Raw genomic sequence first — 57671 nt, 5'->3', positions numbered from 1 at the left:
TAACGCTCCCAGCTTTGAGGAAACCTTAGCCCCACCAACCAAAGCGACGAGCGGCCGTACCGGATCGCCCATTGCCTTCTGGAAATAGTCTATCTCAGTCTGGAGTAGAAAGCCTGCCGCTTTTTCAGAAAGCAGCTCTGCAACACCGACTACTGAAGCATGGGCCCGGTGGGCCGCAGCAAAGGCGTCATTAACATAAACATCGGCCAACCGAGCAAGACTCTTACTGAACTCCGGGTCGTTGGCTGTTTCCTGTTTGTAAAATCGCAGATTCTCCAACAGCACCACATCCCCTGGCTGCATGCTGTTAACAAGTTTCTCAACATCGGGACCGATGCAATCGGAGGCGAGAGTCACCCGGCAACCGAGCATTTCACCAAGATGTTTTGCCACCGGAGCAAGACTCAACTCATCCACGCGTTTACCGCCAGGACGTCCCATATGCGAACAGAGGATAAGCTTTCCTTTGGCATCAAGGATATGCTTGATGGTGGGGAGTGCCATCTCCATGCGAATGTCATCAGTGATATTCCCCTGTCCGTCCATCGGCACGTTGAAATCAACCCTTACCAGAACACGCTTTCCGGCCAGATCAATATCGAGCAACGATTTCATTCTATTTCTCCTTACCTATAATTACACCGTGAGAGGTGTGAAATTGACAAATGAGAGCATCATCAGTGGGATTCGAATAATAACCGGGCCGCTTCCCCACCACTTTGAAACCATTTTTTTGATAGAGCCCTAGAGCTGGCTCATTTTTCGACCGTACTTCAAGAAATATTTCAACCACACCAAGTTGAATGAGTAACTGTTGCAGCGATGAGAGTAAATCTGCACCCAAACCTATGCGCCTGATATTTCTATGGACAGCAATTTTTAACAGCTCTGCTTCCTCGCCAAGGTAGCGGGCACAGCACCATGCGCAGATAATTCCTTCTTCATTTTCGACGACCAAGGTAACCGAGCATGAACAGCTCAATTCCTCGGTTATCTGAGCAGGACTCCATGGCGACACGGACTCCTGCTCAATCTCTGCGACAGGCTCCATGTCTGATGGAACCATGCGACGAACAATCACAACTTCTACAGCATCTTTTCGGCGACCTGCACGGTGAGATCGCCAAGCATATTGGTGTAGCTGCCGAGTTCGTTGTCATACCAGCCGTATACCACAGCCTGAGTTACGGGAACATGCAGGATGGAATCGGAACCGGGAGCGAGGCTTGCACCTTTCACCTTGCCAAGATTAACTGGAATCGTGGCGGTACGGGTATGCGTCTCCGAGGCCTCAATCACTGCTGCTGCAAATGGTGCACCCAGTATATCGGAGCTTACATTTTGCTCTTCCGTATATTCGAGATAGGGGCTGATTTCGGCAAATTCCTTATATATATTGTTGATTGATGCACGTTTGGTCGGTGCATCAAGATCATCCTGCAGATTGAGAACTAAAATAATAAGCGACCCGCTAGAGGTGGGAATCCGTACAGATTCAGCCATGAAACCGATAGACTCCATCTCCGGAATAACCAATGCCAGAGCCTTGGCAGCACCGGTGGTGGTCAGGATGATATTGTTCAAAATAGAACGATTCTTGCGAAGATCACCGGCACCGGCGCCAGGCAAACGGTCAAGAACCTGCTGGCTGCCAGTTGCAGCGTGGACGGTGACCATGGAAGCACTGAGAATTCTATCGGCACCAAGACGCTCCATCAGCGGTTTTATCATATAAGAGAGGCAGGTAGTGGTGCACGAAGCTGCAGATATGAGGGCATGCTTGGCAGGATCATAGATTTCGTCATTAATCCCCATTACCGTGGTGATGGAATCCTCCGGCATATCGAGGCCTTTGGATTTAATCTTAAACGGAGCGGATAGAATCACCTTTTCAGCACCGGCATGGAGATGGCCACGCATTGCGCCTTTGGCGTCACTGGCATCAGCAGTCGGATCCTTAAAAACACCGGTGGTATCCACCACGAGCTTTATTCCGTTTTCGCGCCAGGAGATGTCTTTGGGGTTGCGAGCTTCACGGAGAAAGCGGACCGGTACACCATCAATCACCATTGTACCATTGGCTTCATCGAGCTCCTGAATAACGCGCCCAGTCTTGTGCCCATGGAGATAGGTGCCCAGGCGGCCATAAGTGGAATCCCGTTCAATAGCAGCAGCCAGGTCTTGAAGTCCCCCGCCTACGTTACGACCAATATTTACGACAAGCCCGGAAAAATGCTTTCGGGAAACATGATGCCATAGTGAGAGTTTACCGATACGTCCTAGACCGTTTATCCCTAAATTCATGGCATTCGTTCTCCTTTATAGGTAGAGTAAAAATACATTGTTTAATGTCCGCGAGTCTTGCCCGCAACCATCCCAACGAAAAATTGACGGTTGATGGAGATATTCGGCGTGTTCGATCGGAATCTGTCCATCATGACAAAAGCTTGAATAATTACCACAAATCAGCACAAAATACATGTTTTTTAATCCTCCATTGGCAACAGCCACACTCGTTCAACGATACAAGCGATTTTTGGTAGATGTCAAGCTATCTGACGGACAAATCCTGACCATCCACTGCCCCAACACAGGCTCGATGCGTTCTTGCTCAACGCCAGGGAGTCTTGTGGCATTTTCACACTCCGACAACCCCGGTAGAAAATATCCCCACACACTTGAAATGGTGCAGGATCGTGACACTTGGGTCGGAGTTAATACCTCTCGCACCAATAGCCTCGTGGCCGAGGCAGTAGAAATGGGCCGGATTCCTGAGTTTCAATATGTTGATCACATCAAGAGAGAGGTTACAGTTGCCAAGGGGAGTCGGCTTGATCTGGCGATCAGCCGGGGCGAAGAAACAACCTATGTGGAAGTAAAAAACTGCTCACTCGTCGAGAAAGGTATAGCGATGTTTCCCGATGCTGTCACCTCCCGGGGCACCAAACACCTCCACGAGCTGATGACCCTTGCTAACAACGGCCATGGTGCCTGCATTTTTTTTCTGGTTCAGCGGCTGGATGCGAAGAGTTTTGCCCCGGCAAAACATATCGATCTACTCTACAGCGAGACACTGAAGGAAGCAGCAGCAAAAGGTGTTAGCGTGCTTGCCTACCAGGCCGAGGTTTCACTGACTGGTATAGAAGTGGTGAAAAGGCTACCGTGCAATCTCAATTGATTAAGAGACAATATTGGTCACCTATAGAGGCAACAAACTGAAAGAAATACTGCATATAGATCATTCAATATGATGTTGCACTCTTCCGCTCACAAGCGTCATAACCGCCCGTCCTTTGAGTCTCCAGCCGATAAAGGGGGAGTTCTTCCCTTTTGACTTACTCTCTTCGGCGGTAAAGGTGAATTCCGCATCTGGATCAATGACCGTTATATCGGCAACTTCACCTTCAGCAAGTGAGCCTCCCGGCACTCCGAGAATTCGAGCCGGAGCCACACTCATGAGTTCGACCATTCGTTTCTCGCTGATCACACCTTCCCGAACGAGGGCCAAACTAAGCGAAAGTGCAGTCTCAAGACCGGTAATACCGTTTGCAGCCTCATTGAATTCTACATTTTTCTCCAGTACTGAATGGGGAGCATGGTCTGTTGCAATCGCATCGAGGGTCCCGTCAGCGAGTGCAGCCAGGATCGCCTGCCGATCCTCTTCGCTTCTGAGTGGCGGATTCATCTTGGCGTGGGTGTCGTAACCAACTACCGCCTCGTCCGTGAGGGTAAAATAATGAGGCGCAGTCTCGGCAGTCAGCTTCACCCCACGCGATTTTGCCATGGATATAACTGCCAGTGATTCCTTGGTGCTCACATGGGCAATGTGAACATGGGCGCCAGTCAGTTCAGCCAGCGCGGCCTCACGAAATACCATGATCGATTCAGCAGCGGCAGGAATTCCCCGCAAGCCAAGACGAGTTGCCGTCAACCCTTCATTCATGCAGCCGTTTCGGCTCAGTGCAGCTTCTTCCGAATGCGACATGACCAAAAGCTTGTGGCTTTTGGCATACTCCATCGCCCGACGCATCAACTGTGAGTCAAGAACCGGCATGCCATCATCCGTCACCGCAACAATCCCGGCCTGCTTCATCTCTCCGAACTCGGCAAGCCCCTCACCTTTACTGGACTTGCTGATAGCGCCAACCGGATAAACCCTGGCCCGGCAGGGAGCAGCCTTTTCAAGAATATATCTGGTTACCGTTGCATTGTCGTTTACCGGACTAGTATTTGGCATGCATGCCACGGCGGTAAAACCGCCGGCAGCTGCAGCGTTTGTTCCGGTTTCGATGGATTCCTTGTACTCCTGGCCAGGCTCGCGAAGATGAACATGAATGTCAATAAGTCCGGGAACAACCCATTTTCCTGTAAGATTATACACCTCAGCATTTTCAGGAAGCGTAGTTTCGGCTGCAACGATTTTACCTGCGCGAACCCAGATGTCACCTATTGCATCCCGATCATTAGCGGGATCGATAACCCGACATTGCTGCAGAACCATTGTCTTTTCCATCATCTGCCTCCCTGCTCGTCATCGGTTTTTTCTCCACCCATCACCAGGTAGAGAAGCGCCATCCGCACCGCAACACCGTTGGTCACCTGCTCGAGGATCACCGACCTTTTACCGTCGGCAACATCAGGACTCATCTCGACACCACGGTTTATAGGACCGGGATGCATGACGACAACATCATCCTTGGCCAATTGGAGCATTTTATTATTGATCCCGTAGAAGGTGGAATATTCCCTAAGACTCGGGATAAGTGGATCTTTCTGGCGTTCTTTCTGGATGCGAAGTGCCATAACTACGTCAGCATCACGGACAGCATCACGGACATCTTCACATACTGTAACACCGAGTTGATCAGCATCTGCAGGCATAAAAGTCGCAGGTCCTGCAAGGTGAACGTTGGCTCCCAGTCGATTGAAACCGATAATATCCGAACCGGCGACCCTGCTGTGGGCGATATCACCAACTATGGCAATCTTCAAACCTTCAAGGCTACCCTTATGCTCAAGAATCGTCATGATGTCGAGCAGCCCCTGACTTGGGTGCTCATGGGTACCATCACCGGCATTGATAATTGCGGCATCAACATTCTTGGCAAGCAGTTGCGGGGCGCCTGAACTTGAATGTCGAATAATAATAACATCCGGAGCCATCGCCTGAAGATTACGGGCCGTATCAATCAGGGTTTCACCCTTGGTTGCCGAACTGGTGGACGCAGAGATATTAAAGGTATCGGCGCTCATCCGTTTAGCGGCAACCTCAAAAGAGAGCCGGGTTCGAGTTGAGGGCTCAAAGAAAAAGTTAATTATAGTCTTACCCCTCAGGGTTGGAACCTTTTTAATTGGCCTGGCCGATATCTCCTTGAACGATCGTGCGGTGTTGATGACATGCAGAATATCATCCGCTGTCATCTGCGCGAGGCCGAGAATGTGTTTGTGCCTAAATCTATATTCTGCCTGCAATGGCGTCACCTGTTTGCTGATATGAACGATCAGTGAATCAAATCCCCAATCCTGCTCCAGCGGACGGAAGTCATTCTATCCACAGAAAAAAGTGGCTGTTCAAGGTCCCAGGACCAATAAAGTATGAACGCCTTCCCTAATATATCACGCTGGTCGACAAATCCCCAGAAACGGCCATCGTAACTATTATCCCGATTATCGCCCATAACAAAGACGGAATCTTTTGGAACGGTCACGGGACCGAAATTATCTCTGGGACCTGCGTTAGCACTCATAATCGCCGGCGAAGTAAAGTGAGCATGCGGGTCAGCAACAGCCTCCCCGTTAATAAAGACATGCTTGTCTTTAATTGTCACCGTATCGCCGGCAACACCGACAACCCTTTTTATATAGTCGACCGATCTGTCTTTTGGGAACTTAAAGACAATCACATCACCTCGCTCCGGTTTATTCCAGGGTACAAGCAAAGCACCTGTAAAAGGTAACCGTAACCCGTATGAAAACTTATTGACGAGAAGGTGATCACCGATCTTCAATGTCGGCAACATAGATCCGGAAGGAATTTTAAATGCTTGAACGATAAAAGTTCGGATAAACAGTGCCAGGAGAATGGCAATGGCAATTGCCTCTACATACTCCCTGATCAGAGATTTTTTCTGCTTACGGGAAACCACGTGAAGACCTCTTCAAATAAGAGAATACGGATAGATTGTGCAAAAGGTAAATTCATTGTGAGATATCTGGAATACAGCCAAGCAGCCAGCTTATACTAGTCTTTATGGTGAATTGAAGACAAGCCTACCAGCGTTATACTATTTTTTGACCAAGGCAAAACTACATTATCCGTCTGTTTATTACAAGCGCGATTCCCGTAAAACGTTGAATTATAGCATCCTGCTTTCCTCCCAAAAAACAGATAGTTTTATACCATATAGAGAGTAAACAGTTACTTGCGCGCCAACATGTTGTGCCACAGCCTTCCAGGCACTGTTAGGATGATGAATTAACGCCTTGTTTAAAAAAGAAAATAAAGCAATTCATCTATCGCCTTTCCCTTGACAATTGATGCGAATTATGTCCTAAATAATCCTTAAGTGTGAAAAATCTACGTCTTAGCTATTGTGAGCTAGGACATTTTGACTGTTTGTATAAAACTTTTCCCATTCCAGTCACCATGAGTTTACCGTTTCTGTCAAAGAACAACCTGGTCGTGGGAGTTGATATCGGCTCCCATGCGGTGAAGGTATGCCAACTCAAACGGATCGATAAAGGCTATGCCGTTGTATCGCTTGGCAGCGCGGTCCTGCCTGAAGGCGCAGTTGACGACGGTACCCTTGTCGAGCCGGAAATTGTCGGCAAAGCCATCTCGAGCCTCTTCAAAAATCTGAAAATCATCAATAAGAAAGTTGGGTTTTCCATTTCCGGATATTCTGTCATTGTGAAGAAGGTTAATCTGCTCGTCATGGAAGATGCCCAGATGGAAGAACATATCATGGCAGAGGCAGAGCAGTACATCCCATTCGACATCGATGATGTGTACCTTGATTTCCAGAGCCTCAAGCCAAGCAATGAAAATGCTGAACGTGCCGATGTGATGCTTGTGGCCGCCAAGAAAGAGGTAGTTGATGAATACCTTGACATGCTGCACGATATCGGGCTTGAGCCGGTTCTTGTCGATGTGGATGGCTTTGCTCTTGAAAACACCTTTGAGGCAAGCGGTGGCCATGAAAATAACGTTGCTCTTGTTGATATCGGTGCCTCAAAGATGAATATCAACATTCTTTCGAAAGGAATGTCAGTAGTTGCACGAGATATCGTGGTCGGCAGCCGCCAACTCACCGAACAGATCCAGGCCTCACTTGACATCGATTTTGATGAGGCTGAAGCTATCAAGCTTGGTCAAAGTCCGGCAGGTGAAAATCAACAGATGATCGAAGAGATATTTTCCTCGACCTGCACTCAGTGGGTACTTGAAATCAAGAAAGCCATCGACCTCTATCATGCCAACAATCCAGATGCTCCGTTGGAAAAATTGGTTTTAAGCGGTGGAGGGTCTAAAGTTGCAGGCCTGGCGGATTTTCTTGCCCACGAAACTGGCCTCAAAGTTGACCTGTTCAACCCCTTTAGGCATATGAGTTCTAACAGTAAAAAGATAGATGCGGATTATCTCGATAGTATAGGACCTGAAATGGCGATAGCTACTGGTATTGCTATAAGGCCTTCTGTAATTTAAGGGCCGCTAGGCCTGATCACGGAATAGATATGATACGAATTAACCTGCTCCCTGTTCGGCAACTGAAAAAGAGGGCAAAAGCCCGTAACCAGATTGTTGCCGTCACTATTGGGTTCATCTTTTTCCTGGCCGCCTTGGGTGCCGTTGCCTATCTACAGACGATGAAGGTTTCAGCGCTCCAAACCGCCATCGCCGACACGAATAGGGAAATTGAGAAATTTAAGCCTGTTCTTGCTCAGATCAAACAGATTGAGGCAACCCAGAAAGAGCTTGAAAGAAAGTCTGCTGTTATTGATAAGTTAAAATCAGATTCGTCTCTCACTGTGCGTGTTCTTGACGAAGTTGCCAACATTATAGACAATGAGCGCATGTGGTTACTCGATCTTAATCAACAGGGTGGCTCACTATCACTCAACGGCGTCGCACTGGATAACCAGACCGTTGCAGAATTTATGGATGATCTGAAACTGTCACCCTTTGTTTCTAACGTTGAGTTGACAGATTCATCTTTACGGAAAATTGCCGGCAGGGACCTAAAGAGCTTCTCCCTGTCATGTTCGGTGTCTCAACCTGCCCCACCCCAGCAGGGTGAGAACAAACAGTCTGCCAATTAACCGTAACATCAAAATCAAGAGATAAAACCCACAACTGACGGTATGAAAAAGAACGACGCATTTACCAATTTTCTTGATACGAAGTTTATCCCGCTGGAGCGCAAGATAAAGCTTTTGTTGCTCGTTCTTATCTTCGTTATACCGGCAGTTGCTTATTATTTCTTCTTTCTCGATCCAAATATGAAGGAGATTGATCAGCTGACTGCAAAGAAAAGTGGTCTTGAGCAGGAATTGCAAAAGGTTAAAAGCCGAGCACGAGATCTTCCAAAACTCCAAGCAGAACTCGCTCGAATACAGATTGAATTTGATAAAAAATCGGCTCTTCTCCCACGGGAAAAAGAAATCCCAAATCTATTACGCGACATCTCAGCTTTAGGAACTAATTCTGGATTGGATTTTCTTAAATTCAAACCTCTTCCAACAGTGCCAAGAGATTTTTACAACGATGTTCCTGTTTCTATCAACGTTAGAGGACCATACCACAGCGTCGGTTCTTTCTTTGATCGTGTAAGTAAATTGGAACGTATAGTTTCAGTAACAAATATTCGAATGAGTTCGCCGAAACTTGAAGGCGGAGAAATGCTCTTAAATTCAGACTGTCAGCTTGTAACGTATCAGTTCACGGATAAAGAGCTTCCGAAAGACCCCAAGAAGAAAAAATAACGAGCCGGACGATGTATTTTATGAAAAGCACATTACCCCGCATTTTTAACTTCATGCCTTCAAGATTGCATATATTGCATTTGACAATCTTGTTCTCAGCCGTAGTGACTGTCTTTGACGGAGTTGCTTTAGCCGCCGATCCCCAGAACGCGTCTGAAACAATTGCCAGCACTTCAAGCCAATCACAAAACGAGTTCGAATATCGTGTTCAAAACCGAAAAGACCCATTTGTCCCATTTATCACCGAAAAAGCGACTACCACCACAGATGTCGACATGTCAGAAATTGTTGATGTTAGTGGAAAGCTTACTGGCATGCAGCTTTTCGAGCCTGGACAGTTAAATTTGGTTGCTCTCATGAAAAGTGGCAATGAAGATTTTGCAATGGTCGAGGACTTTACCGGTAAAGGCTATGTGATCAACAAAGGAACAAAAATTGGCAAACGCGGCGTTGTCGTAGAAATAGCTCCCAATAAAGTTGTCATTGAGGAAACTGCTCAAACCCGTGCCGGACAGAAAATCGTTACAAACACCGTGATGGTTCTTAAGAAAGAGGGAGAAGAGTAAAAAATGTACGAGAGGTCTGCAATTTCCCATTTGGCCGTACTTTCAGTGCTGTTAGTCCTTTTGGCTTTTAACGGTACAAGAGCATTTGCCCAGCAATCTGAAAGCAATACAGGAGGGCCTGAGTATCGTATCTCTGATATGAAAGCTGGTTTTGAGAGTGACACTCTCTCTATCACTCTCGTTGGCGATTCAATACCTGCCTATACCGTTTCAGAGCGTTTTGCCCCATTCCGTGTAATTGTGGATATTGCCGGGGCGAAACTCGCTGGCTCACTATCACGGCCATCAGAGCTGGTGCCTGCCAATCCAGTTGGCAACATGACAGTTTATAATCTACCGGATCAGCAACAGCCAATTACGCGATTTGAGCTCACGATTGCCGATACCCACGATTATAAAATCACCCGCAATGGCAATAATATTGGGATTATTGTTGCTCCTGCATCAGACATCGCCAAGCTATCACAACCTGCATCCTCGACACCAGCTATTACTGATTTCAAAATTGATACCCGTCCTGACGAGACCAATATTATTCTTATTGGTACAGACCAATTTACCGAATACCATGTTGGAACACTAAAGGGTGATGCAAACCGACCACCTCAATTGTTCATTGACATCCCGAATGTATCTATCTCTGAACTTGTCCGTGAGGTGAAAATTGGTACTGCCGTTCAAGCGGTAAAAGCAGTTCAGTATAATAACGGTGCCCGTATACTGTTGGACGCCTCCAGTTCTGAACTTTTCACCTATGACGTACAGGCGACTCAACAGGGTATTAACGTCCGCATAGGTGAAAATATTGGTGATCTTCCCGCAAATGTCCAAACAGTTGCAGCGGCTAAATCCGACACGATCACAGATTCGACCCTTGATGAACTCATTGAATCATCCAGTAGCCTTTTGTCTAAGAATCAGAAACAACCAACTGATACAACTTCGGATAGTATAAGCGAAATGCAGGACAGTTTCGCGTTCTCCGGTTATAAAAATCAACGCATCAGTGTTGATTTCTACAAAATAGACATTCATAACGTCTTCCGCTTGTTTCGTCAGATTACTGATCTCAATATTATTGTCGACTCAGGTGTCCAGGGTACAGTCACTCTGGCTCTCAGTGATGTCCCCTGGGATTTCGCTCTAGATATTATTCTTAATCTTCAGGATCTTGAGAAAGTTGAGCGTTACAATACAATCGTTATTTATCCGAAGAAAAAAGAATTTGTATGGCCTGAGAGAGCAATGGACAACCTCTCATTTGAAGCAGATATTGAGGTAGCCGAACAGGAGTCACTCATAATCGAACAATCTTCTAATGTTCCTGAAGAGGTCATGCAGGCAAAAGATCTACTTCGTCAGGCAACTATTTTAGAGAAAAATAAAAAGCTTGAAGAGGCAGCCGCTCTTTATGAGCAGGCAATTGCTCTCTGGCCAACAAATGCCAGCATCTGCAACAGACTTGCTGCGTTGTATCTTGTGAACCTCGAAAACAATGCAAAAGCCATTTATTTTGCCCAAAAAGGATTAAAAGCTGATCCTAAAAATCATAGCGCTGCCCTCTATGCTGCTATCGGCTCAGCCAATATGCAAAAAAATAGAGATGCCACTGAGTTCTTTACCCAGGCTATCAGCGGAAACCCGCCAATGAAAGAAGCCCTTTTCAGCTTTGCGGCCTTTAGCGAAAACACCAATCAGTACGCTACTGCTCTTAAATTACTTGACAAATACCATCAGTACCACGGCGAAACAGTTGATACCATGCTCGCCAAAGCACGTATCTACGACAAAATGGGCGATACTGATAAGGCAGCAAAGCAGTACCAGGCGATCATGGCGTCCGGATTTCAGCTGAGTGGTGATTTACGAGATTACATCTCCGGCCGTGTTGCCGGTGATCGATAACCATTTTACCTAATGTCAGGTATTTTACCATTTATCTCTTAAGGTCGATTGACAGCAACAAGAGGTTTTTATGATGTCCATCAAAAGAATAGTTTTCGGCTGCAGCCTTTTACTGTTTGTTGCAAGTATCTCAGCTTGTAATAAACCCCAATCCGCAGGTGATCCCTCTACGGTTCCCGAAAACGGCAACCAGCAGGTGGCTCAATCCAAGCCAAATTTCCAGCAATCACCTGCTACTACAGCTCCTGCAATGGCGCTTCCCATCCGATATCAGACTCCATCCTATATGGTCGATTCTGAGTCGAAAGATGACCTCATTGCTCAGGAGGCAACATCATTAAAAGTTGGAGCTTCGATCCGATCAACACGTGGTCCTCAACCTTTGTGGGATATATTGAAGCGACTCGCTGCTCTGAAGCGCATGAATGTTTCTTGGGCTAGTGATGTTGACCAGACCGTTTTGGTAGATGTGGACATTAACGCTAATGACGACTTTTATGAAGCGGTAGACAATCTGCTCCGTCAGGTAGACTATTTCCATGAGATGCAGGGCAATACCATCGTCGTTAAATATAAAGAGACGAGACAGTATCATGTCGCTATGCCGTATGTCAGTCAGCAATATAAAACCGGCACTGGTGGCAATGTTCTTGGCAGTTCAGAAGAGTCAAATAACATTGACGGAACAATTCAGTTAAAAAGCAACGAGGTCACCTTCGATCTCTGGAAAAATATTGAAGATAACGTCAATGAGATACTCAAGGTATGGTCAACTGACGCAGTAACTGAAGAAGCGAGAGCAGTATCAGATAATACAACTACCCAGAACGCTCAGGGTGAAATATCTGACATACAGGAAACTACCTTCTCGGCAACCCGACGACGCTCTGAGAACCAGAATAGTTTCCTGATCGATAAGTCTATCGGCATGGTAACCGCCACAGCTCCTCGCCCCTTGCTTGACAGGCTTGACTCATATTTTAACACCCTTCGCACAGAGCTCTATAAACAAATAACTATTGAGGCCAAAATCATTGAGGTCCAACTCAATGAAGAGTCGAACATAGGTATCAACTGGAGCGAAGTATTAAAGAACTTCCCGGTTTCAGGTACCGTGAATTTTGGTGCAGGTGGTCAGATTTATCCTAGTGAGGGGGCACGTTTTGTCTCCAGGGTCACATTAAATCCTCTCAACTTTACGGCGTTTATCAACGCTCTTAAAGAGCAAGGAGACGCCAAGATTCTCTCCAATCCTAAACTCAGCGTAATGAATGGGCAACCGGCTCTCATCACTGTAGGACGTAATATCACCTATATCGACTCAATTGAGTCAGACGTGGATGATGATACCAACACCACAACCTATACGGTTAATACCGAACGTGTACTATCAGGCATTGGTATGGCTCTTACTGCAACCATACTTAATAACAATGAGATTATAATGAATCTTGTACCGGTTACATCAGAGCTTGTAGAGCCGATCGAGTACAAAGATATTGGTGCAAATGGCGCAACGGTTGGTTTGCCTATCGTCAATGTCAGGGAAATGAGCACCACTGTTAAAATGCTTGATGGTGAAATGCTTGTTATCGGTGGTCTCATCAGCAATATCAATGACAATACCAGCGCATTCGCCCCTGGCCTAGGAAGCATACCTGTACTCAAATACTTATTCGGTTACGAACAAAAGGTTAATCAAAAACGCGAGCTTATCATTCTTTTACGCCCGCAGATTATTTAATTTAATATTTAGATAACATTATAAACTTCATATCTTAAAGGCAGGGAGATGATTATGGAGAGGATCAAATATTTCTTTTTGGGGATTCTGGCACTGAGCATGGTCGGTTGCGGTCAGACAGTGGTGGAAACCCTTCATGTACCAGAAAACCCAGGCCATAACGCTCCTGGGGTCGGGAAGACACTCGTTATACTGCCATTTGCCGACTACTCTGATGGTGGCAGTATCGCCTCAGCTCAGCGGAGAAACATGATGGTCACCGAGTCACTGACAGATCGATTTCTCGCCAACGGCTTTTCATTGCCTGTCCAAGAGGATGTTTTTCAGTATCTTGTGGCTGAGGATATAATTCAGCTCTATGATGCACGCAAATCCAGTTCCATCAGCGCCGCTCTCGCAGACAGCGATTGGTCAGACGTTATGAAAGGTGAGCTCCAGCGTTACCAAGCTGAGCAGAACATGAGCAAAAGCGACTCACCCATGGATTCTCCTGGTACCCATGGTCTCACCCCTCAAGCAATCACCAAGATTGGGCACGATTTTAATGCGGATTACGTTGTTCGTGGTCGTATTCTCGAGTTCAAAACTCGAGAGGACACATCATGGGAACCCTGGAAAAAAGGCATTCTCCCTTTCATTAACAACGGTTCCAGCCGCCTTTTATTCGGTTTTGCTGACTCTGAGAATTATGACGTATTCAATAACATGGCAACAGGCGCTCTTATTGGCTCCATCATTGGTAATAATGCAAATTCACCAACAAGTCATAACGGTGATAATGCTGCAATCTGGGGAGCCGGCGGACTTGTTGTTGGCAATATAAATTACCACAGTGGCAAAGTTGAGCAAGCAGCTGTCCAAATGCGTATATGGATTCAGGAAACATCAACCGGCAAAGTCGTTTGGACCAATAGGGTTATGGTTAAGGTATCTCCCGAATCAGTCCTCGCTGACAACCAGTATGATGTCCTATTCAACAGAGCGATTGAGCAAGGGGTAACGAAGCTGGTTGACAATTTCGTTATCTATACATTCATGTAAAACCACATTTCATCCTCGCTCTCTTGCCAAATACAAAAAAGGGACTTCCCGAATGGGATGTCCCTTTTTTCATTTCAACCTCTAGAAATTCTATCAGTTGTTGGCTTCTTTCTTGGCTTTGGCATTCTGAAACAGCGCCATAAAGTTGACAGGTTCCATCAGGAATGGTGAGAAGCCACCATCAACAGTAACCTGACTAACTATCTGCCGTGTGAAAGGAAACAACAAGGTCGGACAATCTACACCAAGTACCATCTCAATATGTTCCTGCGGTACATTGCGAATAAGGAAAATGCCTGAATGTTCAATCTCAAGGATAAAAAGCGTCTTCTCGTCATCCTTAGTTGCGACTTTTGCATAAATCTTCAGAGTAACTTCATAGTGGTCGTTATCTAGTGACGTGTGGTTGAGGTTAAGATTCAACTCAACTTTAGGTTCAGATTTCTGGGGTGTGATGTACACCTCTGGTGCATTCGGATTCTCAAAAGAAAAATCTTTAATGAACATTTTCTGCATGCGAAATTCGGGACGCGCAGCATTCTCCGGATTCTTGGTATTTTCAGCCATTCTCATCCTCGTAGTATTTGTGGTTGCTGATTTCGTAAAAAGCCACGAAGGCCGACATCGCAGCCCTGTAACTCAATTAACAAATTCTCATGTCGTACTGTTTCTCTTCAGTAACGTGAATCTGGCGCCATCTTGACCTGATTAACGTATTATTGTGTCACAGCACGGAGGCATTTAACCGTACTTCCTCTCTTCAGGCAAGCTTTTAACCAGTTTCTCTTTCAAGCTGTCGTTCCAGGACTGGCTTAAGAAATCGACCTGTGTATGATTCGTTATTCTCTGCAATAGTCTCAGGCGTACCATCAGCAACAATCATACCGCCACCATCTCCACCCTCCGGCCCTATATCGATTATCCAATCCGCGGTTTTCACCACATCCAGGTTATGCTCGATTACGACTACCGTATTCCCATGTTCAACCAGACGTTCGAGCACATTCAGCAAATGCTGAATGTCTGCAGGATGCAAACCGGTAGTCGGCTCATCAAGTATATACAGTGTTTTTCCGCTCGGTCGTCCCGACAATTCACGTGCCAGTTTTACCCTCTGCGCTTCTCCTCCAGACAAGGTAACTGAAGATTGTCCAAGTTTTATATAGGACAAACCGACATCAAAGAGGGTCTGCAGTCGCCCCTGTATTGTCGGAATATTCTGGAAAAACTCAAGAGCTTCCTCAACTGTCATATTGAGGACCTCGTGAATATTCTTTCCTTTATAATGGATGTCGAGGGTTTCTATGTTATATCTCTTGCCCTGACATCGCTCACACATAACATAAATATCCGGCAAGAAGTGCATGGCGATTTTTATCAGTCCCTCTCCACCACAAGCCTCACATCGGCCACCTTTGACATTAAAACTGAATCTTCCAGGAGTATAGCCGCGTGCTCGTGATTCGGGTAGCTTGGCAAAGAGATCTCGGATCGGGGTAAAGACTCCTGTATATGTGGCAGGATTAGAACGAGGTGTCCGCCCGATAGGACTTTGGTCAATATCGACTATCTTATCTACCTGATCCAATCCACTGATACCTCCATCCAGACCATCATAACTATTTCTCTTAAGCGACAACGCCTTTCTTGCCAACCTATAAAGGGTTTCAATAACAAGTGAACTCTTGCCTGAGCCAGAAACACCTGTTACACATGTCATGACTCCAAGTGGAAAGGCAACATCAACATTCTTTAAATTGTTGGTGCAAGCGTTTTTCACCATCAGGGAACTTCGCTTACGCCCCTTGGCCGCTCTCCTCTTTTCTGGGACCTCAATACGCAACCGATCAGATAGATATGCACCTGTCACTGAGGTATTGCTTTCCAAAAGTCCCTGCACATCACCGCAATAAACAACTTCCCCTCCATGAACCCCGGCACCAGGTCCCATATCGAGCACATGATCGGCTGCAAGAATTGTATCCGTATCATGCTCGACAACAATGACGCTGTTACCAAGGTCACGCAGTTCAATCAACGTATTGATAAGCTTTTGATTGTCTCGTTGATGAAGTCCAATACTGGGCTCATCCAATATATAGAGTACGCCTGCTAAACGAGAACCGATCTGAGAAGCAAGGCGAATTCGCTGTGCTTCCCCCCCGGATAGCGTACCTGACCTGCGGTCTAAAGAGAGATAGCCAAGCCCAACATCCTCAAGGAAGGAAAGTCGGTCAACAATCTCTTTCAAGATGGGCTCACCAATTTTCCGTTCACGGCTATTGAGGGGAAAAACCGGCAATTCTTCGAGAAGCTTACCGATTGAAAAACATGTCAGTTCATAAATCGACCAGTTACCAACTTTTACTGCCAATGCTTCCGGTTTCAGTCTGGCCCCTCCGCATTGCGAGCATACCTGCTCGTTCATGAATTTGGCGAGCTCTTCACGAATCATTGGAGATTGGGTTTCATGGAATCGCCTATCGAGCTGCGGAATAACTCCCTCGAAATGTATTTCCGAGGTCATCTCCCTCTTTTCTTTCTGGTAATGAAAACGAATCAACTCACCTCCAGAACCATAAAGTACCACATTCTGATGCTGTGGTTTCAGTTCCTCAAATGGGGTTTTAAGTGAGAAGCCAAAATGTTCTGCCACTGATGACAACATCTGCCCGGTATAGGTTGATTCCGAACGCCATCCCCAGGGGGCAATTGCACCATCAATGATACTCTTACTCTGATCCGGCACCACCAAAGCAGGATCAAAGAACTGATTAACTCCAAGTCCCCCACATTCCTGGCAAGCTCCTTGGGGATTATTAAATGAAAACAGTTGAGTGGAAATCTGTGGCATGGAAATTCCGCAAGCATGACAGGCAGCATGTTCGCTGAAAAGCTGTTCTTTCTGAGAATCCGGATATTGTACCAGAAGAAAGCCATCTGTCAGTTTAACGGCTGTGCTGATTGAATCGGAGAGCCGGCGACGAATAGCTGGTTTCATGACCAATCTGTCAATCACCACCTCTATTGTATGCCGCTTATTTTTCTCAAGCGACAGCATCTCATCGGCATGATACATTTCACCATTGATCCGCAGCCGGACAAAACCCTCTTTACGAATTCTCGCCAGGATCTGTTCATGCCGTCCTTTCCTGTCAGTCACTACCGGAGCGAGGAGTATAACCTTGGTTCCTTCTGGTTCTGCCAAAAGACTGTTCACCATATCCTCAATCGACTGCGCCTGAATTTCGCTGCCGCACTCAGGACAATGGGGACGTCCGCAACGGGCATATAACAGCCGCAGATGATCATAAATTTCGGTAACCGTCCCTACAGTTGAACGTGGATTTTTACTTGTTGTCTTCTGTTCTATTGACACTGCCGGTGAAAGGCCTTCCAGTGAATCAACATCCGGCTTGTCCATCTGACCAAGGAATTGGCGCGCATAGGTGGATAACGACTCCACATACCGACGCTGCCCTTCAGCATAAAGGGTATCAAAAGCGAGGGTAGATTTACCAGACCCGGAAAGTCCAGTAAAAACGACAAGTTGATTTCTAGGAAGGTCGACGCTGATATTTTTCAGGTTATGCATACGCGCCCCACGTATGCTCAATATTTTAGGTTCCATGCAATACCAGATGATAAATAAAGGAGATAAACAAAAATCAGTACGTGGCAGGAAAAGATGACAGACTGACTAACTGGAAGAAGTTCTACTTACTATAACGGCTACTGAACTGGCTATAAAGCCAAAGCGTGAAATCTATCGATCTCTTATAGCGTCGCAACAATACGCATATGTTCCACCTTGATGCATCGGTCCATTATCACCTCAAGGCCATGTTTTTCAGCAAACAGAGCAGCCTCAGGATGAACTATACCCTGCTGCATCCATATGGCCTTCGCCCCAATCCTGACTGCATCTTCAGCAATGGGGTAAACCTCTTCAGACCGACGAAAGATAGTTACCACGTCGACCTGTTCGGCAATCTCAGTTAAACGGGGATAGCACTTCAAACCAAGAATGGTACTCTGCCCGGGATTTACAGGCAGGATTCTGTAGCCGGCTTCCATCAGGTAACGTGCCACCATATTGCTGGGCCGAGCCTCTTTTGGCGAGAGTCCGACAATTGCTATAGTGGTAATGCCCTGCAACAACTTCCGATAATCGGTGTATTTTTGAATGTTAAGCAATTACGATCCTTCATTCTATAGACCACGCCCAACAGGTTTAAGTGAGATCATTTCTGGTACCTGAAAAGGCTCAATCCGGGCAACTTTCATAATACAGTCACCCCTTAACCTCAATACTGTTCACTACTTCAAAATCGGCAAATTCTCCGTTAGGAAAATCGTTTACCCTCGAGAATCACTGTGGTAGCTTAGGCAGATACAATTACGCCCCCATGGACAAAAGTCAAGGCGGCAAGTATAGTTGTGCTCGACCTGCACAGCGGTATGCCATCCGGTCCTTAAGACACGGAACGCTACCATAGTTTCTCTATGTCCCAATACGAACGATGAGGATATTCAATGAATTTTCAAAATATAATTCTCGAGCTTGACAATTACTGGTCAAGCCAGGGTTGCGTTATTCAGCAACCATATGATATGGAAGTCGGAGCCGGAACCTTCCACCCTGCCACACTGCTACGCGCTCTCGGCCCGGAGCCATGGCGAGCAGCATATCCTCAGCCTTCACGGCGCCCCACTGACGGTCGATATGGCGACAATCCCAACCGTCTCCAACACTACTACCAGTATCAGGTGGTAATGAAACCCTCGCCTCTAGATGTCCAGGAACTCTATCTTGGCAGTCTGCAACGATTCGGCCTCGATCTTCTGGAACACGATATCCGTTTTGTCGAAGATGATTGGGAGTCGCCTACTCTTGGCGCATCAGGACTTGGCTGGGAAGTATGGCTTGACGGCATGGAGATTACCCAGTTCACCTATTTCCAACAGGCTGGATCCATCGACCTGCATCCCACTACAGTAGAGATCACCTACGGCCTTGAACGTATCGCCATGTATCTTCAGGGTGTCGAGAGCGTATATGACATCAAGTGGAATGACAATGTGACCTATGGTGAAATTTTTCATCAAGCCGAAGTCGAGTTTTCAACCTTCAATTTTGAAGAGGCGAACGTTGAACGACTCATCGACTTCTTCAACATCTACGAGGAAGAAGCCCTCAAGCTTGTGGCTAAAAATCTCATTCTTCCAGCCTATGACTACTGCCTCAAGTGTTCTCACACCTTCAACCTGCTTGATGCACGCAAAGCCATCAGCGTAGCTGAACGAACCCGCTATATCGGTCGTATTCGCAACATAGCAAGAAAAGTTGCCGAAAGTTATGTCGTACAGCGCGAAGAAATGGGATATCCATTACTCAATAAAAAGAAATAATACGCTCAATGCGTCGAAGCACTTTACACCAAAGGCCATGATGCAAGGTTATGGCCTTTTTTTTCACAATTCCTCTTTCCTCTAAGTGATATACCACTTATTGGTATTGGCATCCTGTAGGGTTGAATAGTTCATTTCAACTGCTACAGGCCACCTTCACGTGGCAAAATTTGGTAACAATTTTCAGCGAGGCAATGATTCGACTAGTTTTAGATAAAAAAAGCGCCCCACATCAATGATGTAGAGCGCTTTAAGTATTTACTGGCGGAAGTGCATGGGAATCGAACCCACCTGAGAGGCTATTAACCCCACACACCGGATTTGAAGTCCGGGAGGGCCACCAGTGCCCTGTCCACTTCCCCTTGCATAGGAGTACTTCTTGATTGATCCTAGTAGATGCACAGTAGAGGATTCTATCACAGAATTCAAGAAAACTGAACACCTGTTGTATCCCAAACTCTAGTTCGACCAGAGCGGTTATATTTATACTAGTTGGCACCTCATTGCAACTAAATCAACCCACCCCCGGGTAAATCGTGGGGCTACCCCCTGATTTCAAAGATGCCCCCCCTCTGTGTACTGAGAGCTCCCTTCATACGCCTCTTCAGCTGACGGCATCTGACAAGATGCCAATTAGGTTGGTAAAGCTGTAAGCGAGTTCCATTCTATTTGACAACCCACCGTTCGTCTATGCGGAATCATTGTTCGTTATTCCGGAATACGAGTTATTAAGGCTTTGCCGACCATATTGTTAGGCACCTCTAAGCAGACAGTGATATTAACCTCTCTAGCAGATATACCTGCAAGTTCTCAATATGGCACACATATTGGAGTTCACGACAGAATGTCATAGGGGATGACCGAGCATCATTAAACCAACATGGGGAGAGGGAAGAATGAAGAAATTATACTCTGGATTTGCATTTGTTCTATTGCTATCAGCTACATCTACAGCACATGCTTGGCATTTCGAGTTCTATGATCCGGGAGAAGATAGTTGGATTAATGCAGGTTCAGTTATCAACTACAATTATTCTGAGATGTTAGAAGGTATTGGTCAGATAACTGTTCAGTCTATAGAACCTGCCGATCCAGACGTTGGAAGAGATGAAACCAACGTGGCATATGCTATCGAAGGATTTAGTATTACAGATTCAAATGGTAATACTGATATAATGCCAAGTCTTGATAATATGATATCTGCTGGTGTCAGAATTGCTTCAGATATTGGCAATGATGATTACGTTGGGAATGTATCGGTTAACATAGACTATTCACTATTCACCAATGCATCATCAGAAATTAACTATCAAAGTCAATGGGCTTTAGACAACACTTATAATGAATCATATTATGCTAGTGCTGCAGAAGCAATGATTCACATTGATGTTCCGGTTTCAGAAAGAAGTGATGATCCATTCCAAGATGATATAATACGCTACGATTATATACATAGTGAATCGCTTTCATCAGTATACGTCTCCACAGAAAATGGCGTATGGGATTACCAATGGGACCAATTATCTGAAAATGTAATGGAATTTGCAACAAACACAGATTTTGGATTGGGCATTGAAAATCATTTATCTATAGGAGAACCATGGATTTGGGGAGAATTCATGGTAGCCGAAGGTGATGTACCACCAGAAGTTGAAGACCAGATCGGGAATATAATTCTACATGTAGACTCGGGCTTGCAACTCAGCTTATCGATTGAAGACTGGTTAGAAACTCCTAATGTATTTGACCCGACTAATCCAACCATCCCTCTTTCGCCAGTGCTTCCTGTTATTCCCGACGAACCTCTCGAAGATGTTACGGAGTGGATCTTTGCTGATTTCTGGGTTAATCAAAATGTGATGTACCCATTCGACCCTGATTACGCTGTGGGTTATGAATATAGCGTTGGTGTGAATGATCCTAAATTCGCATCTATATACATTAACGCAGGCCAAGATGAAAACGATGAATATATTCTCATATGGTATGATGCAGATGGAATACCTCAAGAGAATACTCTTAATTTAGCTTCTGGCGTAGGTAGTTCATTTGATTTAACCTCACTTGCCGATGGTGGATTATCCTCCTTCACGATAATGGGGATAGAAGGGAGTGCTCAGATCGACCCTAACGATCCGTATGGCTTTATAACGAATCTATCCTTTGCTGGTGACGGTATGGTCGACAACTTTACGATGACAGCTATAATAGAATCGTTTGATGAGCCGAACAGTGATACCGCAGCTGTCCCCGAGCCATCCACCATGCTACTATTCGGTACAGGTTTAGCTAGCCTCGTTGGAGTTGCCAGAAGAAAGACAAGATAAATTGATCCCGAGATTCGAGGCAGAGCGCTAGTAATGGTTCTGCCTTTTGATTTGTTCATCCTTGAAGATGTTTCGTGATAACTTCAAGCTGGTCTCCGCCTACTGAATACCGCCCGTAATACTTCATGCAGAACGCTGGACCGAGCCTTAGGCTATGAGAATTGGTCACTCCCAATTGGAGTTGATAGCAACGGGTCTGACAGTTCACTATCTCGTAATGATCAGACAAAGAGGACTCATTGCCGCTGCAGTGATAACCTCTTAATTTCCCTAAGATCATCTATCGTTATGCGCCCTTGGATAATATCCATATAGTAATCCGTGTTCTCCTCATACCGCTTGGTATACTCCTCGAATTCATCGAGTTTATAATCGACACACCACGCACTCTCCAGATGCCTACGGTCACCAGGAAGCGTCTTCGTTATCTTCACTGTACCAATACAGCAATAGAAGAGAAGCAAAGCTCGTGCCTCCTCAACTTCCCACTCGAAATTAGCTCGAAGAAGCTCAATAAGGTCAGGTGGTGTCTCTCCGAATGAGACAATGATATTCCCCTTAGCTATATTCACAAGCTCCGTATAGAACACACCTACTTTCATCCAAAGCGTTCTAGGCTTTATGGTCTTCTTCAGCCAATCCAAGTGTTTATAATCAAGACGATTATCTTCGAATTGCATAAGGTATTCCTTATTTGTTTTGGGTACCCTTCTGCACATTCTGTCTCTAGAGACATCAATTGAATGACAGTCGGACCCATCAAGCCTGCTCGATCATTTCCCCAATTATCAAGAAGCCCCTATACATCTACTCCATTCGGCTAACCCTCCACGAGATATCATCAAGAACGCTTATCTTTATAGACGTGTAGAACGAATCACTTCCCAACCAAGCCGATCTATACAAACTGCATGCGTTATGCTCTTATCATTCGTCAAAGGGGTTCTTATCGCACAACTTAAACGGGTTAGGTTTCCTATTGATAACTCAAATTCATTCTGATGCACAGCCAATGCCCCCCCTATGTCTTTGGTAATCATAAAGGTGGTCGAGTATTCAGCATCTGCCTTCTCACAGAGCTTCTCAAGAACCAGTGCATCAAGTGGATCAAGCCGCTTAATCGTCTCTATAATGGATACTCTTACAAGATGACTCCTATCGGGATCCATTCCGTTGGCCAATAGCCTGCACCACCATTCATGCAGTTCCTTCCTTGTCTCATCCTGTGCTGCTTCAAGTAAGGGTATGGCTACACTTGGACTCATCGGCTCTGTTTGATTCTCAATCCCTCTTTCCCTAAGAATCTCTTCTGTTCTCTTCGCCAAGCCAGCTGCATTCCTGATACGAGCATGGCGTAACCAATCACCACCAATTACACCTACGACATCTTCGGGAACAGTACCGAAGACTTTGGAGAGAAATCCCCCGAGCTTATCAGCGTTATCCAGAGCCTTCACTCCGAACTTAGAAACCTCTTGTATAGCCTTCGCCTCTTCTTCTAGCATAACGCCTCCCCCTGTATCCTTGCCCATAATTGGCAGTATTAGGCGATAGAACTGCATGACCGCGCACTCCTCGGAGATACAAACAAATCATCCACCGAACATTCTGTCTCTAGAGACAAATATAGAGGAAGCTCCCCTCGGATCTGTTCAGATCTCCTCGAATCACCAACGGCTTCCTCAGGATTAGATAATGAACAAGCAAAGCTAAACAAGACAGGAATTCAGTTCGTTCATCATGAAGTCAAGAGGGAGGACCAGAAGCTTCCCTCTGTACCTAGCTAGATCTGTCTCTAGAGACACTATCTGATCATGAAGACCTGTCTTGCATAATCATACAGGAAGACTCCAAGCACACCTTAAGACCAAGATGGATTACACATATCCACTAGAAATAACATAAGATAGTTATCTTTATTTCCTTCCAGAAAGATCTTTCTAGAAATATTCAAGATAGCTGACTATTAGTCTCTCTGTTTATATCTCTTATATTTATCTTCTTGCTTGTCTTATAGCTGACGACTATCTGTATTCTTTAAAGCACAAGATAGTAGCTTATATATTTATTGGTATCTCTTGTCGCTTACTCCCTTCTTTACGGAATACATCTGTATCTATTTGATTTTACAGGGCATCTTGCTAGGTTTTGCTAAAATCCTCAGCAAGAAGTCTATGAGCCAATCCTGAACCAGCGACCTCATTCGTTCCGAAGGCAGGAACAGTTTAACAGGATCGCCATTTCGTATTGCTGAGCGCCACACCCACTGGAGCACCACAGATAGCGCGTAGTTGTCCTTATCGAAGGTCGCCCCATGAGCCTTAAAGAACAGCTCTATCTCTGGAAAAGGATTAATGTTGAGAAGGAAGGCCAGAACGTGCTTGTCGGCATAATCATTGGTGGCTCTTGTATTGAATGTCAGATACCCCTGAGGATATTCACCTGTCCCTTTGAGGGAGAAATGGTTATCTCTCAGTACTTCAATATGATCCTTGAAACACGTCCACAAATTATCTTCATTCCCCCTGGAGCTGTTCCTAAAGAATGAGCGAGTATCATTCTTCAGCTTAGGTAATGCTCCCCCCTTCCTCTTCTTCATCTGTTGATCAAACCACTTCTTCCCTACCGGATACCCTTTGGCTCTTGGTTCCTTCTTGCCAACATCATTGTATGGGCCTTCGTAGATATCCAGAAGCTTCTTGAATTTCGCGCCATCGTAATACCCAATATGAGCTTTAGTCTTCAAGCCTCCTGCACTATCCTTGTACAGCTCCAGATGTTCAAAGGGTATCTTGAAGACCTCAAGCCATCCGTTGGTCTCTGAGCCCTTGAAGAGGTAGGTCAGAATTGTAATGCTATTGAAGACCTCGAACTTCTCTGGAGGTACTACAAAGACAACTTTGCGATTGGCTACCGAGTAGATATGCTTTCCTTGAACTGCCTTGACTATAGAACTCAGGGCACCATTCTTGCCAATATGCGCTTCCCCCGCTGGTAGCATCTCATAGATCTCAAGCCATTCTATGGAGGGGTGTTCGCTCTTCTCTATAAGCCCAGACTTCTCAGCAACCTGAATGTCTTCGTCCTTCAGTTCGCCCCTCTCGACAAGCATTATAGTCTCGTCGATAATCAGCTCGTACTCCCCCCGAGGAATGCCGCTCAGATCCCATGAGCTTAGTAGGGAGAATAAGGCATGGGAAGCGATAACGGTCTTGCCTTCTTGTACCGCATCAAGGAAGCGTTGAGTCTTAGTCTCGCTCTCTTTAGTGTCGAGCGCCACAATATCTGAGCGTTTCCCTTTCTCTGAACTGGAGAGCGCTTCTTTGTATCTCTCGACCTCTGTCAATAAGGGGACAAGAATGATGTACTTGGTGTCAGGACTGTCATTCACCCTATTGATTATCTCTGTGCTCTTGCCAGTGCCCATTACAGCATCAAGTATTTCGACCTTCATTGTCCCCTCTGTATTCTTCGGGTTAATAAGCTACCTGCTCCAATGCATCTTTCAGTACCAGCAGATTCTGTCTTGAATTCCACTGAATGTACTGAGCGGTAATATCGTTGCTCCGATGGTTCAGCATCCGCTTGACCGTCAGGTAATCAATACCGACCTCTGAGGCTCTAGTGGCGAATGTTCTCCGTAAGTCATGACATTTGAATTCCATGTTGATGAGCTTGCTGAGTCGCTTCAGAGTTGGCCTCTCGTCCTTGATATATGTATCTGATTGTAATGGAGAAGGGAAGATATATTGAGTCTGATTCGCTGCTCTCTGGAGGACCTTCTGGATCTCCTCAGTGACCGGAACGTAATGGGGCCGATGGTTCTTCGTGTCTCTGATTACGAGGCACTGAAGGCCCTCTACGTGCTCCAGATCGCTCCATTTGAGCCGTAGTGCTTCGTTCTTCCTGAGGCCACTGTAGAGCATCAGGTGGACCGCTAACGTCATTGGGTGGCTCTCAGGGGCTGTTATCTTGAGTAGCTCTCTGACCTTATGGGCTGGCAGGTAATTCTCTCGTTTCTTAATGCTTCTGTCGATCCTCTTGAGCTTCAGGACTTCAACAGGATTGCTCTCGATCATCTCGTCAGCCTTGGCGTAGTTCATCAGAGCCGAAAGTATCCGCATGACCTTCGTAGCCTGTGAGTATGTCGGTTTGCCCCCATTGATTCCCTTGTCTCTGATCTGGTAGAACTTCTTCTCGACCATCTGTTTCGTAATCGATGAGACAGGCTTCTTAAGCCAGTCGGAGAGATAGAAGAATACAGCTTCTTGATAATCTTGGACTGTCCTTGGCTTCAGTCGTCCGCTTGCTGTGTACTGTTTGAAGAGCTTCTCAAGGACCATCTGAGCTGACTTGCTCCTCTGGGAGTCCCCAGACCGAACTGAGGACATGAAGGCCAAGGCATCATTTCTTGCTTGTTGAAGCTGTAAGATAGGATAAGAGCCAAGGGTCTTGCGGTAGGATCTTCCCCCATGCCAAACTTCAGAGACAAACGAAATCTTGCCAGAAGTATTCACTTTGACTCCGAACCCGTTTAGTGTAGTATCGCGGAGAAAGTATGGCTGACCTGCAGGTTTAAGCTTATTGAGTGTTCTCGTGGTGATAGCTGTAGACATGATTCCAGTTCCTCAGTAGAGAAATAGTAGAGGATCGAATCAATTTAGCGCTGAGGTACTCTTTGAGGGGAATTTGATTACAGAACGTAACCTAATGGAATTGCTGACGGAAGTGCGTTCTTCTCGAACCCACCTGAGAGGCTATTAACCCCACACACCGGATTTGAAGTCCGGGAGGGCCACCAGTGCCCTGTCCACTTCCCTTATCAGGCTTGTCGGAAAGCAAGCATAATAATAAGCATTGACCTTGAAAACAAGTTTTTATTATAATGACGTGTTATTCCTTTTTTTGAGATTCTTGCACACATGAACCTCAAGGGTCGTGCAGGCTCACAACATGCTGAGCTCAGTGCTGTCATCGTAATGACTGTTTTTTTAAAGCTTTAGCAAACGTTTTTTTCATTTTTTCAACTGACAACTATTTTCCTGCTGGCTTTCATTTCCCAGCAGGAGCCTCCCACTTCATCTTCAACTCTAACAAACTACACCAAAAACATGCAGTGTGAACGACTCCTCAAACTGGCAAAAACGTGGTACATCAGTGTCAAGGAAGAAACCATGGCCCCTGCGCGCATGGTCTCCTTTATGGAAAAACATGCCGCTGAGTGCCCTGTCTGCCAGGACGACCCCGATATACAAGATGAAATCGCCAAGATAACCGAGATCATCCTCCCCGAATCCAAAATCCCTAAAGCCGTTCGCATGCAAAACGAAGCGGTCGACGATGACGAAGAAGATGAGGATGAGGATGACGATGAAGATACCGACGATGATTCGGAAGAAGAAGATGAGGATGACGTCTACGACGATGACGAGGATTTCGAGGATGAACCCGATCTGGACGAAGACTGATTCCGCAATACGTTAAATAGAAGGATAAAAAAGGCAGGTGGACCTCGATCCCCTGCCTTTTTCTCCTATCCGGCGTTTATCTCAACGCTGCCGCACCAATATTTCCTGGCCCCATTCCAGTAATTTTTTCCCGATAAACTCATTGACTATGTCCATCTCTTCGTTGCCTTTGCCGGTTACTGCAAATGGCGCAGCAAAAGCAATGCGCACCGGGAGGTCCCTGTTGATAGCCCCAAAATCTTTTATAATTCTGCCATTTTGCAGAGCATCGGTCTTCAATGCCATTGGCAGGACAGGCACATTGGCTCGTTTCGCCAGTTTCACCCCAATAGAACCCATCTGGGCCGGTTCAAAATTGTGCGACCGGGTGGACTGAGGAAAAACTACCACGGAAACCCCATCTTCCAATCGTTTTACTCCCTCCTCCAACACCGTCTTCAGATCCTGCCTCGGGTTAACCCGGCTCACGGCTATGGGATTGGATGAGCGCATTACATGCTTGAACACTGGATATTCCAGAAGACTCTGCTTGATAACGAATGTGAGACTTTTGGGCAGAATCAATCCTGGCAACAGGAGTGTTTCAAGAAAACTCATATGGTTGCCAATAATAACGCATGGCCCGTGGTCAGTGTTTCGGATATGATCCATACCGGAAACACGGATATCGACACCCATTCTCTCAAGTATCTCCAGCACTTCCAGGCTACTGCTCCCCCACTCGTCCTCTCCATACTGTCCCTTCTGGGCAAGACGGGCGGAACGTGTCACGGTGGCAATAAGCCTGAGATAGAAGTAGAGCGAAGGAAACGTTGCGGCCGGAAACGACAATGTCTTTTTTTCGGTGGCATACGTATTATCGTGCAGCGGCAAATTCTTCATATTCTCTCATTCTTCCTATTCTCTCATTTCTGCCGGAGATAACCTTCCGACATTTCTATGGGTTTGGATAGACAGTGATTTGGACTCACAGAAACTAGCATGTTACGAAGAAACGGTGCAAGAATTTTCACAATCTTCTCTTGTCATGAAACATCTTCGTACACAATTTCATCACTGTCTACTACCTGGCTGCAATCTAACACTATAACCTCAACCAGGCCGGGAACAGCTATATTCGATAGCAGTACTCTCTGAAAAGTTGAAAACGCTAGAGAAATTTGAGAAAATAAGCTAGATAAAGGGCTCTAATAAGACAGCATAGTATTTCCTGGAAACACATTCATTATCCTTCCTGCCGAAACGACTCGATAAAAACAGCACTTTTTTCCGTAACATTCAGCAATCCATAACCTTGCGGTAAAGCAGGCAGCAGTGAATAATCTATCAAGAAAAAATGGTTCTCCGGATACCTCCCCACCAGAACCTTCTGTAATTTCCGACAAGAAGGCACATCGAAGAACCACGCCTTCACGCCAGCGATTTGCTGATATCGTCATCGAGCCACCGCATTCATCTCCAAATCGTAACGTCCGACCGATATCGGCAGTCACAACTGAGAAAGCGGAAGAAATTCCACCGACCAGAACGCTGCCCTCCAAGCCGCCGAAAAAACGTAAACCGCTCTGGCCCCGCTTAATCATTGCGACCCTTTTTCTCGGAGCATGTGGTGCAGCCGGATATTACGAAATAGTAACCTCAACCTTCCAGGCCCGCTTTCTCAGCCAGTATGCGGCAAAACTCACCTACCGGGTCACCGATGGCCCTAGCGACTCCATCGTGTTCCCTCAAAAGGGTCCATACGACAAACGTCTTGGCTATGTCCAGCTTCCGCTCATCCTAAAAGACCTTGAACAACACGGCATGGTGGTCAGCCATCAGGCCCGGTTCAGCCCCGAATTGTATACCTATGCCCAAAGAGGCTTCCACATCCCTTACAACGAAAAAAGTCAGGCCGGGCTGAGTATAGTCGACAGTAAGCAGCAGACCATGTACAAGGTGGTCAATCCTACCAGAGTATACAAAGACTTTTATGACATCCCCTATGCGGTAGTTCAGGCCCTTCTTTTTATCGAGAATCGAAATCTGCTGTCCAATCCCTACCCCACTGCCAACCCAGCGATAGAATGGGGACGTTTCGCCAAGGCTGCATTGTTCAGAGCCGGAGAACTGCTCCATATAGATATGCCCGCCATGGGTGGCAGCACGCTTGCGACCCAAACGGAAAAATTCCGTCATTCAGAAGGAGGCCTCACCACATCAGCCCTCGATAAACTGGTACAGATGAGCTCTGCAAGCGTACGAGCGTACCGCAACGGCGAGGATACAACCAGCTTCCGCAAACAGCTGATACTTGATTACATCAATTCCGTACCCCTCTCTGCCGCACCGGGCTATGGTGAGGTCAATGGCCTTGGCGATGGCATGTACATCTGGTACGGCACGACCTTCAAGGAGATGAATCGGCTGCTCAATCTGCAAGCCCCCAAAACACCGGAACTGGAAATGCAGGCGAGGATATTAAAGCAGGTTATCAGCCTGATGATTGCCCACCGACGGCCCTCCCATTACCTCGTCCAGGGACGTAAGGATCTTGCCATTCTGACCAACAGCTATGTGCGTCTCTTAACCGATAACGGTGTAATCCCCCAGGCGGTCGGCGAAGCTGCCCAGATACAGCCCCTCTTCTTCCGTGACTTCAAGATTAACGCAGCCACCCCGCAGATTACCCAGAACAAAGGGGTGAATGTCGTCCGCAACCGACTCGCCTCCCAGTTTGACACTTCGCTCTATGCACTTGACCGCATGGATCTGTCCGTGGTTTCCACTCTGGACAGAAAACTGCAGGAAGAAGTCAGCGACTATCTGAAAAATATCCAATCCCCAGATACTGCAGAGAAGTATGGCCTCGTCGGGAAATACCTTTTGACGTCTGACCAGACAGATGAGATCAGCTATAGCTTCACCCTTTTTGAACGTACCCCTGCCGGCAATATGGTTCGTGTGCAGACCGATACCACCCAGCTGCCGTTTGATATTAACGAGGGCAGCAAGCTTGAACTCGGCTCAACCGCCAAATTACGAACGCTTGCGACCTATCTTGAGATCATCGCTGAGCTTCATGCAGATCTCGTCAGCAGGCCGCCCCTTGAACTGGTCAAACTTATCAGCAAAACACCCGACCCCCTGACCCTCTGGGCCTGTAATCAACTCGTCCAGCACCCAGGCATGTCGCTTACACCTTTTCTGGAAGCGGCTATGCAACGCACATATTCGGCCAATCCCTCCGAGCGTTTTTTCACCGGTGGCGGCATTCACGTTTTCGGGAATTTCCGCAAGGAGGACAACAACCGATTCGCAACTGTGACCGAATCGCTGCAAAATTCGTTAAACCTCCCCTTTGTCCGGATCATGCAGGACATTGTCCGCTACACAATGGCCAGTCAATGGGAAAATAATCGCCAGCTTTTGCTTGATGACAATGATCCGCGAAGAAAAGAAGTGCTCGACATATTTATCGATCGGGAAAGCCGCACATTTCTCAGAAGATACTGGGGAAAATACGCAGGAAAAACCGCAGAGCAACGATTGGAAACACTGTTGGCCGCCATTAAGCCAACAGTCCTCAGGTTAACCATCATTCATCGCCATCTCTTCCCGCAGGCAAGCGAAAAAAATTATATCGCCTTTATCCGCACCCAACTTCCAACAAGCACCGTAAGCAACAAACAGCTCGCACAAATGTATGAGCGGTATAAACCTGGCGCCTATTCCCTCCAGGATCTTGGCTATCTCGCCTCAGTCCATCCTCTTGAACTATGGCTGCTCGACTATCTGCAACAACCTGGCGAAGTATCACTCAAAGATGCAATCAGCAAAAGTGAGAAACCACGTCGTGATGTTTACAGCTGGCTGCTGCGTACTAAAGCCAAAAACGCCCGCGACTCGCGAATCCGGACTGTTCTGGAGATAGACGCCTTTTCCGATATCCACCGACGCTGGAAAAACATGGGGTATCCATTTGATCAGCTGGTTCCATCTCTGGCCACAGCCCTTGGCAGTTCAGGCGACAGACCAGCAGCGCTGGCTGAGTTGGTCGGCATTATCATCAATAACGGCAGCCGGCTCCCCACCCACCGTTTCACTCGTCTGGAATTCGGCAAAGACACACCCTATGAAACGCTGGTAGAGCAACCCTCCCCGCAAGCGACTCAAGTACTTTTACCAGAAGTTGCGGCCGTCCTCAAAAAGGCGATGAGCATAGTTGTCAGTGAAGGAACTGCCAGAAGGCTACTGAACACCTTTCAGCAGACCGATGGCTCGCCCCTGCTTCTCGGCGGCAAAACCGGCACCGGCGACAATCGCATCATCACCTCCAGCTCCTCAGGCCACCGGACCTCATCGCAGGCACTGAACAGGACCGCGACGTTTGTCTTCTACCTTGGTGATAACCATTTCGGTACCCTGATCACCTTTGTCAGTGGTCGCTCGGCCAACGCCTTCAGCTTCACCTCGGCTTTACCCCTCCAAGTCTTAAAAGGAATGGCGCCAATCCTCCAGCCATATATCAATGCGGCCAATCAATCGAGACAATAATTTTGCTACCAATAATCGGTCAGGCATTGTCGCGACATGTATTTACTGCTGCGGCATACCATTTCCAGTTCGTCAATACAAATTAACCGTTCACAGGTTTTGATGAATCTTTTTTAGAATTTTGATTTTCCCCTCTGAATTGCACGTTGACACTCCTGGTTGAATTGTCTAATTAATTAGGAGTTGTTCTAGAAGTTAAGCATAATACGTATTGGAGCGAACGAGCTGCGATAAAGCCCGATCTCGACGATCAGCCAAGCCTGCACAAGGGGCCTCTACCAAGTATGCATTGCGGTATTGCATCCGGTCCCAGCAGAAAAATTCACCAAGACTGAAATATGCCGAGACCCATTCACCTGCGTAACATATTCAAAACAAGTATTGCCATTCTTCTCAGTAGCGCCCTTATCACCATTTCCTGCGCTACAGCCTTCGCCACCGAAAGGCAATATGGCTCCCCCCGCACCTCTTTTGGATTTACCGACAAACAGTTTGAAAAAAAGGTCAAAGAGTACCTGGATGTGCCCTACAAAACGGGTGGAACCACAAAGAATGGAATGGATTGTTCCGGTTTTTCCAAAACCGTCTATTCAAAACTTTTTGGTATTAATCTGCCGCACAGCTCTGTTGACCAATTTCGTCTTTCGGCACTCAGGAAAATCGACGCCAATCAGCTGAAACCCGGCGACCTTATCTTCTTTGCCAACAAGAAGAAAAGGAAAGTCAACCACGTCGGTGTCTACCTTTCCGACAAAAAATTCATCCACGCCAGCAGTAGTCAGGGAATCACGGTATCGAGTCTCGATAATGACTACTGGAGAAACAGATTCGTGGGCTCCAAACGACATGTGGCATTCATTGTTCCCAAAAAGCCTCAGGTCGTTCGCATCAAAAGTGAGCAAAAGAAGATGTATCACTGATACCTGTTCTCTCCATTCTTCCCCAGCGAAAATTCAAGCCGCAACAGACCTTATCTGGAGCGGCTTTTTCATTTTACGCGCCTCAAAACATAAGAGAAAAATAAACCCAGAGTACAGTGCCTTTTCAATATGCTATGACTGCTCCAACACATCCACTCAGCTCAGCGCTTGCCGTGCAGGGCGAATGTAATAGCGGAAATAGCCGACCAGGTTGGAACAGATAAAAAATATCTCCACGACAACTGCCCCTGGTGAGCCGGCAATGATATTATGGACCAGCCACAAAATAGTACCGATGAGCATCAGCTGACGCAGCAGTTTGTCATCTTTACTAAATGAGGCCACCGTCCCAAAAAGCGAGCCACCACAACCAAGAATTGAAAGTAGCCCCTCATAAGTCAAGATCGAGGCAAGAATGGCCATCCCCATAAAGAACAGCATGACAACCCTTGAGGTGGAGAAGAGACTGACTAAGAACCGTGAGGCAGCAAGGATCCCAAGACAGGCAGCGGTCCAATGCCCGAGGCAGATAAAGTGAAGCGATATCAGGATGCAGGATGCGAACAGGCAGCTGATGATATGCGCTCTCTTTTTAAACTGGAAAGAGATGATATCGCTGCATAGAGCGACTCCAACGAGGACCTGCGAGAGCACAAAAAGAGACATGGCGGACTGCTGTTTTCAAGGTTAATTGTTTTGGATAGGATAAGGTCGCAAACACTCTAAACGAAAAGCAATCCACCTGGCCTCAATGAAGATGCATTTCTCATGCTTCAATTTCGTTTCTTAAAGATCATTTAAATCCTGGACCGCATCGACAATCAGCCCGGTTCCAACCGCTATCATCAGGATATCGGAGGCAACCCGCACATAACGATGCCCGGCTGGCGGCGGTCCGAGCTGACGGATAATGGTGGTCGGCAGATCGTAGACAACCACATCATGGGGAACGGGATAGCCGAGCCGCCATTTCTTTGCCTGCCCAGGCGGCATACAACCATTGTTCTTTTTGGCAAGCCCGGGAGGGCAATGACCGGAACGGTATTCCTCTCTGTAGTAGTTACGAATAACGTTCCTATGCTTGTCCGTAAAATAGACATTAACCGTAACATCCGATTTTGAATCCTTCCCTTTATCTTTCTTTGCTTTGTCGCTGTAGTGTTTTTCCTTCTTGGGGGGCTTCCCCCCCTTACCATTGTCACCAGCCAGTCCCTGACAGGGCACAACAAAAACTAAGGCCATAGTCAATATCATGGCACACCGGAACAACGCACGTACAGAAGACTTCATATGCATATCCTCATTGTCTCACCAACTCCATCAGGAGCCGTATATACCAACTTCACAACCGGCTGCTTTTATCAAACAACCTGCCTTTTTGACCATTAGGGCATTGTACACCCGCCAGATAATTAGGGCATTTCTTTTCGCCAGCTGTAGCTGATATTGTTGAATCGAGGCTCTTTATCTTCAGCGCCTGCCATATCAATCGCCAACCGGGACCTCGGTAAAGCTGAATGTGGAAAAATCAAACAGCCCGGAATCACATATCTTCAAATGCGGAATAACCACCAGCGACATGAATGAGAGTGCCAGGAATGGATTAAATGCACAGGTGGGGGCAAGCTCTCTTGCAGCCTGCCCAACCTGGCCAAGAGCAACAAGAACATCCTCGGCTGCAGCCGAGGTCATCAGGCCCCCAATTTCAAGCCTCAGTGATGCAAGGGTCCTGCCCTGATCGACAACGACTATGCCGCCCTGCATAGTCCTGATTGCCTCAATTGCACCAATCATGTCGGCGTCGGTTACGCCAGCGACGATGAGGTTATGTGAATCATGAGCGATGGTGGTGGCAATGGCGCCCCGTTGCAAGCGCAACCCTTTTACAACCCCAACTGCCATGCTACCAAGCGCTTTATGCCGCTCAATGACCGCAATCTTCAACTGATCACGAGCCGTATCAACGACAAATTGATCGTTTTCAACCTCAACGCTTTCCACAAGATGATTGCTGACCACCGTCCCTGGCACGATTTCAATAATACGGGCCTTCGAACAGCCCTTCATGGCAATGGCCAAATTGTTCTCGGTAACCTGAGGACAATTGATAGAAGCAAGCATATTGTCGGGCGCTTGATGACTTGCCGACTCCACCCGCTCATCAACTACCCCATTTGTCGCCACCCGCCTACCTCTTTTATACACCTCTTCAATCTTCAGCGTATCGAGATCTGAAACGATGGAAAAATCAGCATAATAACCAGGCGCAACAGCCCCAACATTCTTTAAATGATAACATCTGGCCACATTGAGCGAAGCCATCTGAATAGCAGTTGCAGGTGAAAGCCCGTGCCTGATTGCCATCCGGACGCTGGCATCGACTCCCCCCTCGCTGCAGAGATCATCAAGATGTTTGTCGTCCGTGGCGAAACAGAGCATCGGCGCATTTCGTTCATTTACCGCCGGCAACATTTTGACCAGATCCCGACAAACAGTTCCCTCCCGGATGAGGGTATAGATGCCCCGTCGGACCCGCTCAACCAACCCTTTTTCGGTATCGCATTCATGATCTGTTCGAATGCCGGCTACCGCGTACCCATTCAACTGGTCCAGGTCAAAGCCCGCCATATGGCCATCAATGCGGCGTTCCTCCCGCTCCGCATCCGCGAGCTTTTGAAGCATATCGGAATCTCCTGCAAAAACTGCTGGGAAGTCCATAACTTCCGCGAGCCCCAGCACGCCTTCCTTGCTGTAAAGAGGCCGCAGGTCATCAGCTGTAAGGGTCGCACCGGAATGCTCAAATGAAGTGGCCGGAACACATGACGGGAGCATGCAATAGATATCCAGTGGAACATGACGACTGTTTTCAATCATAAATTCAATTCCGGCGACACCGCAGACATTGGCAATCTCATGGGGATCGGCAACAACACCAGTGATCCCCCTGGCAAGGGCTGCATTGCTGTACTCGATAGGTGTCACCAATGTCGATTCGATGTGCACATGGGCGTCGATCATTCCAGGAATGAGGAATTTCCCTGTGCCATCTATTTCGACACGCCCCTGACCACGGTAATCGCCAATACCCGTAAACACCCCATCCGACACCGCGACATCGGCCGCAAATACATCCTGGGAAAAAACATCGACCACCTGAATGTTGGTGATGACCAGATCAGACAGCTTTTTTTTGATAGCCGAGAAAATCCTATCGGTATTCATGGAACTCCTTGCAGTTGTAGCTGACGGGTTACAACAAAGCGATACTTCAAACCCTTCGCCAGCGCACCCATATATTCGTTAAAAGATACTAAAGGTGAGTATATCACCGGGAACGTCATACTGGCACATCATCTTGATGGAGGAACCTTGCCACATACAATGATTGTGGTGCTCACAAGCATGGCCTTCAATATCCCCTTACCAGTTTATTGCATTTCTATCCAAAGAACAAAACAATGACTGAGACAGAACACGCCAGGGAGTGTTGTGATGCTGATAATTGTTCTTATCGTTAATGAAACATTTGAACCAAGGATCCCTCAGGCCAACCTAGAGTACTGTCACAATGAAAAGCACTTTTGACAAGATTACTGCAGCAAGAAAGGTACTGGACCTTCCGGAACAGGCCACTTTTGCGCAGATCAAAAGGAATTATCGTACCCTGCTCCGCAAGTGGCACCCGGATACATGTAACAGCAAAAACGAAGAATGCCTTGAGATGACACGAAGAATTACGGAAGCATATACCATCATTCTACGCTACTGCAATGAATATGAGTTTTCTTTTCGAAAAGAAGATGTCAAACAATCCTGCTCTGCAGAAGAATGGTGGGCCCAACGGTTCGGTAACGTTCCATGGTAAGCAAAACAACTTAAAGCAATAATGCCTCGATTTTTTTTTGGAAAGGGGTTCGTCCGAGGTTTAAAACCTTGATTTTTGCAGAATGCCGTTTGATAATGCAGACAAATACGGTTCCATCCCCTGTATAATTACACCAAACCGACAACGAGGATCTAAAGGATCGACTATGGGTGATGTAATACATCTGAAAATCAACAAGTTGAAGTGGAATGTGCAGGACATTGCATTCCTCTATCCTCCAGATGTCTTTACCGGGGCATTTGATAATGAAGTCATGGAGGCAAGACACAGGGAGGAGATGCAAAAAAAGCTGGAGAACCTTAAAAGTTCAATAGCCGCCGAAGATGATCCTTTTGTCGCAATGCAGTTACTCCATAAAAAAGATCATCTCCAGTTCCTTCGTAATAATATCGATGCGTTCAGGCAGGCGGAAAAATTAGAACAGGCTGTTATCACACTCTATACCCAATGGAATACGCCTTTTTCTTCTGACGGAGATCAATATTTGTGGAATGAGTTATTCGAGGCCTGCGATAAAAAAAGATTATACGACTCCGGCGCTCCCATAGCCTTCTCTTCCGCCACGATTTACAGAGGTTCTATTTCAGGTTTCCAACGTAGTCTGATCTGGACTCCCGACAAGGCTACTGTCGAAAGAATCGCCAAAAGATGGGAAGACCCCAACTTGGGTGGCGGCCATCTCTTTGAAGTTGATGTCAAAAAAGAAGATGTGCTGCTTTTTCTTAAATTGAGGCGTGGCGATGAAGTGATCGTATCGCCCCAATTTATTAAGACCGCAAAGATACGAAAATATGGCTCAGATATGTAAGAATGCATACCATGATGAGTCTAACTAAGTAGTGATTACTGGCTTCCACTCCCTGATTTCACCGCTCACACTTTCCTGATAGTTGCCTGAAGAGGTCGCATCCGGACGTAAAACTCTACCAATGGCAACATCTTGAAACGTACTATATTCAGCACCCCTGTAGTATCTCACATCATTAAGATTTTGTGTCATTTTTCACTTAAGGCACGCGGCTGGCAGCTACAGGGCCAGCCACCAACTGCGCCAAAATATGTTTTAATAGCAGTACCGCATACAAGCAACTGGGATTTTCCCTTATCGCTTGCCATGGCCTTTATTTACGGATTTGAAATGATGTGGATGGGAAAAGATTCGCTTTTTACAGGCTGGCGTGGCCCCATCATGCGATGGATGGGCGGCATCCCCATTACTAGGTCGTCATCAAACAATGTCGTTGAACAGACCATTGAGAAATTTAACACCAGTGATCGACTTGTTATCGCCATCCCCCCTGAAGGCACTCGCTCGAAAGTTACTGCCTGGAAAACAGGATTCTATTACATAGCCCTTGGCGCAAAAATCCCAATCGCCCTCGCATTTATTGATTATACAAAAAAAACAGGTGGCTTTCTGTCGACTTTTCACCCAACAGGCGACGCCGAGAAAGACATTGCTCATATACGAGCCTGCTACTCCGGGATAGATGGTAAATACCCCGATCAATGCATTGTTCATTAACAACTTCGATTGAGGTGTTCAGCATGGTGTCACCTCATTTTCCATGAAAACGCTTTGCGCTTTTTTCCCATTCTGTCCTTGAAAAATCCTGACTCGACTATTTCTGACATTATTACATTTTTGAAATATTCATAAATGTACAAAGAGGATATGCTGGACGCCTTCGACCAGTTATGAGCACGATCGACAATCTATTCAATATACAGAATCCGAACTCTTCAGAATTATTTATTCTCATGATCGAAGCCAGCTTCAATCCGACTTTCAACTGTATTTTCAATTATTAATGTCAAAAAACGCCATTGCTGATGCGATGAAAAACGGATCAACTGTATTTTTCGGAACGTAACTGCCCCCTCCCCCCTCAGTCTTCCCTGCAAGCACTTATTCTGCATTGGCACACATATTGCTAGGCTATTAGCAGAATGCGGAAACAGCGCTTCGTCGATGGCTTTTCATACTTTACATTTTTGGAGCCCTATTTTACATTCACTGCAAATGTAGTGGGAAAGGTTGGGAGTTTACAGCAGCATAATTCAACCAGAACTCTTCAGCCGGGATACTGCAGGCTCACGCTGGCGGGATTACCCAAATATAAACTTGCTTCATCAAGCACTTAGTAAAAGTTAATCAACGGTAAAAACACACCGCCTTCCCCCAGAGTGAAGGGCAAACTGCGCACTGCATTTTACATTTTTGTAGTATTTATGGTTATAAAATATACATTTTTGTAGCAACTACCAACCAACAATCATTATGGAGAGTGCACTATGAGTGGAATCCAGGCCCGCCTTAACGCCATCTCGGCGATCATCAACTACAAACCTTCCCACGCCCCGCTGAATTTCAGTGAGACCAAGCCGACCGATGTGTTCGGCAGCAACGTCTTCAGTGACATCGTAATGAAGGAACGCCTGCCCAAGCATGTCTACAAATCTTTGAAGAAAACCATCGCTTTCGGTGAAAAACTGGATGCCAGCGTTGCAGATGTTGTTGCCAACGCCATGAAAGACTGGGCCATCGAGAAAGGAGCAACTCATTTCACCCATGTCTTCTATCCATTAACCGGTTTAACAGCTGAAAAACACGACGCTTTTCTCGTCCCAGACGGTGATGGTAGCGCTATCGCGGAATTCTCCGGCAAGCTGTTGATCCAAGGTGAGCCAGATGCCTCTTCTTTCCCCTCAGGCGGTCTTCGTGCCACTTTTGAGGCCCGTGGGTACACAGCATGGGACGTTACCAGCCCGGCCTACATTCTTGAAAACCCAAACGGCACCTTTCTTTGCATTCCCACAGTTTTCGTCTCCTGGACCGGCGAAGCCCTGGACAAAAAGACCCCGCTATTGCGCTCACTGCAGGCCCTTAACAAACAGGCTAAACGGGTGCTGAAACTCTTCGGCACAACCACAACGCTTCCCGTCACTGCCTTTGCCGGCCCCGAGCAGGAATATTTCCTGATCGACCGCAACTTCGTTTTCTCCCGCCCCGACCTGCTGCTGGCCGGCCGTTCGCTGTTTGGTGCCCGCTCCGCTAAAGGACAGGAGTTTGAAGATCAATACTTTGGAGTTATCCCACGTCGAGTCCTGGCATTCATGATGGAGGTCGATCGCGAACTCTACAAGCTCGGCGTTCCGGTGAAAACCCGTCATAACGAGGTTGCACCGAGCCAGTTTGAGATTGCCCCGATTTTCGAGCAGGGCAACCTCGCCACCGACCATAACCAGATGGTTATGACCACCCTGCGCACCGTAGCCAAACGTTACGGAATGACCTGCCTGCTTCACGAAAAGCCGTTTGCCGGCATCAATGGTTCAGGTAAACATCTCAACTATTCTATCGGCAATGCCGAACTGGGCAGCCTGTTTGATCCGGGCGATACCCCACACTCCAATGCTCAGTTCCTGGTTTTCTGTGCCGCCACCCTCCGTGCACTGCACAAATACGGCGCGCTGTTGCGAGCTACCGTTGCCACCGCGTCCAACGACCACCGTCTTGGCGCCAACGAGGCCCCTCCTGCCATTATGAGTGCCTACGTTGGCGAGCAGCTGGCTGACGTTTTCGAGCAGATCAAAAAAGGTGAAGTGAAAAGCTCCAAGCAGAAAGGTGTTATGAATATTGGCGTAGACACCCTGCCGCCGCTGCCGATGGATCCCGGCGACCGTAACCGCACCAGCCCCTTCGCCTTCACCGGCAATCGTTTTGAGTTCCGTGCCGTTGGCTCCTTGCAGTCTATCGCCGGATCCCAGGTTGCCTTGAACACCATGATGGCCGAGTCTCTGGATTACGTTGCCACCGAGTTAGAGAAATTGGGCAAGGTCAACAAGACCAAGTTCAACGAGGGTGTTCAGCAGCTTTTGCAAAAACTCATGAAAGAACATGATGCGATCATCTTCAACGGCGACGGGTATGGTGAGGCCTGGCATAAAGAAGCCAAGAAACGCGGCTTGCCGAACCTGAAGACCACCCCGGAAGCCCTTCCAGTATTGACAAGCAAGGAAGTTGTGGAGCTGTTCACCAAATACGGCGTACTCTCCGAGGCTGAACTGAAATCCCGCCAGGAGATTTACCTGGAGCAGTATGTAAAGACCATCAGCACCGAAGCCAACCTCGTTATCCGTATGGCCCGCACCTCGATCTTCCCGGCCGCCATGCGCTATCAGGGCGAGCTTGCCGCCACGTGCAGCAACCTCAAGAATATTGGCCATGACATCAAGATGGTAGCCCTCGAAGACGTTACCGATAAACTCCGCGCCATGCAGGCGGAGGCAGATAAACTTGAAAAGCTGATGGCCCACGAGGGCGGCGATACCCTGGCACACGCCAAATACATGTGCGATAAGGTGCTGCCGGCGATGAACAAGGTTCGTGAATACGCCGACGCCTTAGAGGCCGTTGTAGCCGACGATCTGTGGCCGCTCCCCTCCTATCAGGAGATGCTGTTTATTCGTTAACTCGAAAAACACTCTGACTTTGGAAAAAAACAAAGGCCGCTCTCTAGCAGGGAGCGGCCTTTGTCATTGGTGATCCCACTATGTGAAAAAGTCTCTTAAACCCAATTCTTCATGCAGCTTATTCACTCTCATAGCAAGCCAGAATTTCACCGAAATACAACGTGTGATAATCCTTTTGCGGGTAGAGCTTATCAAGAGCACCGTCCATTAAAGCACTATCCATTGCTGACTTGTAAATAATTTTGCACTCGTAGTGAATGCCTGGAATGTCGATGATAGGTGATTCGACATGCTCTGCAGGCTTCTGCCTCAGGTTGCACTCTTTGAATTTGTCGCAATCTCTACCAGACCTTGTGCCACAGAATGCAACAGCATCCTTACAGGTCGAGTCTGACGGAATGCTGACGGTAAAGTTATCTGTTTTTTCCAACAACTGGAATGTGTGCCTGGAGTCTCTCACCGCCACCATGAATACTTGCCGTTGCCAGATAATGCCTATGGTGGCCCAGCCTATGGTCATGGTATTGACGGCATCACCTGCCTTGACAGTAAGGAAAGCGCCTTTGGCAATCTTTGCCATTACCTCATCAGCATTTTCCAGATACGCTCTGCTGTTCATATTCGCGTCCTTTTCGTCATTCTTTTGTATGATTTTATTCAATTGGAGCAAAGCCCTCTCCACTTGGAATTACAATCCCCCCACTCCTAAGGCAAAGGGCTGGCACCATGTAATTGAGAGGATCAGGCATCATTAGTGACAATCCTTATCATACCAGCTAAATCAGCATGACACTACCGCTAACGGACACAATCTCTACGTGACTGAAAGAGTAGCTCAAGCTACCTCAAGGCTGATTTTGTTATACGACTTTCACGATAACCAGAGTGACATCATCGTCCAGTGGGACACCTCTACAAAACATTCCAAGTTCATCAAAAACAGCATTGATTATTTCCTGTGCTGAAAAATCCGCTGTTTCTTGCAGGATGCTTTTGAAACGGTCTTTGCCGAAAAACTTACCATTTTCATTTCTTGCCTCCCATATGCCGTCTGTCCCAATAGCTATAATCGTTCCTTCGGCAAGCTGGGGCAAAAAATACTCACTGTAACAGTAGTTGTAATCAACTCCCAGTGGCACCCCGGCCCCCTTCAGCTCGTGAAATTCGTTTATACTAGGGGCGAAAACAGTCGCAGGTTCATGCCCTGCCCTCACCCATGTAGCATGACCAGAATCAAGGTTTATATCGAGATAAAACAGGGTCATAAAGTGGCCAGTTCTGGAATGGTCCAGATAGAAATGTCGATTCATAGCAGACACAACCTGAGTTGCTGTCCCAGAATTGATTGCTCGAGCTCTGAGAAATGTTCTCGCTGAGCTCATCAATAAAGCAGCATCTATCCCATGTCCCGATACGTCACCAACAATAATTTTCAAACTTTCATCCTGGAATTCCGGGCCATACAGGTAGTCAAAATAATCGCCACCTACTTCAATGCATGAGATAGACTGACCAGCAAGTTCATACCTTTTAAGACACTGACTTGCGGTAGGGAGAAAAGAGCGCTGAATTTGTCCAGCTAAGGCAAGTTCATTCTGGATGAGCTGATTACTCAACTCATGACGTGAAAATTGTCGTCGATCATATGTATAGCTGTCCATTTTCTAACCTCCAGTCTTGACCTGACCGTCTCAATACAAAAAAAATTTCAGTTACTTTTTTTGGGATCAAGACGAAAATGATCAATACACAACTGGTTCAACGCAAACACGAAACTCTTGTCTGCGCCAACCCTCCTCCCACAAAGCAGCCAGCGCCCCCTTGCATCATTCTATCTATCTATTTTTCCGTATTTTACGCTATCCTTCTTACATTATTCTCACTCAAGAGAAAATGTCGGACACCTCATGCGACTGGCAGCTACAGCGCTTACCAGAAGACCCGGAAATCAGGAGGTATCTTTTATTGATAAATTGATCCCTGCGATTGCATGTGAAGATTTCACGGATCAAATACGGAATGTTTGGCGGAACGATTCAGTGGCAAGAGACCACAAGGGATGACCTTAACGCGTCACGGTCAAAGGGGGGGGGGAGTTAATAGTACTTCAACGAAGATCTGAACACCGCGACAATCTGACTATGCCGCAACATACAACGGACCAAAAAGATCAATTTGTGTCAGATAGAGACGCATATCAAATTCCAGTTGATGGTATGCAGGCTCCATATGCTTGCAAAGTTTGTAAAACGCCTTGTTGTGATCCTTTTCTTTGAGGTGAGCAAGCTCGTGAACAACAATCATGCGAAGAAGGGGTTCTGGTGCGTTTCTGAATGTGGAGGCGATGCGAATCTCATTTTTAGCTTTCAGTTTGCCTCCCTGCACCCTTGATATAAATTTGTGCACACCAAGGGCCTGGTTATGCATCTTGATTTTTGCATCGTAGAGTATCTTGCTCAAGGGCTGCGATTGCTGCATTGAACTATTTTTTATCGCCATCACATACTGGTAGAGAGCTTTATCTGTACCGATTTCGTGTGGTGCTGGATATTTCTTGAGAAGGAGATCTTGTAATTTCTTCTCTGCTATCAAGAGCTGGACCTGATCTGTAAGATGGCCTGGATATCCCTGTAGATATTTCAATTCCTGCACTGCATCACCTGATTCATTATCAAAAAAAGCAAAACATATAGACCATTTCCATGGTGCCCAGCCGACTCAGACTCAACCCTCATCTCAATCTATCCTCTGCAGGATACCACTTTCTTCACTTGAGATGTTCGATGCCCTTGACTCGATCTTTGAGATTCGCAAAAGTTTGTGAGTCTATCATCAGTTTAGCAGTGAAATCCTTGAGGCATTCTTCGCACATGAATACAACGTCCGACTCTGTGAGATTTTCTGCATCACAAGCACATCCGAAGCAAAGGGCATCGCGCTTCTCGCTAAAAATGACAGTATCAGCGCTTCCATTCCCAACATGCTTACACACAACCCAGACAGACACCTCTCCGTGACGTTTGCATATTTCTTTTTCTGTCATGATTTTCCTTGTTACGTAAATTCTCACTTTGACTATACAAAAGCTATAGACTCCAGCTGTTGTTAAGATCCAAGAGATACATGTTGAATTTTGTACATGAATTTGTGCCCTTTTTCATGAGTTGCCCCAATCGCGGACAACCCTCACCGCACCTTGGAAGATTTTCACTCATGATAATTTGGCAACCAGAATGTATTTAGCATGCATCAATGCCGCAGATTTTCCAACAACTCCCACCTGACAGCAAAGGCACCAGAATTACCGACCTTCTGACAAAACCTGCCCCTTAGCAGGTAACAGTAAACTTAGCACCATTGCTATTCCAGCTAAAACCGCCGCGAGCAAAAAGCTAAGAGAAAATGTCCCGCTCTGTTCGGCCAGGAAACCGGCGCAGGCCGGACCAATGATCTGACCGATGCCAAAGAAAAAAGTCACAAAGCCAAAGATTGCTGCTGTCCTTTCGGGGCCAGCATGGTCTCCCACCAGTGCAGCAATAATAGGTGGCGTGCTCCATACAACAAGACCAAAGCAGGCTAGAGAGACATAGACAGAGAACATAGGCAATTGCGCGGTAGCTAGTAGGTAAGCGGTTGTCTGGAATAAAAACACAGTCGCCAGGGTCGCCTTTCGCCCGTAAAGATCTGACAAATGCCCAAAAAGTGGCCCTGAAACAAGACTGAGCAATCCAACCCAAGACCAGAGATTACCGGCAACGACTTCACTCAGGCCACGTTCCTGCACCAGAGAAGTCACAAAAAACGTCACATAAATAACATAGGCACAGCCAAAGAGAAAATAGATCGCTCCGCAGTGGAAAAATATATTTTTCCCGGCAATCTGCTGCACCGGGGTACTTTTGTTTCCCGATCCAGGTATCTCGGGTGCGATCTTCGTTGTATTCGTACTTGTTATTGCCTGCGTCCCATCTTCAACCTCGCCTGGTCGATTTCGAATCATAAACAAACAAAGGAATGCGATACATCCGGCAAGACCACCAAGAAGAATCCAGCTCACTCGCCAGCCATACGCCATTTTGTTCAGCACCGGAACCGCTTTTCCGGTTACCAATATCCCTAAGCCGTTGCCCATCACACACAAACCGGCTGCCCTGCCCCTGATCCGACCATCAAACCACGTGGAAATAAGGGCCATAATCGGAACATTGGAGAGAGCACTGCCGATTCCCGTCAAACAATAGAGCAAAAGGATCAGCCAGTAGCTGCTGGAGAAACCGACGAGAACCATGGAAAGAGAGACCAGAGACAAAGCGACGAAAATGACCACGCGTCCACCATAACGTGTCGTCATCCTGCCACAGAACAGCAGCGCGACCAGGTAACCACAGAAATTAACAGTACTGATCAATCCCATCTGGCTGTAAGAGAGGCTCAGCGCCTCTCCCATTGACGGCAGCATCATTCCAAGGGAAAAACGGCCCAGACCAAGACTTGCGAAAAGACCTGCAATTCCAGCCAGGACAATAATCCAACGGTAGGATGATGTTTTTTGATTTATCACTTCTCGTTCACCACCGATCAAGGCTAGCCATGTTTTGCGATCATTTTATTCTTCTCTTGTCAAAAGCAGAGGGACGATAAAATTCAGTTGCTACATAAATCAGATAACAACTTTCGTCTCTGGCATACATCAATACAGATGAAATTACCCTTTATCATCTCAAGATGAGTGACGCAAAGGCAGGTTCCTTTCTCTCATAAATGTGACGCCACCTGGTTTTCATGTGGAAAGTATCATGCAAGGGACAAAGAAGGTATTCATATATTCTGGCCCCTTTACTTAGACCTGTCTTTTTTCGTCGGTCATAATTTTTTCAATATAACCTGAGACAACAAGCAACATCGAACCGCTGGCCGGCGCTTTCAAAAAGAGAGTCGAGCACAGATCTATCCCCATATCTGCTTTCTATTTCAATTCCACCTTTTTCTTTCTTTCAGATTCTAAGCATCTGAAATGTTAAGCCAAGCATTTCAGACTTTCAAAACACTGTAACTTTATCGTTCGCAAAGCGTATGTATAGCTATAAACAGGACAACTATGCCATCAGTTGAATGAAAACCAGGAATGATCCATGATGGATGCAGCACTCTTCCAACGCAGAGGGTCATATGAAAACACTATGTATAGCATTGTTTTTATGCATGTTGAGCTGCAATATCGCCTACGCTTCCGATCAAACGCATCACTCTAAAGCAGATGCCATAAGGGGAGGCAGTTATCAGAATACCCTTTCCATACAAGAAGATGATACCCCTAATGGCAATGGTAATACCAACCGCAATAACAATAATGGAACAATCGAAGCGCATGCTTCAATCACTGAATATACAGGGCCTGCAACCTGCATCTCCTGCCACGATGAAGAAGCACATGATGCACTCAACTCAGTCCACATGCAATGGAAAGGTCCAACTCCGGAACTCACTAACACTGACGGAGAATGGCTGGGCAAGGCCTTTAAAGGTATAAATACATTCTGCACTTATGCGATGACCTCCAAGGGAGCCTGCTTCTCCTGCCATGTAAGAGCAGACGGCAATGCACCGCATCCTCCCGAGTTAGCTGATGTGGACTGCCTAATGTGTCATAGCGAGATCTACCAGCGAAAATTCGTGCACGATCCTGAAAATACGGAAACTGTCGAAAATATTCTCGGCGAAACAATGACTTATGTCATAGAACTCCTTGATGAAGATGGCAATTCCACTACTGTTCCAGATTTTGACAAGATGCCTGAAGGGATAGATATGGTTGATGTTGCAAGAAATGTTCATCTGCCGACGCGATATACCTGCCTGCGCTGCCACGCTTCTGCCGGTGGCGGTGACTGGACAAAGAGAGGGGATATGGGTCGAAGTACAGCCAATGCTCCTGTCGAAGAGGACGTGCACCTCTCCCCGGAGGGAGCAAACCTGCACTGTATCAACTGCCACTCTGCCTCAAAACATAAGATAGGTGGACGTGGAATTGATCTGCGCCAGACAGAAGCAACTGACCCTACCTGCCAGACATGTCATTCAAGCACGCCGCACGGCAGCAGCGCTCTCAACAGACACGCAGAAGGACAAGTGAGCTGCCAGGTGTGCCATATCCGTACGTTCGCTAAAGGAGGCAGCACTGAGATGTCCAGGGACTGGCTGATACCTGTCTGGAATCCTGCCTTCTGCTCAGGCCAGGGCGGTTTTGTCGGAGAGGAAATTCGAGCTTCGAATGTCACCCCTGAATATGTCTGGTTTAATGGAACGTCGTATGTTTACAATATAGGCGAAACAATAGAGCCTGACGAGCATGGTATTTACCATATGGCCAAGGCAAACGGCGCAGCTTTTGACGGCAAGTCCTCCATCGTACCGATAAAGCGACATCGATCAATCATGCCGCTACATGATGAGAGCAACGAGATTGTGCCACCTGCCATAATGTGGATGTTTATGACGGGCAGATTTGAAGATGCTGTTACCATAGGGATGGATGAAGAAGGGATGACTGGCAGCTACTCAATCATTGAGGCAGAAGCCGAAATGTTGATAACCCATGGTGTTGACCAAAAAGAGGAAGCCCCGAAATGCAATGAGTGTCACGATAATTCCGGCCATACTCCTGACGGTTCAGCTATGTTGCCACTTACCACCCTCGGGTATCACACTCTCCCCGACTCAGTGAAAACCTGTACTCTCTGTCATGAAGAGAAGCGGTTATCCTGGCAAGCTACACACAAGGTGCATAGAGAAGAAAGAATCGCCTGTACAAGTTGTCATACCTCCGAGCCAACCGGCCTAATCAGTAAGCCAGGGATACTTTGCTCAAGCTGTCATGAGAGGAAATCGTGGGAAGATGAATCTCACAAGAAGCATCTCGAAAAGGGACTTGTATGTATAGATTGTCATACGTTCTGAAAGGTATAGGTAACAATAAAACGCTGGACGCCTTCACCAACTCCAGCTTATTCCTTTAATCCAAATTGGAACTATTGTCGCTTTGCAATCAAGAGCCAAGAGGCAGATTTGAAGGGTTAACCACATCAGAAGATATGCGGACTTTCAAAATTTGAGGATCAAATAGATCTGTCCTGATTTTTTTGTCAAGTGAAGGCTCTGGCTATACCGGTGGACTAACCAGCTCTGTTGCCCATACGATCCTGGCTATTGAAAAGCATCTCAACAACAGAACTCCTTGAGATGAAACAGCCAAGAACTGGCTATCAGTTGGTGAACAGCATCGCTATCCCCATCAGGATAAGAAAAAGAAAAATCAGCCTGATAAAGGCCTCTCTTGGCAACCTGCCATAGAGGGCTGAACCTATAGCCGTGCCGACTAATACTGCCGGAGCACTGTAGAAAAAATTTTGCAACACCGTTACAGTGGTAAGACCGGTCAATGCATGAACGACGACCGTAAGGCACGAGGTAAAAGCAAAGAATCCGGTCAATGTCGCCTTCATCTTATCCTTCGACCAGTCGTTTAGGGTTGTATAAATAATCGTTGGCGGCCCTCCTGCACTAAAGGCTGCACCTATTGCACCTGAGAGAAATCCTGCCACATATCCCCAACCTTTGTGAATAGCCCTTGGACGCGGTTTCGCCACCAGGCTGTATGTGCTGTAACTTATTAAGAACAGGCCCAGGCAGATGCTGATAATCTTACTATCAAGCTCTCTTAAAAAAGTCGTACCAACATATATTCCTGGTATTGAAGCCAGGCAGAGCGGGAGGATGATCGCAATCCGCAGCTGACCATTCAGCCGATAAAGCAAATAGGTGGTTATAACAACACTGTTCAGCACGCATAAGGGGACAGCTGTTTTCACATCCATCAGTAGACACAGCAGAGGCATTGCGACAAGTGCAGAACCAAAGCCTGTAAGCCCTTGTACCAGTCCGGCAATGAGAAAAACAGCAACAACAGCAACAACAGCAAAGACTATAGACATAGGTATTATATTTTAAATCACTGCTGTCTCATAAATTTACCTGTAAATACCAATAAATAAAGGCTCGGAGAGCTTCTTGTGTTATAATGAAATTGCGAAAAGTCATTCAAATACAAGGAGATCCGAGCCATGGCGCATTGTAACACAATCCTCAATCAACTTGCCGCATTTTTCCCGAGACATGATTTTGAAAAACTGGCAACTCAGCACCATCAAGGCCAAAAGTTTCGCACCTTCAATCGTTGGAGTCAGTTTATGGCTATGACGATTGCACAACTGACTGGAAGAAAGAGTTTGCGCGACCTGGTAGGTAATATAGCTGCACAAGGAAAACGGATCTATCATCTGGGCATGAGATCAACCAGCAGGGCAACGCTTGCTCGGGTAAATGACCGGCAGCCATATGACATCTACAAAGAGATGTTTTTCCAACTGTTGCAACGATGCCAGGCTCGTGCACCGAAGCACCAGTTTAAGTTCAAGGGCAAGATTTATCTCCTCGACGCCACGACCGTCAAGCTTTGCCTTGCCATCTTCCCATGGGCAACATTCCGGCAAGCCAAAGGGGCGGTCAAGCTGCACTTCGGCCTCGATGCCGATGGACATCTTCCAGTATTCATGGACATGACCAACGGCAAGAAACATGAAATCGATTGGGCCCGATCTCTTCATCTTCCTGCTGGAGCCTGTGTCGTCTTTGATCGAGGCTTTACCGATTACAGTTGGTATGGCGACCTTGATAAAAAGAAAATCATCTTTGTTACCAGGCTGAAGTCCAATGCCAAGACGTATGCATACGGTAATAATAGAAAACCTGATTCACCAGCCGTGGTTCGTGATCAGAAAGTAAAGCTTTCGGGATACACTTACACCTTCAGGAGAATTCATTACATCGATCCGGAGACTGGCATCGAGTACCAGTTCCTGACCAACTCAAGGAAGCTCAAAGCTTCTGAAGTGGCGGCCATTTACAAAGAACGATGGAAAATCGAACTGTTCTTCAAATGGATCAAACAAAATCTCAAGGTGAAAACTTTCCTCGGTACTTCAGAGAATGCCGTGTTGACGCAGCTTTGGATTGCCTTGTGTCTTTACCTTCTGCTGGCTTATTTGAAGTTCGTAGCCAAGCTGGGCTTATCGCTTTCAGGTATTTTACGACTATTGCAATTAAATCTGTTTGACCGTCGCTCAATGAGCGATTTGTTTAAGCCCCCTGACAATTCGCAACCAATTAAATCTCCACAGCTTTTATTATGGAATTAACTGTGAGACAGCAGTGATTTTAAATGAAGAGCTTATCGTGGCAACACGATAACAGATTCAGCACGCCAGTACTTCTCATAAGGCTATTCTGATAATTGAATTCAGCAAAAAAATCAGGACAGATCTATTTCATCCTTTCGTCCTCACGACGGAAAATGAAAACAGGGTAACATTGGGGCTGAAAATTGTTAGATTTTTGATGAACTTATTTACCCAATCATATCACCTGTCTTTTTGCAAACAACAAGCATTTGATTAGCGCCATCCAGGACTGGCCACGGTGCCCTTAGCAGTCCACGCATTTCCAATCTGTCTTTCCAGGTCGACAGGAAATATCATATTTTTTTCCACAGTCTACTTTACTATAGTCGTGCAGGCTATTGAGGTCTGATCAGGCAACGTCCTCCGATGACACAAGCCGAACGATTAGAATGAGTACTTTGTTAATGGTAATTGAGTTACTGCTACGTTATTTTTTAACCGCTCAAGATTGGCCATTGCGATTTTTGCGTCTTTTTTCGGTGTTTTTCTAGTTTTTTTCACAAACCCATGCAAAAGTACGATGTTGTCGTCTGGCATTTTAACAAACAGTACTCGGGCTGACTCTTTACCGCAATCTACGCGAAGCTTATATATGGTACCTTTATAACCCCATATCTTGGGGTTCAGAATTTTCAAGCTGTTGCAAATGTAAATGTCATTAAGTTCAGAGTAGGCATGAAATTTCTTGCATATAGATGAGGCGAGTTTGTCAGAAACTTTATTCAAAAATACTTCAAAAGCTGATAAGCCATCATGCTCTTGTATAGTTAGTATTTTCATGTGACAAACCTCACGCTCCATTTCATAGGTGGGAGATCATCCCTTGGCTTTCCTATTGGTGCCAAAATCAAGATTTTTCCACTTCGTCATTTCAGGTATATAGGAGATATGGACATTTGGGCCCATGGACGGCATAGACAGTGAGTTGTCTCTCATAAAACAAAAAACATCCCACAATGAATATTCGCATGCGAACCGGTTGCCTAGCTTCATGGGAGATGGCAAGGTCAATTCCGTTTTCTACTCTATTTTGACACTTTAGGTAATTAGAATGTCGAAATTTTTGTCCCCGGCTGAATCATCTGGTCAGCTATCGCTGACGGATTAGCTTGTGTCACCCCAGGAATCAGTGCATCAATTGTCAAATCTTTGCTTGGAAGGTAGAGCGGACATATCTGAACGGATACGCCATTCTCAACCAAACCTTTGAGAAGCATCTGGGGTGATTTATCAATTGGTTTGAATTTAGTTTCTTTGCTGCCTTTCAATGTAATGTCAGCTCCAGGACCGCAAAACAGAATACTCACGTTAGCGCCTTTTTTGAAAGACTGAGTCGATAAAACCATGGACATCATCTGAGTCTGAGCATCTGGAGATGTCACAATAAACAACATATCCTGTCCTTTCTCAGCTGCAAATACTCTAACGGATAAAGATATAAACATTACGAATACAAGAGATATAACAGGCTTTTTTAACATACGTATTTTCTCCAAATAATCATTATAGATCCGTATAACCTAAGGAATTCGTCTCTTTTCATTTATAGAAATATTTGACCTTATTGCCTGTGTCAAACAGTATAACTCTGTCTATTGTCCTGTTGCTATCACCAAGATACTCCATATGTTTGGGAAATTCAGACAACAATCGCGCCCAAGATATTTCTTCCTTGATTGACTGGTTGATAGGAGATATGTAGACTGGCCCAAATTCAAAATTTGATTCTATATAAGCACCTGTATCAAAACTTTATGCATGAGGAGTACCCATAAATGGCAAAAGTACTCACTGTCTGAGCCACAGGCCGCTCCCAAAGGACCAACCTGCAGACCAGAGCACATGCACTTCTCTTTATCCACTCATTTCACTTTCACCAGTTTAGGGGCTTGCCACGAGCCGTCCAGTGCGGCTTCTGCGGGCCAGTAAAGCCGCATATAGACGGCAAATTCTCCCTTCGGTGCAGGCAGCCAGTTGGACTCCAGTTCCTTGCCGGGAGTTTCGTTTTGAATATAAAGCGTGACCCCGCCGTCAGCATCCAGTTTGAATTTGGGAATCATCGGCGAGTTGATGAGGTAGCGGTTGATCGGATTGGCGACAAGCAGGCTCTGCGGCAGTTCATACATGGTAGCCGACCAGAATGCGTGGACGGGTGGCAGTTCCCCCTTGGCGAAGTGGAGTGTGTAGCGGTTTACACCCGTCAGCGGTTCGCCATCTTTATCGATCCGTAAAACCGGATACATCGCTTCCTCCTTGGAATTGCCGTAAATCCCGAGAGCAGCTGCCGCCATGCGATAGAGGTAATTGCCGTTTAGATACTTCCGCGTGCCGAACACATCGCCGGAGGTGACCTTGCCTTCATCGAACTGTTTGACCAGACCCTCAAATTCGAGCCAGGCATCGCCCACGCCTTCTCCAATCGCCTTCTTCACCTCGGGCGAGAACGTGCTTACGTCGAAAACCCTTCCGGCACCTATGCCAATCTTCGCGAATCGTTCCATCAGCGCAACCTCGGACGGGACCGTGGGGCAGAATTGCAGGACGAAGTTCAAGACCTCAAACTGCTTCAGCGATTTCTTTTCCTCCTGGGGCGTGCAGGGGGGCATGTAGTCGATCTTCGGCGCGGCAGAGGGCGCGGCTTGGCCGAGAAACTGACTCAAGGGCTGCACTTTGTACTCGGATTGAATCTTCTTCACATTGTCGATGTCCGTTGGATCGAAAAGCTGTGTGCGGTAGAGGAGGATGTTCATCTCGGTATCGGATTTAATGATTTCCTTGATGCCTGCGGGCTTCTCGCCCTTCCAATTTGGGCCTGCAAGCAGGAAGTTACCTCCGCCATTACCGGTGGTGCGGCTACCGACATAGGCAAAGTTGTAGGTATAGGCATCAATGAATTGAATCGAATAATAGCGATTCTTCGGTATTTCAGGGACTGTCAGAACGAGCGGTTCAGTCCGAAGATCAGCGCCGAGAAAGGAATACGGCGTGTCCGAGTTAGGCGTCTGTATCGCGGTGTCCGCCGGAGTGTATACGCGGGGGACGTTGATGATCGTGTTCGGCGGACCCTTGTACTCGGGAGTACCTGGCTTGAAAAAATATTCGTAGTTGACGCGATAGTTGTCGATAACCGGGAAGCCGTAAATGGCAGCCTCCTTTGCAATGGTGCGGGCTTCAGCGGGAGTGACTTCTGCGGCCTGCCCTGCCAGGGGTAGCGCGAAGGCGGCGAACACGGTTATGAGAGAAGTGAAGCGATGAATTGTCATAGTACCGTCCTTTATAGGTTGAGATTGGACTTTCGTCGCTGGAATCGAGAACTGGAGCATACTCGAGGCGACCCGCTTGTTTTTCATGTGAATCAGTTAACTTTAACAATTCCCGGAGGTGCCTACGTACCTTTACCTGGAGGGAGAAACGATGGCTTTTCGATCTTCGGCCTGTAGAGACGTATCGCGAGAGAAGCGTTATCGTTCGGTGCGGGTAACCAGTCGGATTCCTTGCCTGCACCGGGCGAATCCTTCTGGATGCAGATCGTCAGCGAGTCATCGGTGTCTTCTTTATTTCAGGCAGCTTAGCGAATTGATAATCATTTGACAAACCTCACGCTCCACTTGCCAGGCGGGAGTTCCTCCCTTGGGCTTTCCTTGTGGTGCCAAAGTCAAGATATTTTCCCTATGGTGTCACTCACCCCAGCTATCATTGCGTAAATCGGATTCACCACATGCCACATCGTGGTGCATGCTGAGGAAGTATCGCATAGCTACTAAAATGTTTACCACCAACTATACGACATGACAATTATATACGAGACTTGAGGACCAGATAACCTACCTTACTGATGCAGTTGACCATAATTTCTCCTGATGAACCCAGGACAGATTAGGACAATTTTTGTCCTCGACAGTCCATCATGCAGAATTGTTCCAAACAGACCAGCGGATGACCAAAAAAAAAGGACTCACAGCAAAATGAGCTGTAAGTCCTTTTTTTTAATATTGGTACGCCCTGCAGGATTCGAACCTGCGACCTACGGCTTAGAAGGCCGTGATGTATATCTTTTACTATCTACTATAGTCCCCTACTCACTTCTAATATTCTATTTTCATACTACTATTTACTAGCACACTTTTCTACAATATACTACTGTCTAGGTTGGGAATAAGGTTGGGAATGAAAGTTGGGAAGTTTTCTGACTGCTCAAACATGGAGAACCGACATGGCCAGAAAGGTAAACACGGATGATTTTGATCCGAAGAAGCGGTACCCCGCCAAAGACAGACAAGGGAACACTATCACTGGAGTATTTTACCGATACGCACGCCGCGCTGACTTGAAAGGGCTAGAGAAGAGCTATGTTGTAGTCTTCAAGACAAGGGACGACAGCGGTAAAGTTAAGACTGTTGAAGAAAGCGTCGGCAAAGAGTTCAAAGACAAGATGACGCCAGCGAAGGCAAACAGAATGCGCATGGCACTCATCGAAGGGAGACAAAAAACCAAAAGAGAGAAGGCAGAGGCCGAGGCTGGTGAGTGGACTGTTCAAGATTTATGGGAGTTTTTTGAGAAAAAGAAAGGTGACAAGCTCAAATCCTTCCGCGACGACAGATACCGATACCGCGAGCACATAGGGAAACACTTAGCCAAGACTCGGGTATCTGAACTCGAGAAGAAGCACATTTCAGGCATAAGGGGAAGAATGGAGGGCACCCATAAGCCCCAAACAATCCGCCACGTATTACTCCTGCTTCAGCGCATGGTGCGCTATGGCGTCAAAGAGGGCGGCCTAACATATCCCCCTAGTCTCAGTTTCGATATGCCTACGGTGAAAAATGAGGTTACTGAGGACTTAACAGAGAAGCAACTCGACCACCTCATCGAAGTGCTGAACAACCACCCCAATAAGCAGATAGCCAATTTGATGAAGATGGCAATCGCCACGGGTATGCGCCGCTCCGAATTGTTTAGACTGAAGTGGGAGCATATCAACTATGAGAGGAACTTTATAAAGATCGTAACCCCTAAAGGCGGCACTGAAGTCACGATACCGTTGGGCGCTGTTGCTAGATATATCCTTGAGAACCATGAGAAACTTGACAGTCCATATGTATTCCCGGGCAAAAATGGAGGGCAAAGAAAGGATTGCAAGACTGCAGTGCGATCACTTGTGGAAAAATTAGACTTGCCAAAAGGATTCAGGCCACTTCACGGGCTACGACATACTTATGCGTCTATGCTTGCCTCTTCTGGAGAAGTGGAGATGCACGTTCTACAGAAACTCTTGACTCACAAAAGCCCTGCCATGACACAACGGTACGCGCACCTTAGAGAAGCTGCTCAGCATCGGGCCTCAGATGTAGCATCAAGCATTCTCAGCAAAATGGGGAACGGAAACGGCCAAGATGGTGATAGCCGTTAGTGAAATCACATTGAATCGCTCCCAACACGATGCGTTCCAGGCTGTACCCAGTCGAGCTTGCCAAAGGAAGATCACATAGGCAAGATGGTAAGCTCAACTGTCGTTTGTACTTGAAAATTATTGTTATTCTCATTATATGCTCTCTTACTGCCTCTCGTTTTTGACAAGAAAGTACACATACACCTGTAGTATCGATTGACAATACTGTTATCCTGCGATAGGGTTTAAGCATGATAGAGAGCTTTTCCTGTGATGCAACCGAGGAAATTTGGAAAGGGCGGTTCTCCAAAAAGCTTCCGGAAGACATTCAAAGTCGAGCGCGACGCAAATTGAACATGCTTAATGCGTCGGCTACACTTGACGATTTAAGGGTTCCGCCCAATAACAAGCTGGAGAAGCTGTCTGGGGATAGAGAAGGGCGATACTCTATCAGAATTAATCGCCAGTGGCGCATATGCTTCTGTTTTGAAAACGGAAGAGCAACGGAAGTGGAAATTGTTGATTACCATTAGGAGGCGAGGTTATGTCTAATATGATTCCTTTAGAACATCCTGGCGCGATACTCCTTGAAGAGTTTATTGAGCCTTTGGGATTGACCCCTTATAAGGTGGCGAAAGAGATAGGTATCCAGCAGACTGCATTGGGCGAAATTCTCAAAGGTAAAAGAGGGATTTCTATCTATGTTGGTCTGAAACTTGCCAAATTCTTCGGGATGTCTGAAGAGTATTTTGTAAAACTTCAGATGCAGTATGATCTTGATAAAGCGAAAAAAAGCAAAAATTCATCCATCGGAAAGATCATTCCTTTTCGCCCAAAGGGCCGAAAGCCTTCGGAAGTTGAAGAGCTTCAGGAGGCATAAAAACAAAATAAAATATTTAGTATAGTATAGCCCCACTCCCATGAGTCAGATGAGAGTGGGGCTTTTTTTATGTCCTGGGTGGCTCTAGACGATGTCGCCCAGCTATTTTAACAACTATATAGCCTCTGGGTTGTCACACGCCGGACCTCGCAAGATAGGGATGAGCAAGCCGCCGGTCTTCTGATCCATTCGCGTTGCGGTCCTTTGCGCCCACCGGATGTGGTTCTCATATCCAACTTCGCCGTGCTCACGAATCAGCTGGTGCTCCGCATCCCGCCTTACAGCAACGGCAGTCGTGAGCACGGGCAAGATCACAGAACAAGAGCGAGACGCCGCATATCATGCCAGAATCGACTTGCTACTCCGGGCCGTGTATGGCTGTGAGTTTTCAATGATGGAGACGGGACGCTGCAAGACGAGGTTCCCGACTTTTGGCGAAGGGTACGAAACCCTGAGCGTTGAGCAGAGAGGGCATGTTGACAAGTCTTTGGCTATGCATTTTACGGTATCCGCTAATTAAACCCCACTTATTGATTGCGGCAAAAGGAGGTCGGCGGCTTTGAGCCTGTTCGGTAGCAGCTCTTCGTAATCGCTCTGCGATTCTGCGAAAGGAAGTTTTTCGAAGATAAAACGAAGATATCTGTACGGTTCCAGGCCATTTGCTTTCGCTGATTCGACGAGACTGTAGAGGCTGGCACTAGCTGCCGCTCCGGCAGGATTACCGGCAAAGAGCCAGTTTTTGCGGCCTATCACAAACGGCCTGATGGCATTTTCAGCTGCATTATTGTCTGGGCCGACTACGCCTTGGTCAAGGTAGACGGTGAGGCGGCTCCTTTGGTTGAG

Annotated in this window: 49 protein-coding genes, 2 tRNA genes and 1 pseudogene (1 of these 52 running past the window's edge); 22 read left to right on the top strand and 30 right to left on the bottom strand. The window is 46.7% G+C overall.

Annotation, left to right across the window (positions count from 1 at the left end; genetic code table 11):
* The 3 genes in view from BUF15_RS21285 to BUF15_RS21275 are tightly spaced (at most 35 nt apart) and all read right to left on the bottom strand, a layout consistent with a single transcriptional unit that may run on beyond the window.
* Positions 1-615 carry the 5' portion of a phosphoglycerate kinase gene (locus tag BUF15_RS21285; protein ID WP_073615732.1) on the bottom strand. 561 nt of this gene lie to the left of the window's left edge, so 615 of the gene's 1176 nt are visible here — the first part of the coding sequence; its start codon is at positions 613-615; its stop codon lies off the left edge, out of view.
* A gap of 1 nt (position 616) precedes the next feature.
* Positions 617-1051 (bottom strand): ribosomal protein S18-alanine N-acetyltransferase, encoded by a 435-nt coding sequence (gene rimI, locus BUF15_RS21280; RefSeq protein WP_159441347.1) that lies wholly within the window; start codon positions 1049-1051, stop codon positions 617-619.
* A 35-nt stretch (positions 1052-1086) separates the two neighbouring features.
* Complete coding sequence (locus tag BUF15_RS21275; RefSeq protein ID WP_073615730.1) at positions 1087-2304, bottom strand: type I glyceraldehyde-3-phosphate dehydrogenase; 1218 nt, start codon at positions 2302-2304, stop codon at positions 1087-1089.
* 175 nt (positions 2305-2479) lie between these two features.
* Between BUF15_RS21275 and sfsA the strand changes: the two genes are divergently transcribed.
* On the top strand, positions 2480-3178 hold the full coding sequence (gene sfsA / locus BUF15_RS21270) for a DNA/RNA nuclease SfsA (protein WP_073615729.1): 699 nt from the start codon (positions 2480-2482) through the stop codon (positions 3176-3178).
* A 60-nt stretch (positions 3179-3238) separates the two neighbouring features.
* Here sfsA and BUF15_RS21265 read toward each other — a convergent pair whose 3' ends face one another.
* From BUF15_RS21265 to lepB, 3 genes are read right to left on the bottom strand one after another with little or no spacing between them, the layout of a single operon-like run.
* Positions 3239-4513, bottom strand: a complete 1275-nt coding sequence (locus tag BUF15_RS21265) for a dihydroorotase (protein ID WP_073615728.1) — start codon at positions 4511-4513, stop codon at positions 3239-3241.
* A complete protein-coding gene (locus BUF15_RS21260; protein ID WP_073615727.1) occupies positions 4513-5472 on the bottom strand; it encodes an aspartate carbamoyltransferase catalytic subunit in 960 nt (319 codons plus the stop codon). The genes BUF15_RS21265 and BUF15_RS21260 overlap by 1 nt, the downstream gene beginning before the upstream one ends.
* A 29-nt stretch (positions 5473-5501) precedes the next feature.
* Positions 5502-6146, bottom strand: coding sequence for a signal peptidase I (lepB, locus tag BUF15_RS21255; RefSeq protein ID WP_073615726.1), 645 nt, complete (start codon positions 6144-6146; stop codon positions 5502-5504).
* Between the two features lie 500 nt (positions 6147-6646).
* Here lepB and pilM point away from each other — a divergent pair, with 500 nt between their 5' ends.
* The 7 genes from pilM (at position 6647) to BUF15_RS21220 (ending at position 14238) form a co-directional block, all read left to right on the top strand.
* Positions 6647-7705, top strand: coding sequence for a type IV pilus assembly protein PilM (gene pilM / locus BUF15_RS21250; protein WP_073615725.1), 1059 nt, complete (start codon positions 6647-6649; stop codon positions 7703-7705).
* Between the two features lie 29 nt (positions 7706-7734).
* Positions 7735-8319 (top strand): PilN domain-containing protein, encoded by a 585-nt coding sequence (locus tag BUF15_RS21245; protein ID WP_073615724.1) that lies wholly within the window; start codon positions 7735-7737, stop codon positions 8317-8319.
* Between the two features lie 42 nt (positions 8320-8361).
* Positions 8362-8982, top strand: coding sequence for a type IV pilus inner membrane component PilO (locus tag BUF15_RS21240; protein ID WP_073615723.1), 621 nt, complete (start codon positions 8362-8364; stop codon positions 8980-8982).
* A 20-nt stretch (positions 8983-9002) separates the two neighbouring features.
* Positions 9003-9548, top strand: a complete 546-nt coding sequence (locus tag BUF15_RS21235) for a pilus assembly protein PilP (protein WP_159441346.1) — start codon at positions 9003-9005, stop codon at positions 9546-9548.
* Between the two features lie 3 nt (positions 9549-9551).
* Positions 9552-11453, top strand: coding sequence for an AMIN domain-containing protein (locus tag BUF15_RS21230; protein WP_073615721.1), 1902 nt, complete (start codon positions 9552-9554; stop codon positions 11451-11453).
* A 70-nt stretch (positions 11454-11523) separates the two neighbouring features.
* Positions 11524-13197 (top strand): pilus (MSHA type) biogenesis protein MshL, encoded by a 1674-nt coding sequence (mshL, locus tag BUF15_RS21225; RefSeq protein WP_073615720.1) that lies wholly within the window; start codon positions 11524-11526, stop codon positions 13195-13197.
* Positions 13198-13251: 54 nt separating this feature from the next.
* Positions 13252-14238, top strand: coding sequence for a hypothetical protein (locus tag BUF15_RS21220; RefSeq protein WP_073615719.1), 987 nt, complete (start codon positions 13252-13254; stop codon positions 14236-14238).
* Between the two features lie 93 nt (positions 14239-14331).
* On the opposite strand, the gene secB is transcribed toward BUF15_RS21220, so the two are convergent.
* From secB to BUF15_RS21205, 3 genes are all read right to left on the bottom strand, one after another.
* Positions 14332-14805 (bottom strand): protein-export chaperone SecB, encoded by a 474-nt coding sequence (gene secB, locus BUF15_RS21215; RefSeq protein WP_073615718.1) that lies wholly within the window; start codon positions 14803-14805, stop codon positions 14332-14334.
* Between the two features lie 205 nt (positions 14806-15010).
* Positions 15011-17869 (bottom strand): excinuclease ABC subunit UvrA, encoded by a 2859-nt coding sequence (gene uvrA, locus BUF15_RS21210; protein WP_073615717.1) that lies wholly within the window; start codon positions 17867-17869, stop codon positions 15011-15013.
* Between the two features lie 146 nt (positions 17870-18015).
* The gene (locus BUF15_RS21205) at positions 18016-18435 is read right to left on the bottom strand and encodes a CoA-binding protein (RefSeq protein ID WP_234981242.1); all 420 of its coding nucleotides are present in this window, start codon (positions 18433-18435) and stop codon (positions 18016-18018) included.
* A 339-nt stretch (positions 18436-18774) separates the two neighbouring features.
* On the opposite strand from BUF15_RS21205, the gene glyQ reads away from it, so the two are divergent.
* Positions 18775-19650 carry a glycine--tRNA ligase subunit alpha gene (gene glyQ, locus BUF15_RS21200; RefSeq protein WP_073615716.1) on the top strand — a complete coding sequence of 292 codons (876 nt, stop codon included), beginning with the start codon at positions 18775-18777 and terminating at the stop codon, positions 19648-19650.
* 262 nt (positions 19651-19912) lie between these two features.
* Here glyQ and BUF15_RS21195 read toward each other — a convergent pair.
* A tRNA-Sec gene (locus BUF15_RS21195) sits at positions 19913-20010 on the bottom strand.
* Between the two features lie 536 nt (positions 20011-20546).
* Here BUF15_RS21195 and BUF15_RS21190 point away from each other — a divergent pair.
* Complete coding sequence (locus BUF15_RS21190; RefSeq protein WP_073615715.1) at positions 20547-21977, top strand: PEP-CTERM sorting domain-containing protein; 1431 nt, start codon at positions 20547-20549, stop codon at positions 21975-21977.
* Between the two features lie 236 nt (positions 21978-22213).
* Here BUF15_RS21190 and BUF15_RS21185 read toward each other — a convergent pair whose 3' ends face one another.
* The 5 genes from BUF15_RS21185 to BUF15_RS27200 all read right to left on the bottom strand — a co-directional run bounded on the left by BUF15_RS21185 (position 22214) and on the right by BUF15_RS27200 (position 26795).
* Positions 22214-22657 carry a hypothetical protein gene (locus tag BUF15_RS21185; protein WP_073615714.1) on the bottom strand — a complete coding sequence of 148 codons (444 nt, stop codon included), beginning with the start codon at positions 22655-22657 and terminating at the stop codon, positions 22214-22216.
* Between the two features lie 177 nt (positions 22658-22834).
* Positions 22835-23482, bottom strand: a complete 648-nt coding sequence (locus BUF15_RS21180) for an Abi-alpha family protein (protein WP_159441345.1) — start codon at positions 23480-23482, stop codon at positions 22835-22837.
* A gap of 611 nt (positions 23483-24093) precedes the next feature.
* Positions 24094-25431, bottom strand: coding sequence for a hypothetical protein (locus BUF15_RS21175; protein ID WP_073615712.1), 1338 nt, complete (start codon positions 25429-25431; stop codon positions 24094-24096).
* Between the two features lie 22 nt (positions 25432-25453).
* The gene (locus BUF15_RS21170) at positions 25454-26593 is read right to left on the bottom strand and encodes a tyrosine-type recombinase/integrase (protein ID WP_073615711.1); all 1140 of its coding nucleotides are present in this window, start codon (positions 26591-26593) and stop codon (positions 25454-25456) included.
* A 107-nt stretch (positions 26594-26700) separates the two neighbouring features.
* A tRNA-Sec gene (locus tag BUF15_RS27200) sits at positions 26701-26795 on the bottom strand.
* Between the two features lie 356 nt (positions 26796-27151).
* On the opposite strand from BUF15_RS27200, the gene BUF15_RS27195 reads away from it, so the two are divergent.
* Positions 27152-27445 (top strand): hypothetical protein, encoded by a 294-nt coding sequence (locus tag BUF15_RS27195; protein ID WP_200802445.1) that lies wholly within the window; start codon positions 27152-27154, stop codon positions 27443-27445.
* 81 nt (positions 27446-27526) lie between these two features.
* On the opposite strand, the gene BUF15_RS21160 is transcribed toward BUF15_RS27195, so the two are convergent.
* Positions 27527-28327: a lysophospholipid acyltransferase family protein gene (locus tag BUF15_RS21160; RefSeq protein ID WP_143170815.1), complete on the bottom strand. Its 801-nt coding sequence runs from the start codon at positions 28325-28327 to the stop codon at positions 27527-27529.
* 432 nt (positions 28328-28759) lie between these two features.
* Here BUF15_RS21160 and BUF15_RS21155 point away from each other — a divergent pair, with 432 nt between their 5' ends.
* Complete coding sequence (locus tag BUF15_RS21155; RefSeq protein WP_200802444.1) at positions 28760-31981, top strand: transglycosylase domain-containing protein; 3222 nt, start codon at positions 28760-28762, stop codon at positions 31979-31981.
* A 338-nt stretch (positions 31982-32319) separates the two neighbouring features.
* A complete protein-coding gene (locus BUF15_RS21150; RefSeq protein ID WP_073615710.1) occupies positions 32320-32901 on the top strand; it encodes a C40 family peptidase in 582 nt (193 codons plus the stop codon).
* Positions 32902-33057: 156 nt separating this feature from the next.
* Here the strand turns inward: BUF15_RS21150 and BUF15_RS21145 are convergent, their stop codons facing one another.
* The 3 genes from BUF15_RS21145 to ade form a co-directional block, all read right to left on the bottom strand.
* A complete protein-coding gene (locus tag BUF15_RS21145; RefSeq protein ID WP_073615709.1) occupies positions 33058-33567 on the bottom strand; it encodes a YgjV family protein in 510 nt (169 codons plus the stop codon).
* 120 nt (positions 33568-33687) lie between these two features.
* On the bottom strand, positions 33688-34191 hold the full coding sequence (locus tag BUF15_RS21140; protein WP_084554326.1) for an RcnB family protein: 504 nt from the start codon (positions 34189-34191) through the stop codon (positions 33688-33690).
* A 195-nt stretch (positions 34192-34386) separates the two neighbouring features.
* Positions 34387-36123 (bottom strand): adenine deaminase, encoded by a 1737-nt coding sequence (gene ade / locus BUF15_RS21135; protein WP_073615707.1) that lies wholly within the window; start codon positions 36121-36123, stop codon positions 34387-34389.
* Positions 36124-36469: 346 nt separating this feature from the next.
* Between ade and BUF15_RS21130 the strand changes: the two genes are divergently transcribed.
* The 4 genes from BUF15_RS21130 to BUF15_RS21115 all read left to right on the top strand — a co-directional run bounded on the left by BUF15_RS21130 (position 36470) and on the right by BUF15_RS21115 (position 41263).
* Positions 36470-36766, top strand: a complete 297-nt coding sequence (locus BUF15_RS21130) for a J domain-containing protein (protein WP_073615706.1) — start codon at positions 36470-36472, stop codon at positions 36764-36766.
* Between the two features lie 166 nt (positions 36767-36932).
* Positions 36933-37595 carry a hypothetical protein gene (locus BUF15_RS21125; RefSeq protein WP_073615705.1) on the top strand — a complete coding sequence of 221 codons (663 nt, stop codon included), beginning with the start codon at positions 36933-36935 and terminating at the stop codon, positions 37593-37595.
* 132 nt (positions 37596-37727) lie between these two features.
* Entirely contained in the window at positions 37728-38312 is a 585-nt protein-coding gene (locus BUF15_RS21120) for a lysophospholipid acyltransferase family protein (protein ID WP_073615704.1), read from the top strand.
* A gap of 770 nt (positions 38313-39082) precedes the next feature.
* The gene (locus tag BUF15_RS21115; protein WP_073615703.1) at positions 39083-41263 is read left to right on the top strand and encodes a glutamine synthetase III family protein; all 2181 of its coding nucleotides are present in this window, start codon (positions 39083-39085) and stop codon (positions 41261-41263) included.
* Between the two features lie 118 nt (positions 41264-41381).
* Here BUF15_RS21115 and BUF15_RS21110 read toward each other — a convergent pair whose 3' ends face one another.
* The 5 genes from BUF15_RS21110 to BUF15_RS21090 all read right to left on the bottom strand — a co-directional run bounded on the left by BUF15_RS21110 (position 41382) and on the right by BUF15_RS21090 (position 45824).
* Positions 41382-41882 carry a flavin reductase family protein gene (locus tag BUF15_RS21110; RefSeq protein ID WP_073615738.1) on the bottom strand — a complete coding sequence of 167 codons (501 nt, stop codon included), beginning with the start codon at positions 41880-41882 and terminating at the stop codon, positions 41382-41384.
* A 241-nt stretch (positions 41883-42123) separates the two neighbouring features.
* The gene (locus tag BUF15_RS21105; protein ID WP_073615702.1) at positions 42124-42924 is read right to left on the bottom strand and encodes a PP2C family protein-serine/threonine phosphatase; all 801 of its coding nucleotides are present in this window, start codon (positions 42922-42924) and stop codon (positions 42124-42126) included.
* A gap of 478 nt (positions 42925-43402) precedes the next feature.
* Positions 43403-43915, bottom strand: coding sequence for a YgjP-like metallopeptidase domain-containing protein (locus BUF15_RS21100; RefSeq protein ID WP_073615701.1), 513 nt, complete (start codon positions 43913-43915; stop codon positions 43403-43405).
* Between the two features lie 115 nt (positions 43916-44030).
* Positions 44031-44306, bottom strand: coding sequence for a hypothetical protein (locus BUF15_RS21095; RefSeq protein ID WP_073615700.1), 276 nt, complete (start codon positions 44304-44306; stop codon positions 44031-44033).
* Positions 44307-44564: 258 nt separating this feature from the next.
* Positions 44565-45824: an MFS transporter gene (locus tag BUF15_RS21090; RefSeq protein ID WP_073615737.1), complete on the bottom strand. Its 1260-nt coding sequence runs from the start codon at positions 45822-45824 to the stop codon at positions 44565-44567.
* 608 nt (positions 45825-46432) lie between these two features.
* On the opposite strand from BUF15_RS21090, the gene BUF15_RS21085 reads away from it, so the two are divergent.
* Complete coding sequence (locus BUF15_RS21085; RefSeq protein WP_159441344.1) at positions 46433-48220, top strand: cytochrome c3 family protein; 1788 nt, start codon at positions 46433-46435, stop codon at positions 48218-48220.
* 305 nt (positions 48221-48525) lie between these two features.
* Here BUF15_RS21085 and BUF15_RS21080 read toward each other — a convergent pair whose 3' ends face one another.
* Positions 48526-49254 carry a sulfite exporter TauE/SafE family protein gene (locus BUF15_RS21080; RefSeq protein WP_073615698.1) on the bottom strand — a complete coding sequence of 243 codons (729 nt, stop codon included), beginning with the start codon at positions 49252-49254 and terminating at the stop codon, positions 48526-48528.
* Between the two features lie 129 nt (positions 49255-49383).
* Between BUF15_RS21080 and BUF15_RS21075 the strand changes: the two genes are divergently transcribed.
* Entirely contained in the window at positions 49384-50517 is a 1134-nt protein-coding gene (locus tag BUF15_RS21075; RefSeq protein WP_073615697.1) for an IS4 family transposase, read from the top strand.
* Between the two features lie 426 nt (positions 50518-50943).
* Here BUF15_RS21075 and BUF15_RS21070 read toward each other — a convergent pair whose 3' ends face one another.
* The 4 genes and pseudogenes from BUF15_RS21070 to BUF15_RS28455 form a co-directional block, all read right to left on the bottom strand.
* Positions 50944-51339, bottom strand: coding sequence for a type II toxin-antitoxin system RelE/ParE family toxin (locus BUF15_RS21070; protein WP_073615696.1), 396 nt, complete (start codon positions 51337-51339; stop codon positions 50944-50946).
* A 266-nt stretch (positions 51340-51605) separates the two neighbouring features.
* Complete coding sequence (locus BUF15_RS21065) at positions 51606-52040, bottom strand: DsrE family protein (RefSeq protein WP_073615695.1); 435 nt, start codon at positions 52038-52040, stop codon at positions 51606-51608.
* Positions 52041-52421: 381 nt separating this feature from the next.
* Positions 52422-53822 carry a DUF1254 domain-containing protein gene (locus BUF15_RS21060; protein ID WP_200802443.1) on the bottom strand — a complete coding sequence of 467 codons (1401 nt, stop codon included), beginning with the start codon at positions 53820-53822 and terminating at the stop codon, positions 52422-52424.
* 122 nt (positions 53823-53944) lie between these two features.
* Positions 53945-54100, bottom strand: a pseudogene (locus tag BUF15_RS28455) (DUF1214 domain-containing protein); the annotation flags it as partial.
* 672 nt (positions 54101-54772) lie between these two features.
* On the opposite strand from BUF15_RS28455, the gene BUF15_RS21050 reads away from it, so the two are divergent.
* The 3 genes from BUF15_RS21050 (at position 54773) to BUF15_RS21040 (ending at position 56828) form a co-directional block, all read left to right on the top strand.
* The gene (locus BUF15_RS21050; protein WP_073615694.1) at positions 54773-55969 is read left to right on the top strand and encodes a tyrosine-type recombinase/integrase; all 1197 of its coding nucleotides are present in this window, start codon (positions 54773-54775) and stop codon (positions 55967-55969) included.
* 230 nt (positions 55970-56199) lie between these two features.
* Positions 56200-56481, top strand: a complete 282-nt coding sequence (locus BUF15_RS21045) for a type II toxin-antitoxin system RelE/ParE family toxin (protein WP_073615693.1) — start codon at positions 56200-56202, stop codon at positions 56479-56481.
* Between the two features lie 11 nt (positions 56482-56492).
* Positions 56493-56828 (top strand): HigA family addiction module antitoxin, encoded by a 336-nt coding sequence (locus BUF15_RS21040; protein ID WP_234981241.1) that lies wholly within the window; start codon positions 56493-56495, stop codon positions 56826-56828.
* A gap of 516 nt (positions 56829-57344) precedes the next feature.
* Here BUF15_RS21040 and BUF15_RS21030 read toward each other — a convergent pair.
* Positions 57345-57671, bottom strand: a 327-nt coding sequence (locus BUF15_RS21030) for an IS66 family transposase (protein WP_143170852.1), incomplete at its 5' end; no start/stop codon positions are given.

This window comes from Desulfopila aestuarii DSM 18488 (genome assembly GCF_900143695.1).
GTDB lineage: Bacteria > Desulfobacterota > Desulfobulbia > Desulfobulbales > Desulfocapsaceae > Desulfopila > Desulfopila aestuarii.
Note: the sequence above shows the minus strand (reverse complement) of the source record. Positions and strands in the feature narration are given on the sequence as shown.

Excerpts from the sequence above, each read along its gene's own strand:
- BUF15_RS21095 (WP_073615700.1), bottom strand. The coding sequence starts at position 44,306 with ATGACAGAAAAAGAAATATGCAAACGTCACGGAGAGGTGTCTGTCTGG.
- BUF15_RS21160 (WP_143170815.1), bottom strand. The coding sequence starts at position 28,327 with ATGAAGAATTTGCCGCTGCACGATAATACGTATGCCACCGAAAAAAAG.
- BUF15_RS21085 (WP_159441344.1), top strand. The coding sequence starts at position 46,433 with ATGAAAACACTATGTATAGCATTGTTTTTATGCATGTTGAGCTGCAAT.
- sfsA (WP_073615729.1), top strand. The coding sequence starts at position 2,480 with ATGTTTTTTAATCCTCCATTGGCAACAGCCACACTCGTTCAACGATAC.
- BUF15_RS27195 (WP_200802445.1), top strand. The coding sequence starts at position 27,152 with ATGGCCCCTGCGCGCATGGTCTCCTTTATGGAAAAACATGCCGCTGAG.
- BUF15_RS21130 (WP_073615706.1), top strand. The coding sequence starts at position 36,470 with ATGAAAAGCACTTTTGACAAGATTACTGCAGCAAGAAAGGTACTGGAC.
- BUF15_RS21240 (WP_073615723.1), top strand. The coding sequence starts at position 8,362 with ATGAAAAAGAACGACGCATTTACCAATTTTCTTGATACGAAGTTTATC.
- BUF15_RS21170 (WP_073615711.1), bottom strand. The coding sequence starts at position 26,593 with ATGTCTACAGCTATCACCACGAGAACACTCAATAAGCTTAAACCTGCA.
- BUF15_RS21070 (WP_073615696.1), bottom strand. The coding sequence starts at position 51,339 with ATGAAAATACTAACTATACAAGAGCATGATGGCTTATCAGCTTTTGAA.
- BUF15_RS21275 (WP_073615730.1), bottom strand. The coding sequence starts at position 2,304 with ATGAATTTAGGGATAAACGGTCTAGGACGTATCGGTAAACTCTCACTA.
- BUF15_RS21145 (WP_073615709.1), bottom strand. The coding sequence starts at position 33,567 with ATGTCTCTTTTTGTGCTCTCGCAGGTCCTCGTTGGAGTCGCTCTATGC.
- BUF15_RS21245 (WP_073615724.1), top strand. The coding sequence starts at position 7,735 with ATGATACGAATTAACCTGCTCCCTGTTCGGCAACTGAAAAAGAGGGCA.
- BUF15_RS21115 (WP_073615703.1), top strand. The coding sequence starts at position 39,083 with ATGAGTGGAATCCAGGCCCGCCTTAACGCCATCTCGGCGATCATCAAC.
- rimI (WP_159441347.1), bottom strand. The coding sequence starts at position 1,051 with ATGGAGCCTGTCGCAGAGATTGAGCAGGAGTCCGTGTCGCCATGGAGT.
- BUF15_RS21080 (WP_073615698.1), bottom strand. The coding sequence starts at position 49,254 with ATGTCTATAGTCTTTGCTGTTGTTGCTGTTGTTGCTGTTTTTCTCATT.
- mshL (WP_073615720.1), top strand. The coding sequence starts at position 11,524 with ATGATGTCCATCAAAAGAATAGTTTTCGGCTGCAGCCTTTTACTGTTT.
- BUF15_RS21060 (WP_200802443.1), bottom strand. The coding sequence starts at position 53,822 with ATGACAATTCATCGCTTCACTTCTCTCATAACCGTGTTCGCCGCCTTC.
- BUF15_RS21265 (WP_073615728.1), bottom strand. The coding sequence starts at position 4,513 with ATGGAAAAGACAATGGTTCTGCAGCAATGTCGGGTTATCGATCCCGCT.
- BUF15_RS21150 (WP_073615710.1), top strand. The coding sequence starts at position 32,320 with ATGCCGAGACCCATTCACCTGCGTAACATATTCAAAACAAGTATTGCC.
- BUF15_RS21065 (WP_073615695.1), bottom strand. The coding sequence starts at position 52,040 with ATGTTAAAAAAGCCTGTTATATCTCTTGTATTCGTAATGTTTATATCT.
- glyQ (WP_073615716.1), top strand. The coding sequence starts at position 18,775 with ATGAATTTTCAAAATATAATTCTCGAGCTTGACAATTACTGGTCAAGC.
- BUF15_RS21125 (WP_073615705.1), top strand. The coding sequence starts at position 36,933 with ATGGGTGATGTAATACATCTGAAAATCAACAAGTTGAAGTGGAATGTG.
- BUF15_RS21180 (WP_159441345.1), bottom strand. The coding sequence starts at position 23,482 with ATGCTAGAAGAAGAGGCGAAGGCTATACAAGAGGTTTCTAAGTTCGGA.
- BUF15_RS21110 (WP_073615738.1), bottom strand. The coding sequence starts at position 41,882 with ATGAACAGCAGAGCGTATCTGGAAAATGCTGATGAGGTAATGGCAAAG.
- BUF15_RS21140 (WP_084554326.1), bottom strand. The coding sequence starts at position 34,191 with ATGAAGTCTTCTGTACGTGCGTTGTTCCGGTGTGCCATGATATTGACT.
- BUF15_RS21175 (WP_073615712.1), bottom strand. The coding sequence starts at position 25,431 with ATGAAGGTCGAAATACTTGATGCTGTAATGGGCACTGGCAAGAGCACA.
- BUF15_RS21040 (WP_234981241.1), top strand. The coding sequence starts at position 56,493 with ATGTCTAATATGATTCCTTTAGAACATCCTGGCGCGATACTCCTTGAA.
- pilM (WP_073615725.1), top strand. The coding sequence starts at position 6,647 with ATGAGTTTACCGTTTCTGTCAAAGAACAACCTGGTCGTGGGAGTTGAT.
- ade (WP_073615707.1), bottom strand. The coding sequence starts at position 36,123 with ATGAATACCGATAGGATTTTCTCGGCTATCAAAAAAAAGCTGTCTGAT.
- BUF15_RS21050 (WP_073615694.1), top strand. The coding sequence starts at position 54,773 with ATGGCCAGAAAGGTAAACACGGATGATTTTGATCCGAAGAAGCGGTAC.
- uvrA (WP_073615717.1), bottom strand. The coding sequence starts at position 17,869 with ATGGAACCTAAAATATTGAGCATACGTGGGGCGCGTATGCATAACCTG.
- BUF15_RS21235 (WP_159441346.1), top strand. The coding sequence starts at position 9,003 with ATGAAAAGCACATTACCCCGCATTTTTAACTTCATGCCTTCAAGATTG.
- BUF15_RS21230 (WP_073615721.1), top strand. The coding sequence starts at position 9,552 with ATGTACGAGAGGTCTGCAATTTCCCATTTGGCCGTACTTTCAGTGCTG.
- BUF15_RS21185 (WP_073615714.1), bottom strand. The coding sequence starts at position 22,657 with ATGCAATTCGAAGATAATCGTCTTGATTATAAACACTTGGATTGGCTG.
- BUF15_RS21045 (WP_073615693.1), top strand. The coding sequence starts at position 56,200 with ATGATAGAGAGCTTTTCCTGTGATGCAACCGAGGAAATTTGGAAAGGG.
- BUF15_RS21105 (WP_073615702.1), bottom strand. The coding sequence starts at position 42,924 with ATGGACAGCTATACATATGATCGACGACAATTTTCACGTCATGAGTTG.
- secB (WP_073615718.1), bottom strand. The coding sequence starts at position 14,805 with ATGGCTGAAAATACCAAGAATCCGGAGAATGCTGCGCGTCCCGAATTT.
- BUF15_RS21190 (WP_073615715.1), top strand. The coding sequence starts at position 20,547 with ATGAAGAAATTATACTCTGGATTTGCATTTGTTCTATTGCTATCAGCT.
- BUF15_RS21220 (WP_073615719.1), top strand. The coding sequence starts at position 13,252 with ATGGAGAGGATCAAATATTTCTTTTTGGGGATTCTGGCACTGAGCATG.
- BUF15_RS21075 (WP_073615697.1), top strand. The coding sequence starts at position 49,384 with ATGGCGCATTGTAACACAATCCTCAATCAACTTGCCGCATTTTTCCCG.